Source organism: Kitasatospora sp. NPDC001527 (assembly GCF_040298605.1).
Classification (GTDB): domain Bacteria; phylum Actinomycetota; class Actinomycetes; order Streptomycetales; family Streptomycetaceae; genus Kitasatospora.
The window spans coordinates 1-56766 of sequence record NZ_JBEPAM010000024.1; the positions used below are offsets into that span (position 1 = coordinate 1).

Here is a 56766-nt window from a genome sequence, read left to right on the forward strand (position 1 = left end):
CCCCGGCACCCGTTCCTCCCCCTCGGGGTCCCCCCCCCGTCCCCGCGGCCCGGGGCGTCGGCCGGGAGCGGCTACCCCCGCGCCGCCTCCAGCGCGCGCCGGACCTCGCCCGCCGGATCGCCCTCGTGGTACGGGCGCTCGCTGTCCTCGATGTGGTCCAGGAACTCCTGGTACCGCAGCGCGTACCCGAGGTGGTGGAGCGGCCCGGCCAGCTCCAGTGCCCGCTCCGGAGCGCTTCCCGGCACCCGCGCGCGCCAGGCGTCCGCCCACACCCCGGCCAGCTGCGCCCACCGCTCCTCGTCGACGAAGGCGCGCGGCCGCAGGCCGTCCATGACCGGGTGGCCCAGGCAGGCGTCCGCGTAGTCGATGGCCACCAGGCCGCTGCCGCTGCCACCACCGCCGTCGCCGGAGCGCCAGTTGCCGGGGTGGAAGTCGCCGTGCACCGCGGTCTCGGGCAGCCCGCAGGCGGCCAGCTCCTCGACCAGCGCGGGCAGCCGGGCCGCCAGCGCCCGGGCGGCGGCGAGCTCCCCGGCCGTCAGGTCCGACTCGCCCTCCAGCCGGTCGAGCAGGGCCGGGACGGCGGCGGCCAGCGCCCGCGGGGTACGGTCGCGCAGCCCGGCCGCGGCGGCCCGGCCGTCGGCCGCGAGCGCGGCCTGGGCGGCGACCAGCCGCGGCACGATGTCCGCCACCTCCGCCGCCGAGGGGCCCCAGCAGTCCTCCCCGGGCACCTCGTCCAGCAGCACCCGCCCCCGCTCCGGGTCGGCGGCGAGCACGGACGGCACCAGCGCCGGGTCGGCCGCGCCGAACAGCGCGACGGCCTCCGCCTCCCGGGCGTTGAACGCCGGGTTGATCACCTTCAGCCAGACCGGCCCGCCGGCCGTCGGCAGCCGCAGCAGCCCGGACAGGTTCCACGTCCGCACCTGCTCGGCCCGCCCGGTGACCGGCCGTCCGGCCGCCGCCAGCGCCTCCCGCGCCCACCGCACCGCCGCCCGCAGCCCCTCCGGCGTGGCCCAGCCCGCCCGCCGTTCGGCCGGTCCCAGCAGCGCCCCTGTGACGGCGTCCAGCGGGCGCGCCGCCCACCCGCCGGGCCGCTCCCACGCCTCGACGTGGTACACCGTGTGCCCGCCGCTGCCGCCCTCCCCGCCGGTCACCCCGACGAGCCGGACCACCGCCACCGGCACCCCGGCCTCCGCCGAGACCCGGCCGACCACCGGCCCGACCGACGACCACCACGGCTCCCCCACCTCGAAGGGGCCCACCGGCCCCAGGTAGTCGCCGCCGTGGGTGAGATGGACGCTGACCGTCCGACCGTTCGCTCGATTCACCGGGGCAGGGTCCCGCACCCGCCCCGTCCGCGCGACCCATTTTCCGCCCGCACCCGCCCGTACCACCCCGGCTGCCACCGGCCGCTGCTCGGCACGGCCGTCGGCTTCTACCGCCGCGGCCCCGTCCCGGTGCGCCAACTGGTCTGGCCGCACCGGGAGCACCACTGGCCCTGGGACCCGGACGCCTCCCCCGGCTGCCGGGCCCAGCCCCGCCTCCGGCTGCCGGTGGACGCCCACCCGCCGGGCGTCTGGACGGATGAAGCGGCGGAGGCCGGGGCAACGCCCTGAGACCGCCCCGGCCCGGCCGCCCTACGGGATGGCCACCGCCGCGCCGGAGACGCGGACCCGCGGGGCCGCCGAGCGCAGGTCGACGTGCAGGAGGGCGGGGCGGCCGAGGTCCTCGCCCTGGTGGAGGGTGACGGTGGCCGGCGCGCCGTCGGGGTCGAGGTCGCGCAGGTAGGCGCCGAAGGCGGCGGCGGCCGCGCCGGTGGCCGGGTCCTCGACGACGCCGCCGACCGGGAAGGGGTCGCGGACGTGGAAGACGTCGGGGGCGGCGCGCCAGACCAGCTGGAGGGTGGTCAGGTCACGGGCGGTCATGAAGGCGGCGAGGCCGTCGAAGTCGTAGGCGAGCCGGGCCAGCCGCTCTCGGGTGGCGGCGGCCAGCACCAGGTGGCGGGCGCCCGCGTAGGCGCAGCGGGGCGGCAGCGCCGGGTCGAGGTCCTCGGCCGCCCAGCCGAGCAGTGCGAGCGCCTCGGCGACGTCCGCCGCGTCCACCGCCTCGACGTGCGGCTCCACGCTGGTGAGGGTGGCGCGCAGGCCGCCGTCCGCGTCCTTCACCACCTCGACCGGCACCTCGCCCGCTTGGGTGGCGAAGCGGTAGTGGCCGGGGCCGACCCGTTCGGCCAGGGCCACGGCGGAGGCGACGGTGGCGTGGCCGCAGAACGGCACCTCGGCCAGCGGGCTGAAGTAGCGCACGGTGTGGCCGCCGTCGGGGCCGGGCGTCAGGAACGCCGTCTCCGAGTAGCCCAGCCCGGCGGCGACGGCGAGCATCCGCTCGGCGGAGAGACCGGCGGCGTCGAGCACCACGCCCGCCGGGTTCCCGCCGCCGGGGTCGGTGGCGAAGGCGGCGTAGCGGAGGATCTCGGGTGCGCCGGGAGCGGCGTCGTCACTGGTCATGACGGCTCGAACGCCGCCCGCCCCACCCGTGTTCCCCGTCACCTTCCCGTTCACCGCAGCACCGCCTCCAGCAGGTCGGTGCCGAGCCGGGCGCCGACGGCCAGGTCGAGCTGGTAGAGCATGTAGCGCCCGCGCCGATGGGTGGTCAGCAGCCCGGCCTTGCGCAGCACCGCCAGGTGCCGGGACACCTCCGGCGCGCTGAGCTGCCAGGCGGAGGCGAGTTCGCCGGTGGTGTGCGGCCCGCGCGCGATGGTGCGGGCGAGCCGCAGACGGACGGGGTGGGCGAGCGCCTCCAGCCGCCGCTGGACCAGCGCGAGCGAGACCGGTTCGGGCAGGCCCTCCTCGGCGACGGGGTACTGCACCACCGGGCGCCAGCCGGGTGCGGAGACCACCAGCAGGTGCGGGCGGCCGAACGCGGTCGGCACGAAGGTGACGCCGCCGGCGGCGGTCCCGCTGGTGGTGTTGTCCTGGAGCTTGTCGACGACGATCCGGCGCCGTCCCTCGCCGGCGTCCTCCAGCGCCACCGAGGAGGAGACGGCGGCCAGCGCCTCGGCCGCGCCGTGCCGCACCAGCAGGTCGGTCTTGCGGCGGGCGTCGGCGGCCAGTTCGGGCAGCACCCGGCGCCAGGCGTCGGCGAAGAACGCGTCCGCGCAGTCCTCCAGCATCCGCCGCACCAGTGCCCGCACGGCGGGCGGGTCGGTGAGCAGCCGGTCGGCGAACTCGGCCTGCCGGGGTCCCCGGGCGAGCGCGAGTTCCCGGGCGCGTTCCTGCGCCCGCGGGTCGGTGAGCGGCGAGGCGAAGCGGTGCGCGAGCCGGGAGGCGCCGCAGGTCATCACCAGGGCGGCGCGGACGTACTGCTCGTCGTCGATCCGGTCGACGGCGTCCAGCTCCTCGGCGAGGGTGGCGCCGGGCAGGCCGGGGACGAGGAAGTCGGCGCGCGAGGAGCGCCAGACGAAGTCGGCCTCGGCGAGCCGCTCGGCGAGCGCGGGCGGCACGGCGGCCGTGGTGCTCGCCGCCCAGCCGTGCAGGTCGGGGTGGTGCGCCGGTTCGGCGAGCACGTGCAGCATCGCGCTGAGCTCGGCCAGCGGTGAGGGGGTGAACAGCAGGCGCTCGTCGGGCAGGCCGGTGATGTCGATGGTCAGGCTCACGGATCCGATCCTGTCACCTGCGCCGATGCCGCCCGGCGCTGATTGACGGGACTCGTCAATCGGCGTGCCCGCGGGCCGGGAGCGGGCGGACGGTACCGCTCATGACCCTGATCGAGGACCCGAAGCGGCACCACCCCACGCCTCCCCCCGATTCGCGCGGCGGGCCGGCCGCCCTGCTCGGCCTGCTCACCGCCGCCGGCGGCCCGCGCTACGCGGCCGCGCTGGTGGTGGACGCCCTCGGCACCGGCCTGCTGCGGCCGTTCCTGCTGCTCTACGGCGTCGGCGTGCTCGCCCTGGACGCGGGCGCGGCGGGCCTGGCGATGTCCGCCGGCATGGTCGCCGGGCTGCTGGTCATCCCGCTGACCGGCCGCTGGATCGACCGGGGCGCGCGCAGCCTGCCGGCGGCGGCGACCCTGCTGGTCCGGGCGGCCGGGTCGGTGGTGCTGCTGCTGGCCGACGGGATGGCCGGGTTCGCGGCGGCGGCCGTGCTGCTCGGCGTGGGCGGCCAGTCCTGGCCCGCCACCCACGCCGCCGTGGTCTCGACGCTCACCGAGGGCCGTACCCGGGACGCCGCGCTGGCGGCCGGGCGGACGCTGCGCAACGCCGGGCTGGGCGCTGGCGCGCTGCTGGCCACCCTCGCGGTGGCGGGCGGCACGGGCGCGCTGCGGCTGCTCGCCGGGGTGACCGGGGCGGCCTGCCTGCTCGCGGCTGCGCTGGTGCACTCGTTGCGGGTGACCGCTCCCCAGGCGCCGCCGGCCCCCGCCGGGACCGAGCGCGCCGACGGCCCGGCGCTGCGCCGGATCACCCTGCTCAGCGTGGCCAACCTGCCGTTCGCCTTCGCCTTCGACGTCCTGGAGGTGGCCCTGCCCGCCCTGCTGGTGCTGCACCTGCACGCCTCGGCGGCGTGGTCCTCGGGGGTGTTCGTGGGCAACACGGTGCTGGTGATCACCCTCCAGCTGGCCGTGGTGGTCCGCCTCGCCGGCCGGGCCCGGCACCTGGTGCTGGCCGCCGGCGGCGCCGCGCTCGCCCTCTCCTACCTGGGCTTCTGGGGAGCCGGGGCGCTCGGTGGCACGGCCGGGGCGGCCGGGGTGGCGGCGGTGTCGGTCCTCTTCACGCTCGGCGAGATCCTCTACACCGGCTCGGGCACCGCGCTGGTCGCGGCGAGCGCCCCGCCGCACCTGCTCGGCCGGGCGCTGGCCCGCTGGGAGCTCTCGTCGGGCGTCGGCCGGGCCGCGGCACCGGCCGCCCTGACCGCCCTGCTGGCCGTCGGCCCGCACGCGCTGTGGCCCGTCCTCGCCGCCACCACCCTGCTCGCCGCGGCCGCCGTCGCCCGCCTCCGTCCGGGCCGCTGACCAGGCTCGTCCCGTTCCCGGGGTGCGAGCGCCCGCCCGGTCGCCGATGCTGGGCGGCGAGGCACCCGCACCCGCGCGCGCCGGTCCCGGCCCCGAGGAAGGACACAGCATGAGCGCCCTCGACTTCGAGGTCATCGACAGCCCGGACAGCTCGCTCAACAAGACATCCGTGCTGGTCACCGGGCCGCAGGACGCGCTGCTGGTGGACGCCGGGTTCACCCGGTCCGACGGGCGTCGGCTGGCGGAGCGGGTGAAGGCCAGTGGCAAGCGGCTGACCACGGTGTTCGTCAGCCACGGCGACCCGGACTTCTACTTCGGCGCCCAGGAGGTGCAGGACGTCTTCCCGCAGGCCCGGTTCCTGGCCACCGCGTCGACCGTCGAGCACATCCAGGAGACCTACGAGGCCAAGCTGCGGGCCTGGGCGCACCTGGGGCCCGAGCTGCCGACCCGGCTGGTGCGCCCGGAGGTGCTGCGCGGCGACGAGCTGGTCTTCGAGGGGCACCGCTTCGAGCTGCGCGGGGCGGACTTCCACCTGCCGGACCGGCACTACCTGTGGCAGCACCACCACCGCACGGTGCTCGGCGGCGTCCTGCTGTTCCAGGGGCTGCACGTGTGGACGGCGGACACGCCGACGCCGGAGGAGCGGGCGGCCTGGATCGACCTTCTGGACGGCATGGCGGCGCTGGAGCCGGCCTTCGTGGTCGCCGGGCACCGGACGGCGGACGCGCCGACCGACACCTCCTCGATCGACCACACCCGGGACTACCTGCGGGCCTTCGAGACGGAGGTCGGCCGGGCGCCGGACGCGGCGGCGGCCCGCGCGGCCCTGGAGCACCGCTTCCCCGGGCTGGGCATGACGCTGGCGGTCGACCTCGGCACCAAGGTCGCCAAGGGCGAGCTGAGCTGGGGCTGAGCACGGTGATCGAGATCCCGCGGTCCCAGGCCGCGTTCGCGGAGTCCGACGCCCCGGCCGACGTGGTGCGCCGCCAGTACCTGGCCTCGGCGCGCGGCGACCTGGGGGCGCTGCGGGCGACCCTCGCCGACGACGTGGAGTGGACGGAGATGGCGGGCTTCCCGCTGGCCGGCACCTACCGCACGCCCAAGGGCGTCACCGGCGGGGTGATGGAGCGGCTGTCCGCCGACTGGGAGGACTGGGCCGCGCACGACGACCGGTACGTGGTGGCCGGCGAGGACGTGGTGGTGCTGGGCCGGTACACGGCGGTGCACAAGGCCACCCGGCGGCCGCTGTCCGTGCGGATGGTGCACCACTTCACGGTGCGCGGCGGGCGGATCGTGCGGTTCGAGCAGTTCACCGACACCGCGCTGGTCCGGGAGGCGATGACGCCCTGACCGCTCCCCGCCCCCGTGCCGCTCGGCCGTCCCGGTCCCCCTGTCCCGCTCCCCCCTGTCCCGCTCGTGTCACCCGTTCGGGGGAGCCGCGGCGGCGCGCCGGACGCGCTCTCGACAGCCCCCGCGCCCGGCGGCAGGCTGTCCGTGATTTCCGCCGGAGAACGAGGAGTTCACCATGAGCACGGACAGCACAGGCACCGCGGGCGGCGGGCGGGAGCGCCCCTTCGTGATCGTCGGCGCCTCGCTCGGGGGCGCGAAGGCCGCGCAGGCGCTGCGCGAGGCCGGCTACACCGGCGGCATCGTGCTGATCGGCGCCGAGCACGAGCGCCCGTACGAGCGTCCGCCGCTCTCCAAGGGCTACCTGCTCGGCAAGACCGCCCGGGAGAAGATCTACGTCCACCCGCCGCAGTGGTACGCCGACCACGACGTGACCCTGCGGCTGGGCACGGCGGTGGTCGCCGTCGACCCGGCGGCGCACACGGTGACGCTGGCCGACGACGGCCGGGTGGAGTACGCGAAGCTGCTGCTGACCACCGGCTCGGTGCCGCGCCGGCTGCCGGTCCCCGGCGCCGGGCAGGAGGGCGTGCACTACCTGCGGCGGGTGGAGGACAGCGAGCGGATCCGCAAGGCGTTCCGCGCGGGCGCCCGGGTGGTGGTGATCGGCGCGGGCTGGATCGGGCTGGAGACCGCGGCCGCGGCGCGGGCGGCGGGCGCCGAGGTGACGGTGCTGGAGGCGGCCGAACTGCCGCTGCTGCGGGTGCTGGGCCGCGAGGTGGCGCAGGTCTTCGCCGACCTGCACCGCGACCACGGGGTGGACCTGCGGTTCGGCGTCCAGGTCACCGAACTGACCGGCGAGAACGGCCGGGTGACCGGCGTCCGGCTGGCCGACGGGACGGCGGTGGCGGCGGACGCCGTGGTCGTCGGCATCGGCATCGCCCCCGACACCTCGCTCGCCGAGGCGGCCGGCCTGGAGGTCGACAACGGCATCAAGACCGACGAGCACCTGCGCACCTCGGACCCGGACATCCACGCGGCCGGCGACGTCGCCAACGCCTACCACCCCCTGTTCGGCCGCCACCTGCGCGTCGAGCACTGGGCGAACGCCGTCAACCAGCCCCAGACCGCCGCCCGCGCGATGCTCGGCGAGGACGCCGTCTACGATCGCGTCCCCTACTTCTTCACCGACCAGTACGACCTGGGCATGGAGTACGTCGGCTGGGTCGAGCCCGGCGGCTACGACCGGGTGGTGTTCCGCGGCGACCCGGCCACCCGCGAGTTCATCGCCTTCTGGCTCTCCGAGAACCGCGTCCTGGCCGGCATGAACGTCAACGTCTGGGACGTCACCGACCCGATCCGCACCCTCGTCCGCTCCGGCCGCACCGTCGACCCCAAAGCCCTCGCCGACCCGGACGTCCCCCTCACCGACCTCTGACCGGGGCCGGGAGAGCCGGACGGCCCGCTCGCGGAAGGCTGTTCCCGGGAGCGGGCCGTTCGGTTGCGCGTTGGTCGGGGCGGGTCAGGCGACGGGCGGGAAGGCCTCGGCGTCCGGCTTGAGCAGCTGGCCGGGGGCGGGGGCCTTCTGGTTCACCAGGTAGTCGGTGACCAGCTTGCCCAGCTCCTTGCTGCGGCCGACGGCGCAGTGCTCGACCACGTCGACCGAGACCAGCACCGCGTTGCCCAGCTGGCGCTGCATGCGCTGGGAGAAGGTGTAGTTGGTGGCCGGGTCATAGAGGTTGCCGATGACCATCACCGGGGTGGCGGTCTTCTTGTTCCACGGGCCGGTGAAGCGCTCGGCGTCACGGGCCGGGGCCGGCCAGGTGGAGCAGGTCGGGCCGTCGAAGGCCTGGTAGCGGCCGAAGGTCGGCGACTCCTTCTCCCAGGCCTTGGCCAGGCCGGTGAAGGTCCACGGGTTGGACGGGTACGGCTTGTCCTGGCAGTTGACGCCGTAGTAGGAGTCGTCGGAGGAGTACGGGGTCTCCGGCAGCGCCTCGCGCAGGGCGTTCGGCAGGGTCTGGGCGAGCACCTTGGCGTCCTCGACGGCGGCCGGGTCGACCGGCGCGACGGGGGCGATGCCCTGGGCCGCGGCGGCCGGCGCCTGGATCACCGAGTACAGCGCCTGGAGGGACTTGGCGAGCGGCGCCTGCCGGCTCTGCGCGTACAGCGCGTTGGCGACCTGGCTGGTGAAGCTGGAGAGGGTGACCTCGGTGCCGTCCGGCAGGGTGACCGGGTTGGTGCGCAGGTGGTCGCGGACGGTGTCGAACTTGGTGCGGGTGTCGCCGTCGCCGAAGGCGCAGCGCGGGGCGCCGGCGGCCTGGCAGCGCTTGAGGTACTCGGCGAGGGCGACCTCGAAGCCGGTGGCGCGCTGGCGGTCGTACTCGACGCCGTTGTGCATCCGCAGGTTGGGGTCGACGTTGCCGTCGACGATCAGCGCGCGGACCTTGTTCGGGTACATGCCGGCGTAGGTGGCGCCGATGAGGGTGCCGTAGGAGAAGCCGGCGAAGGTGAGCTTGTCGTCGCCGACGGCGCGGCGCATCCGGTCGAGGTCGCGGACCACGTTGATGGTCGACATGTACTCGATGAGCGGGCCGGCGTTGCGCGAGCAGGCGTCGGTGTAGTCCTCGGTGGCGTCGATGGTCCGGGCTATCTCGGCCCTGGTCACCGGGACGCCGACCATCCGGTCGTTGACGCCGGCGGCCTCCTCGTCGGTGGTGAAGCACTTGAGCGGGTTGCTGCGGGCCACGCCGCGCGGGTCGAAGCCGACCAGGTCGAAGCGGTCCTGGACGTCCTTGCCGAAGCGGGTGGTGGTGGCCCAGAGGTAGCCACTGCCGCCCGGGCCGCCGGGGTTGAGGAAGAGCGAGCCGATCCGCTTGGCCGGGTCGCTCGCGCGGCGGCGCATCATCGCGATGCCGGTGGTCTCGCCGTTGGGGTGGTCGTAGTCGAGCGGCACCTGGTAGACGGCGCAGTCGTAGATCTTCGGGTCCGGCTGGGTCGGATCGGGGTTGCACGGCTTCCAGTCGACCGGAGCCACCCTGGCCTCGGCGGCCGGGCCGGGGGCCGGTGCGGCGACGGCCGCGGCGGCCGAGCCGGCGACGAGGGCGAGGGCACTGGTGACCGCCAGTGCCGCGCTGGTGATACGAGACACGAAACCTCCTCCGGTTCTGCAAACCCGGTCAGCCTGGCAGGCCGCGATCAACAGGGGAAGACGTGTGCGACAGGAGATTCTTGCGAGGAGGAGCCGAAGGGGCGTCAATCCCCGCTTTCCGGACTGGATTGACGGGAAACAGTGCGGTCGGTGGCTGAAGATCATCATTCACCGTATGGTCTGGCACCGCCCCCGGCGGCCCGTGACCCGCCGGCCCGCCCGGCCGACGCCGCGTCAGCAGGCTTCGGCGGGATCCCCGGTGGTGACCGGCACCCGGCGCACGGCACCCCGCCCGGCGCCGGGCCGTGCCACCGCCCGCCCCCTCCGCCCGGCGCGCGCCCCCCGGGGGGCCGCGTCACCCGGACGGCGGTACCTGACGCCGCGCCAGGCCCTCCCCGCGCGCTCCGTGCCCGTCCCGTCCGCCATCCGGTCGGCTGTCCGAGAGCGCTCCGGAAAGCCGTGTTGACCCGTCAGTAGGGCCCTCCTATGCTCATCCGCGTCCTCGTTCGCGATCGTGGACACGATGACTACGTGCACGCCCCGCGAGCGCCGTCCGGCACCGGGCGGGACCGCCGCGGCTCCCACCCGGCGGGAGCCGTCACCCGGCGAGAAGGGCTCTCCCATCAGCACCTCCACCGCACCCCCGGGCGGCACGGGCCCCGCCCCCGAGCAGCGGCCCGAGGCCACGGCGCGCCGCCGCTTCCTGACCTACCTGCTCGCCGCACCGACCCTCACCGTCGCCGCCCGGGCCGGTCTCGACGCCGCCGCGCCCGCCGCCGCCCGGGCCGCCGAGGCCGCGGCCACCGGGGCGCAGGCGGGCGGGAGCCGGAGCGCCACCTCGCCGCTGCTCGGCCTGCCCGGCATCCCCGACATCGTCGACCTCGGCCAGGCGCTGCAGATCGCCGGCCTGCCCACCGCGCACCTGCTCGTCCTGGAGATCACCGCCGCCGGCCGCGCCGTCCTCCACCTGCCCCGTCTGGAGGTCGGCCAGGGCCTCACCACCACCGTGGCGATGATGGTCGCCGAGGAGCTCGACGCCCGGCTGGCCGACGTCGACGTCCCGCTCTCCGACAGCCGCCCCGACCTGCTGTTCAACCAGCTCACCGGCGCCTCCAACTCGGTCCGCACCCTCTACGACCCGGTGCGCGCCGTCGCCGCCGCGGCCCGGGCCCGGCTGGTCACCGCGGCCGCCCAGCGCTGGTCGCTGCCGGCCGCCACCCTGCGCACCGCCGACTGCGCCGTCCTCGCCCCCGACGGCCGCCGGACCGGCTACGGCGAACTCGCCGCCGCGGCCGCCGCGATCGCGGTGCCCGCCGTGCCGGCCACCCCCAAGCCGGCCGGGCAGCGCCGCGTGATCGGCCGGCCCACCGGCCGGATCGACGCCCGGGACTTCGTCACCGGCCGTGCCAAGTACGCCGGCGACCTCGCGGTGCCCGGCGCGGTGCCGACCGTCGTCGCCCGCCCCACCACCATCAACGGCACCCTGGCCTCCCTGGACGCCTCCGCCGCCCGCACCATGCCCGGCGTGCTCGGTGTGGTGACCGTCCCGAGCGGCGTCGCCGTCCTCGCCGAAACGTTCGACCAGGCGCTCAGGGCCCGCGACGCCCTGCGCACCAGCTGGCACCCCGGCCCGGTCGCCGCGCTCTCCGACGCCGACATCCGGCAGCGGCTGCGCTCCGCGCACGCGCCGTTCCTGGTGCCCCCGCTGCTCACCCAGTACGTGGACGGCGAGTTCGACTTCGCCTTCGTCAACCACGCGCCGATGGAGGTGCTGACGGCGATCGCCGACGTCCGCCCGAACCGGGCCGAGCTCTGGTTCGCCGCGCAGACCCCGATCGTCGCCCAGCAGACCATCGCCGCCGAACTCGGCCTGCCGCAGGACGCGGTCACCGTCCACGTGGTGCGCGGCGGCGGGTCGTTCGGCCGCCGGCTGTTCTACGACGCGGCGCTGGAGGCCGCGCTGATCTCCCGGGCGGCCGGCCGGCCGGTCAAGCTGATGTGGACCCGCAACGACGACATGCGCCACGGCCGGATGCGCCCCGCCACCCACCACCGGGTCCGCGCCACCTACGGGCTCGGCCAGGTGCTCGGCTACGAGCACCGCGTCGCCACCGTGACGACCGACTTCGGCCACGGCCTCGGCGAGGCGCTCACCGCCGCCGGCTTCCGGCTGGAGCTCGCCGGGCTCTCGCTCGCCCAGGTGTTCTTCCTGCTCAGCCAGAGCAACCCGTACGCCGTCGGCATCCCCACCCAGGTGCTCGCCGAGGTGCCGCTGAAGATCCCGACCGGCAGCTGGCGCTCCGTCTACTCCGGCACCGTACGGGTGGCCGACGAGATCATGATGGACGAACTGGCCCGCCGCCTCGGCCAGGACCCGGTGGCCTTCCGCCGCGCCCGGCTGCGCGAGACGGCCGGGCAGGCCGTGCTCGACACCGTCGCCCGGGCCGGCCGCTGGGGCCGCGCCATGCCGCCCGGCCAGGCCCAGGGCATCGGCTACCACGAGGAGAACGGCGGCCGGGCCGCCTACCTGGTCGAACTCGACGCCTCCGAGCCCACCCAGCCCCGGGTGACCAAGGCGGTGATCGCCGCCGACCTCGGCACGGTGATCAACCCGACCGGCCTGGAGGCCCAGCTGACCGGCGCGCTGATCGACGGCATCTCGGTGATCCTGCAGGCCGGCAACCACATCGACCGCGGCGCCGTCCGCGAGGGCAGCTACGGCGACTTCCACTACGCGCGGCAGAAGCACAGCCCGCCGGTGGTCGAGATCCACCTGCTGCCGCCGAGCGGACCGCCCGGCGGCGCGGGCGAACTGGGCGTGCCGGCGGCCTCCGCCGCGGTGGCCAACGCCTACGCCCGGGCGACCGGCACCAGTCCGCGCTCCTTCCCGCTCAACTTCTGACCCCGCTCGGCTTCCGCCCCGGTGGCCTCCCGACCCCACCCGACGACCGCTCCCCGACGACCGCTCCCCGACGACACCGAGGACACGCCCCTCCCATGCCCAGCCACACCTTCGTCCTCAACGGCCGGCCGGTCACCGTCGAGGCACCGGACGACATGCCGCTGCTCTGGGTACTGCGCGACAAGCTCGGCGTCACCGGCCCCAAGTACGGCTGCGGCGTCGGCGTCTGCCGCGCCTGCACCAGCCACCTGGACGGCGAGGAGGTGCAGCCCTGCATCGTGCCGGTCAAGGCCTGCGCGGACCGCCGGGTCACCACCATCGAGGGCCTCGCCGACGGCGACACCCTGCACCCCGTCCAGGAGGCCTGGCTGGAGTGCGACGTCGCCCAGTGCGGCTTCTGCCAGCCCGGCCAGATCATGACGGCCGTCGCCCTGCTGCGCCGCACCCCGGCGCCCACCGACGCCGACATCGACCAGATCCAGAACATCTGCCGGTGCGGCAGCTACCCCCGGATCCGCGAGGCCGTCAAGCGCGCCGCCGCCCGAACCGCCGCGGGCGGCGCCGGCGGTTAGGACTGGTCCCAGGCGTCGACGGTCAGCAGGGCGTCCGGCGGGCAGACGGCGATCCGCTCGGGGAACTGCTCGCGCCGCCGGTACTCCGCGCCGGGCCCGGTGTCGAACACCGAGCCGTCGGCGAGCAGCGGCAGGACGTCGCCGGCCCGGGCGGTGTAGCGCAGGGGGTAGCCGTCGAACCGCGACTGCTCGGCCCGGCCGGCCCCGACCAGGGCGGCGATCCAGTCGAGGCCACCGAGGCCGGTCTCCCACTGGGCGAGGACCTCGCCCTCACCCTCCCCCGTCGCCGGGGCCTTGACCAGGAACCACCAGCCGAGCATGCGACGCCCTCCCCTTCGTCCGCCGTGCACCACCGGCAGGTTACGCCACCGGGCGTCAGGGCTTGAGGACCAGCCGGATCGGATCGCCCTTCTTCTGCTCCAGGGCCTCGACCGCCTCGGCGGCCCGGGCCAGCGGGAAGCTGCCGCTCACCGAGCGGGAGAACTCCAGGCGGCCGCCGCGGACCAGGTCGACCAGGTCGACGACGTCCTGGCCCTCCGAGCCGTAGTGGCCGCGGATCTGCTGGCGCAGGTAGCTGACCAGGGTGCCGTTGGTGATGGTCAGCGGCTGGTTGGTCAGGCCGACCAGGACCAGACGGCCGTGCTCGCCGAGCGCGGCCATCGCCTGCTCGCGGACCGGGGCGACCCCGGCGAAGTCGAACGCGGCGGCCAGCGGACGGCCGCGGGTCGCGGCGCGCAGCTTCGCGGCGAACTCCGGGTCACCCGGGTCGAGCGCGGCGTCGGCGCCGAAGGCGAGGGCCCGCTCGCGGGCGGCGGGCAGCGGGTCGACCGCGACGATCGGGTGGGCGCCGACGGTGCGCAGCAGCTGCACGCCGTGCGCGCCCAGACCGCCCACGCCCCAGACGCCGACGGCCTCGGCCGGGCGGACGGCACCGGTGCCGGTGATGGCGGCCCAGGGGGTGGAGACCGCGTCCGGGATGAAACAGGCCTGCTCGAAGGGCAGCTCGTCGGGGATCGGCACCAGGGTCTCGGCGGTGGCCAGCGCGTACTCGGCCCAGCCGCCGTCGTAGTCGACGCCCCGGGTGAGGACGACGCCGTCGCGGCTCTCGCCAGCCTGCAGCAGCACGCGGTCGCCGACCGCCGCGGTGCCGACGCCCTCGCCCAGGCCGTGCACGGTGCCCGCGACCTCGTGGCCGAGGGTGACCTTGTCGCCCCGCAGGTGCAGCGGCTTGAGCATGCCCTCGATCAGGTGGACGTCCGAGAGGCAGACGCCGGCGGCGCCGACCTTGATGAGGACCTGTCCCGGCCCCGGCGTGGGCACCGGCACCTCCTCGACGGCGAAAGCGCCCTTGGCGACGTCGAGCCGGCCGGCGAGCATCGTGGCGGTCATCCCGGTTCCCTTCCACAGGGGTGGCGCGGTCGGCGGCCGCACCATCCGAACTTACTTGTTGTTCAACAAGCAAGTTCCACCCTAGCATGGTGGTATGCCCACGCACGTTTCCCCGCCAGATTCCCCGGCAGGCCCCTCCCCCGCACCGGCGGAGCACCCGGAGCCGCCACGCCGCACCCAGGCCGAACGGCGCGCGCGGGCCGAGCGCGCGCTGCTCGCCGCCGCCGCGCGCCTGATCGCCGAGCACGGGAGCGCCGGGGTGACCCTCGCCCGGGTGGGCGAGGAGGCCGGCTTCAGCCGCGGCCTGGCCTCGCACTACTTCGGTTCCAAGGGCGCCCTGCTGGCCCGGCTCCAGGAGGAGGCGCTCGCCGAGGCGATGGCCGCCGCCGCGCCGGAGCGCAGTGGCGCGGGCGCCGTCGAGGAGTTGTGCGCCTTCGCCCGGGCCGCCTGCCTGGACGGGGTGCGGAACCCGACCGACCTCGGCCGGGCCTTCGTCGTGCTGGGCGCCGAGGCCCTCGCCGGCTCCTCGGAACTCACCGACGCCGTCGCCCGGCTGGACGCCCGGATGCGCGACTGGGTGGCCGAGGTGATCCGCCAGGGAGCGGCCGACGGCGAGGTCCGGCCGGAGGTCGACCCGGACGCCGCCGCGACGGCGGTGGTCGGCCTGCTCAAGGGCCTGATCGTCCAGGCCGCCGCCGCCCCGGGCGCCCTCGCCCTCGACCGCGCCACCACCGAGGCCCAGCGCTGGATCCGCGTCGCCCTCACCAGCGCCTGACCGCGCGCCCCCGCACCACCCCCGTACCACTGTGCGGACACCCCCTGTCCCCGGGCGACCCGCTCGATCTAGGGTGAGGAAGCGTCAGAGCCGTTGTTCCGGAGGGTGGATGACCATGATCGGGCGCCGTTCACTGCTGACGTTCGCGGGGCTGGGCGGGGCGGCGCTCGCACTGCCAGGCACCCCGGCGTACGCCGCACCCGCCCCCGCGCCGACCGTCACGCCGGTCGCCGCACCGCCCGCCACCGCGCCGTCGTCCGCCGCGCCGATCGACCTGCCGGCGCCGACCGTGCGGCGGACGGTCGGCACGGTCTCCCTGCACCTGGTCGACGAGCACCGGCAGGACCCGTTCGCCCCCACCCCCGCTCCGCGCGAACTGATGGTGCAGCTCTGGTACCCCGCCCGCGCCGCCGCCGGGCGCCCCCGCGCGCCGTACACCACGGCGCGCGTGGCGGCCGCGCTGGACCAGGGCACCTTCCTCGACCCGGGCACCATCGCCCGGCTGCGCCCGACGGCACGGCTCGGCGCCCCGGCGCTCCCGGGCGCGCTGCCGCTGCTGCTGCTCGGCCACGGCCGCAAGGGCGGGCGCAGCAACTGCACCGCGCTGGCCGAGGAGTTGGCGGCACGCGGCTATCTGGTCGCGGCGCTCGACCACACCTACGACGCCACCGCCGTGGAGTTTCCGGACGGCCGGCTGGTGCGCAGCGTCCTGGAGGACGAGCCGGCCGACTGGGACGCCACCGAGCGCAAGGAGATCGCCGCCCGGGCTGCCGATCTCCGCTTCGTGGCCACGGAGTTGACCACCGGCCGGGCGCTGCGCCGGCACGCGGGGCTGCCCTGCGCCGACCCGCGGCGGATCGGCGTGTTCGGACACTCGATGGGCGGCGCGGCCGCCGCCGAGGCGATCCGCCAGGACCGGCGGTTCGCCGCGGGGCTCAACCTGGACGGCGGCTTCTTCGGCTCGCCGGTCGCGGACGAGGGCGTGGACCGGCCGTTCCTGCTGTTCACCACGCTGGAGGACCACGAGACCTGGCAGCGCTGGCGCGAGCACCAGCGCGGCTGGGGACGCCAGCTGCTGCAGCACGACTCGGGCCATCTGAGCGTCACCGACCTGCCGTACGCCGTCGGCCCCGGGCACCTCGCCGAGAACACCTCACCGGAGACCGCCCTGCGGCTGACGGGCACCATCGCCCCGGCGCGCGCCGTCGAACTGGCCCGCGCCTACGTGCTCGCGCACTTCGACCGCTTTCTGCACGGGCGCCCGTCCCCGCTGCTGGACGCGCCCTCCCCGCGCTACCCGGAGATCTCCTTCGTCTGGAGCCGCGGCTGAGCTCGGGCCCTACGCCGGCCCGGCGGCCCCGGGGTCGCGGCCGAAGAAGGCGGCGAGCCGGTCGTACACCGGCGCGTCCTCGGCGGCCTCGACCTCCGGGCCGAAGGCGTGCCGCTCCTCCTCGCTCCCCCGGTACTCCGGCCGCAGCGCGCCGTGCGCCCAGGTGAGCGAGGCCTCGGCCACCTCGTGGTCGAGGCCGGCCGTGGACTGGCCGGTGGCCCGGGCGAGGTCCCAGCCGTGCACGGCGAACTCGGCGATCTGCTGGTCCACCGGGAAGCGGGCCGGCAGTGCGCCGGCGCCGGGGACCTCGATCACGCCGCCGAGGTCCCCGGCCTGCCGCCAGGCGGCCACCAGGCGCTCGGCCCCGGCCTCGAAGCGGTGCAGCCAGTCGTCCTCGACCCGCTCGAAGGACTGCGACCAGTCGGGCGTGCCGCCCTGCGCCCGGACGGTGAACTGCTCCAGGTCGTGCAGCAGATGGCTGATCAGCTGCCCGACGTCCCAGGAACGGCAGGCCGTCGGGTGGCCGGCCAGCTCGGCGCCGACGCCGTCGATCAGGCCGGCGGTCTGCGCGAGCGCACGGGCGAGCAGCTCGATCGGGTCTTGCGCTCCGGTCATGACGCACCTCTCCGTCGTCGGGGCCGCACCGGCCCCTCATTCGGGACCCGCGCGCCGGCGCGCGCCGCGGACGCGTGCCGGCGAACGTGGTCGGTCCGGCCGATCGTAGACGGGGGCACCGACAACCGGCCCGGAGCAACACCCCGGGCCGGCCCGCGGAGCAGCGGGGTCAGGCGGCGAAGCCGCCGTCCACGGCGATCTCGGCGCCGGTGATGTAGCGGCCCTCCGCGCCCGCCAGGTGCGCGACGGTCGCGGCGACGTCGGCCGGCCGCCCGTACCCGCCGAGCGCGGTGAAGCCGGACTGGAACCCGGCCGACGGGCCGTCCGCCGGGTTCATGTCGGTGTCGATCGGGCCGGGGTGGATCACGTTGACGGTGATCCCGCGCGGGCCCAGCTCACGGGCCAGCGCCTTGCTGAGCCCGATCGTCGCCGCCTTGCTGGTCGCGTAGAGGCTGCCGCCGGGGAAGGCGGCCCGCCGGGCCATGCAGCTGCCGATGGTCACGATCCGGCCGCCGTCGGTCAGGTGGGCGACGGCGGCCTGGGCGTACAGGTACGGCGCCCGGACGTTGGTCTCCAGCACCCGGTCGACGTCGGCCAGGCCGGTCTCCTCGATCGGGCCGATGAAGCCCGCCCCGGCGTTGTTGACCAGGATGTCGAGCCGCCCGAACCGCTCGGCGACCGCCTCGACGACGGCGCGCACCTCCTGCGGGTCGGCGCTGTCGGCCCGGACCGCCCAGCCGCGCCGGCCCATCGCGGTGATCTTGGCCGCCACCGCCTCGGCGCGTTCGGCGCTGCCCAGGTAGGTCACCGCCACGTCGGCGCCCTCCTCGGCGAGCCGCAGGGCCACGGCCTCCCCGATGCCCCGGCTGCCGCCGGTCACCAGGGCCGCCTTGCCGTCGAGCTTCGCGAGCGTGGTCGTCGTCATATCGTCAGAACTCCTTGGGTCGTTCGCGGACATGGCTCGATCCTCGGTCCGCGCGACCTGCGGGTCCGGCGGTATTCGGACGTCGCGTTCAACGTTCAACTACCGAGCCCTCCCTCCGCGAACGCCGGACGGCCACCCTCGGGGGCAAGGGTGGCCAGACGGCCCCGGGCGGGGGGTGCCGGGGAGTGCGGTGCGGTGGAACGGCCCGGCGGGACAGCGGAACGGCCCGGCGGGACGGGCTCAGCGGGACGGGCTCAGCGGAACGGGTGCACCGGGCGGTGTCAGAACGACAGGGTCTGGCCCGGGAAGATCAGGTTCGGGTTGGTGCCGATCGCCTTGATGTTCCTGGCGTGCAGTCCGGCCGTGTCGAGGCCGAACTTGGCCGCGATGCCGCTCAGCGTGTCACCGCTCTTGACGGTGTAGCTGCCACCCTCGGCGCCCCGGTCGGAGGCGGAGGGCGCGGCGGGCGCGGCAGGCTTCGCGGCGGGCGCGGCGGGCTTCGCAGCCCCCTGGGACGGAGCCTGGGCCTGGGCCGGGGCCGCCTTGCGGGGCGTCGCCTTCTGTCCCTGGGCCGGGGCCGGCTTGGCCGGGGCGGCCTGCTTCGCCGGCTGCTGCTTGGCCGGCTGCTGGGCCTTGGGCGCCGCGGCGGGCGCGTCGTCGGCGGCGGACGCGCCGCCCCTGCTGAGTCCGGCCTTGCCCGAGCAGACCGGCCAGGCGCCCGGACCCTGCTTGGCGAGGACCTTCTCGGCGACCGCGATCTGCTGCTCGCGGCTCGCCTGGTGGGCCTGCGGGGCGTACGCGGTGCCGCCGTACGCCCTCCAGGTGGAGGGGGCGAACTGGAGTCCGCCGGAGAAGCCGTTGCCGGTGCTGATGCTCCAGTTGCCGCCGCTCTCGCACCGGGCGACGGCGTCCCAGGAGGAGGTGGGGGCGGCGGAGGCCGAGGTGGCCGTGACGAGGCCGGCCACCGGCAGCGCCGCGATGGCGGCGCCCGCCACGACAGCGAGCCGGACCCGGTTGCGCTTGGCAGTGCCGTTGGTGCCGGTGGTGGTGCTGTCGACGGTGGTGGAAGCGGCGGTCTCGTGACGGGGATTCATGGAATTCCTCTCGACAAGCCCCGGGCAGGCGTGCGGAACCAGGCCCCTGCCGGGGCCGGCTGTCGCTCCCTCACTCGACGGGCGGCCGGGCACGTGTCCGACGTGCCGTGCCGCCCAAGCCACCCTCCGCTCGCCGACGGCCCGTTCGAGCCGGTCGCGTCAACGGGCACCGCCCTCGCGCCGGTGGTCAGTCGGCGGGCGATGCGTCGGGGGTGAACCCGGGTGGTGCTCGTTGCACCGCCAATGAAGCTACGGGCGGCCCCCGCGCCGCATCAAGCAATTCTTGGACGCCGCAGGTCAGTTGACCGTTACCGGCGGTATCGATCATGTAGTCGACCGGGAAACGACCGGCTTTGACCGCATTTCCCGGCCCAAACGATCGATTTCCGTGCCGTCGCTCACACCCTGCCGAGCGCCGAGCCGGCCGCGCCGTCGACAAATCGCTACGGAGATCTGACGCGCCGTCACCGCGCGAATCGGAGTTCCCGATTCCACCCGCCGTCGATGTGGTGCTCACCACTCCAACTACCGAGAGTGAGCAAAAAATCGCTCAGCGCATGGCACACGACCCGTCCGCGCACGCACCGAACGGGGGCGCGAGCGGGCCCGCGCAGGGGCGCGGACGCCCCGTCCGCGCGCCTCAGCCGGCGCCGTCCAACCCCGCGTCGCGCGCCAGCAGCGCCGCCTGCACCCGGTTGTCGCACCCCAGCTTGGCCAGGATCCGGCTCACGTACGTCTTCACCGTCGCCTCGCTCATGTGGATCCGGGCGCCGGCGTCCGCGTTGGACAGGCCCTCCCCGAGCAGCGCCAGCACCTCCAGCTCACGCTCCGTCAGCACCTCCAGGCGCCGCCGCGCCTGCGCCCCGCGCGCCACCGCCGGACCGGCGTGCCCGCCCGCCAGCGAGTCCACGATGTGCCGGGTCGCGGCGGGCGACAGGAAGGCGTGCCCGGTCGCGGCCGCCCGCACGGCCTGGATCAGCTCGCCCGGCGCGGTGTCCTTCAGCAGGAAGCCCGCACCCCCCTCGCTCACGGCGCGCAGTACGTTCTCGCGCTCCCCGAAGGTGGTGAGGATCAGCGCCCGCGCGCCGGGCGCGGCCCGCGGCAGCTCGGCGAGCGCCGTCAGCCCGTCCATCACCGGCATCTGGATGTCCAGCAGTACGACGTCCGCCCGGTGCGCGCGCGCCAGCTCCAGCGCCTGCCGGCCGTCGGCGGCCTCCGCCACCACGTCGATGTCCTCGGCGGAGGACAGGATCATCCTGATCCCGGCCCGGATGAGCGGCTCGTCGTCGGCGACGAGGACTCGGATCACGGCTGGTCATCCCCTTGTACTGGTCCTGACGGTGCGCCGCCGGACCGCCCGGCCGCGCCGGGGACCATCCAAACACCCGCGCGGGTCACTGCTTCACCCGGTAGTACTGCTTGTCGACCAGCACCCCGTCCTTGAAGCAGAACCGCACGGCGTTCTCCTCGTCCCAGCTCTCCCCCGACTCGTCGGAGAGGAAGTAGTGGCAGACCGACCCCACCGGCGGCGTGGGTCCGGTGCCCCGCAGGTTCTGGGTGAAGAACTCGCTGCCCGGCGGGAGGTGCCGCCTCACCTCCTCCTCCGGGGCGCCGACCTGCAACTCCTCGTACACCGACCGCTTGATCGTGGAGTTCTCGGCGGACCGGATGAATCCGACCAGGCCCCAGACCGCCAGCCCGAGGACGGCCAGCAGCACCACCGCGCCCCCGACCGCGCAGCCGATCGCCGGGCTGCGCCGCTTCACGGGCGCGGCCCCGACCGGCGGCACGCCGTCGAGTGCCCAGACCGGCGCCCCCTCCGTGTCCCACGCCTCCTGCGCGCCGTCCACGCTGGTGCCCATGCCCGCGCTCCCTGCGCCGGCCGGGCTCTCCGCGCCCTCGTAGGGCAGCACCGCAGCCAGCCGGAACCCCGCCCCGGCCGTCGGCCCGGCGTGCACCATGCCGCCGACCAGCCGGGCCCGCTCGCGCAGACCGGTCAGCCCCTGGCCGCCGCTGACCGCCGGCACCGCGCCGCCGGGGCGCACCCCCACAGGCTCGGGCGCCGCCGGGTTGACCACCTCGACCACCAGCGCGTCCGGCTCGTACCGGAGCGCGACCGTGATCGGCGCGCCGGGGGCGTGCTTGTGCGCGTTCGTGAGCGCTTCCTGAGCGACCCGGTACGCCGCGTGGCCGGCGGAAGCGGTCAGCGCACGCCGCTCGCCGTCGCGGACCAGGGTGACCACGGTGCCCGCCGCCCGCGAGGAGGCGACCAGCCCGTCGATGCCGTCCACCCCGCCGGTCCCGGCGCCGCCGGCGGCCGGCGAGCCGACGCCCGACGCTCCGCGGCCGGGTGCGCCCACCCCCGGCGCGGACGGCGCCGCCGTCGACTCGTCGTGCAGCACCCCGACGACCTCGCGCAGCTCGCGCATCGCCGCGACCGCCGCCAGCCGCAGCACCCCGACCGCCTCCCGCTGCCGGTCGGTGAGCGTCCGGTCGACCTCCAGCGCCCCCGTGTGCACCGAGATCAGCGCCAGCTGGTGGCCCAGGCTGTCGTGCATGTCCTGGGCGATCCGGTGCCGCTCGCGCAGCCGCGCCTGGTGCGCGACCATCGCGCGCTCGCGCAGCAGCTGTTCGTTGCGCTCGCGCAGCGCGTCCAGCAGCGCCCGGCGCTGCGCCCGGTAGCGGCCCCAGAGGGCGGGCAGCACCGCGAACAGCAGGTAGCCGCCCAGCGAGAACCCGATGACGAGCTTGGCCGGAAGCTCCCCGGCGTCCTTCAGCACGCCCAGGCCCGTCATCAGCACCCAGCCGACGGCGAAGGAGCCGACCAGCACGGCGACCCGGCGCACCCGGGCACCGGCCGACCAGCCGACGCAGATCGTCAGCGGCAGCGGTCCGCCGCCGAACCCGCTGGCCGCCGCGGTGAGCACCAGCGCGGTCGCGGGCAGGCCGCGGCGCAGCAGGAAGAGGACGGCGACCGCGGGCCCCATCACCAGCGCCAGGCCGGAGCGGCTGGCGAGCTCGATCAGCGCCGCGAGCCCGCCGAGCACCACCGCGCCGACCACCTCCAGGACCACCGTCCAGAGCCGCCAGGGCCCGGGCAGCGCCGTGCGTACCGCCTTCGACCAGGCTCTTGCTATCGCGTCCACCCGTCGAGGCTAACGAAACGGCCGCACCCGCCACCGCCACCGTTCGTCGCTGCCGGGGCCGACGAAAGTCGCTGCCCCCGGCCCGCGCGCGTCACCGGTACGCGGTGATCATCAGCGCGATGTCGTCCACCCGGTGCGTCGAGCCCAGCTCGTGCAGCACCCGGTCGGCCAGCCCGTCCGGCCCCGCCCTCGCGACCAGCTGCCCCGCGTCCGGGCCCGCCAGCGCCGCGCACAGCCGCTCCACGCCCTCGTCGATCGCCACCGCCGGGTCCTCGACCAGCCCGTCCGTGTACAGCGCGAGCACCGAGCCGGGCTCCAGGGTCAGCGGGCTGACCGGGTAGCCGGCCGTCCCGTCCACGCCGAGCAGCGGCCCGCCCGGCACGTCCAGCGCCTCGGCCCGACCGTCCGGGTGGCGCAGCACCGGCGGCAGGTGGCCGGCCCGGGCGACCAGCGCGGTGCCCTCCCCGGGGGTGAGCCGCACCAGGCAGCAGCTGGCGAGCAGACCGGGGTCGAGTTCGAGCAGCAGCTGGTTGGTGCGGGCCAGCACCTCGTCCGGCGGATGGCCGCCGGTGGTGAAGGCGCGCACCGCGCTGCGCAGCTGGCCCATGGTGGCGGCCGCGCCGACGCTGTGGCCCTCGACGTCGCCGATGACCAGGCAGAGGTCCCGGCCGGTGACGATGGCGTCGTACCAGTCGCCGCCGATCTCCATGCCCTGGGTGCCGGGCAGGTAGCGGGCCGCGATCCGGACCCCCGCCACGTGCGGCAGCCGGTGCGGGAGCAGTGCCTGCTGGAGGCCGCGGGCCAGGGTGAACTCGGCGTCGTACAGCCGCGCGCGCTCCAGCGCCTGGGCGATGAAGCCGGCCAGCGCGGTGAGCAGGCCACGCTCCTCCAGGGTGAAGACGCGGGGCCGGTCGAAGCCGAGGATGCAGCTGCCGACCGGGTGGCCGGAGGCGATCAGCGGCAGGAAGGCCCAGGCCCCCATGTCGTCCAGGGCGAGGCCGGGGTAGGCCGCGGCCAGCTGGTCGACGGACTCGAAGAAGATCGGGGTCCCGGAGCTGAGCGTCTCCGCCCCGGGCACCCGGGCGCCGAACGGGATCCCCTCGAAGCGGTCGAGGAAGCCGTCGGGGTAGCCGCTCTGCGCGACCAGGTTCAGCCGCTTCTCGCGCACCGCGTAGACGGCGAGCTCCTGTCCGCCGAGGGCCGGCAGGATCTCGTCGGCCACCGCCCGGAACACCTCGCGGGCGGTCACCGCCTCGCTCAGCGCGCTGGCCAGCTGGAGCAGGTGGTACATGGCGCCGAGGCCGGTCCAGGTGCCGGGCGGCGCGGGTTCGGCGGGCGGCGCGGCGGCGTCCGGCGGCGGTTCGGCGGCGACCACCCGGCCGGTGACGCCGTGCGCGTCGGGGTAGAGCGAGAAGGCCAGCCAGTGGTCCGGCGGGCGCAGGGCGAGGAACGCGGTCGGCTGCTGGGAGAGCATCGCGGCCCGGTAGCGGTTCTCGTAAACCGGGTCGGAGAGCCAGGGCAGCACCTGCCACGGAGGGTGGCCGACCAGGTCCTCGCGGCGGGCCCGGAGCAGCAGTTCGACGCTGTGGTTGGCGTAGGTGACCCGGCCGTCCGGGTCGAGCGAGAAGACGCCGTCGCTCAGGCGTTCCACGGCGGCGGTCGCGGCGGTGCCGGTCCGGGTGTCGAGGACGGCGCCGACCAGTCGGCCCCACTGCCCCGGGCGGTCGTGCGGCGCCCGCGCCCACAGTTCGACCGGATAGGGGTGGCCGTCGCGGTCCAGCACCCGCAGCCGGGCGGCGACCCCCCGGTCGCCGTCGAGGGCGCCGCGCACGGCGGACCGGAACTCGGGCAGGTCGCCGGGGGCCACCCGGGCGGCCAGGGTGTCCGCGCGGCCGTCGAAGTCGCCGGGGGCGAGGCCGAAGATCTCGCAGAACTGGTCGTCGGCGCTCACCGTGCCGGCCGGCACGTTCCAGTCGAACAGGCCGACCCGGGTGGTCGGCGCGGACGGCGGGCCGAGTTCCGCGACCGTGGTCTCGCCGTCCGGTTCCACCGGGTGGCCGGCCTCCTCCAGCCCGGCCAGCCCGGCGGCCAGCCGGTCGGCCACGGCGCGCAGGTGGCGGCGCGCGCTCTCGGGCACGCCGTCGCCGGTGGCCGGCCACAGCACGCCCAGCACCCCGTAGGTCTCCCCGCCCGCCCGGACCGGTATCCAGGCGGAGGCGAAGTCGTACGGCAGCCCGAGGGCGAACTGCGGGAAGCGGCGCATGGTGTCCTCGGTGTCGGCGAGCAGCACCGTGCGGCCGGTGCGGTAGCCGACCGCGACCGGCAGCGGCCCGGCGGCGGCGATCCGCCGGAACGGGCCCAGGACCGACAGCGGCACTCCCGCGACGGCACACAGCACCAGCGAGCGGCGGTCGCGGGAGCGCAGGTGGACGGTCGCGCCGTGCGCGTCGGTCCCGCCGAGCAGCGTGCGCACGGCGGAGGTCAGCAGGGCGTCACGGTCGCGGGCCGCCTGCTCCTCCACGGACAGCCCGATGCGCTCACGCAGGCTCCGCGGCCCCGGATCGGGCCGCACCGCCCGGACACCGCCGCCGCTCGGTCGCGGACCGGGCGGGTCCGCCGGCACAGCCTCGCGCATCCTCTCTTGCTACGCCGGGGCCCGGGGGCTGTCAAGGCGGGCCCCACCCGTCCCGGGGTGCCCGGCGGCCCCGGCTGCGCCACCATCGACCCCATGACGCCCCGCACCTCCGGCCCCGGTCCGACCACCGTGGTCAATCTGAAGGGCCACCGCGACGACCCCGCGTTCGCCGACGTGGTCTACGTCGGCCGGGCGATGCACCGGGGCGGCTGGCACCTGGCCGAGTCCCCGCTGCACTGCCCGTACCGCCCCGGCCCGGACCTCTCGCGCGAGGAGATGAAGGTCAGGTACCGCGCCCACCTCCTCGGCCACCCCGACCTGCTGGCGCTCGTCCCCGGCCTGCGCGGCCGCCGCCTCGGCTGCTGGTGCGCCCCGCTCCCCTGCCACGCCGAGGTCCTCGCCGACCTCGCCGACCACGGCGTCCCGTCCTGACCCGGACGCCCCCGGCGGGTCCCGCCGGGGGCGTCCGGCGGGGCGGGGGCGGCCGGGGGCGGTTTGGGTATTCTCCCTGGACAGCGCAGCGCACAACGGCTGCCCCGGGGGAAACGAGTAGCGAAGCATGGGGTCCACACCGTCCGATCGATCGGCGGGCGAGGCGTCCTGGCAGTGGGACGGGGAGGACGGGGGCCGCGCCGCCGGCGCCCCCGGTGACGTGGTGAGCGGGGGCGCGGACAGCGACGGCCGTGGGCCGTGGACGACCCGCCGCCGGCTGCTGACCGGCGCCGGGGTGCTCGCCGCGGGCGCCGCCGTCTGGGGGGTGTCCCGCTCGGCGGGCGGCCCCGAGCCCACGCCGGAGCCGAAACCGCGGCCCGTACCGACCCGGGTGGTCGGCCCGGAGCCGGCGTGGGTCTACCAGGGCCCCGAGCCGATGACACCGGACCGGCTGGACGGCCGGCTGTTCGCACCCGCCTACGTCAGCCGCAGCGGCATCCGCCTGCTCGACCCCGAGCGCGGCGTCCTGACCGAGGTCGTCGAGGCCGGCCGGGCGCAGGGCCGGACGGACGACAGCCCGCTGATCGTCGGCGACGGCCGGCTGTTCAGCACCTCGACCGGCCACGTCGACGCCCGGACGCTGGTGGGCCCGACCGCGAGCTGGAGCCTGCCGCTGCCCGCGGAGCTGGGCGACTCGATCACCCTGCTCGGCTGCGACGGCGCCCAGGTGTACGGCCGCGTCGGGAACAGGTCCGACCTGCGCGGCCACCTGTTCGCGATGGACGCCGGCGGCAAGGGCGTGGTCTGGTCGCGCCCGGCCGCCGAGCGCGGCGAGCTCCTGGTCGCCGTGCTGGGCCTCGGCGCCGGCCGGCTGCTCGCCTGGGACGCCGACCCGACCGCCGGCCTCGCGCTGCTGGACGGCGCCAACGGCCGCCGGCTGTGGTCCGTGGCGAACACCGGCACCGCCTGGTCCGGCGCCGACGGGCGGCACGTCTACCTGCCGGCCGGGTCGGGAGGCGTCCAGGCGCTGCGGCTGGAGGACGGCTCGCCGCGCTGGTCGGTGCGCCCCCGCTCCGGCGAGGAGTGGCGCGCCCTGCCCCCGGTGAGCGACGGCTTCCGGGTCTACGTGCTGCGCGACAGCGGCCTGGTCACCGCCCACGCGGCGGACGGCGGCGAGCAGCTCTGGCAGCTCCAGCTGCCGTTCCGGCTCGACCGGCGCTGCCGCCCGCTGCTGACCAGTACCACCCTGGTGGTGCCGGGCCCGGCCGACGCGGGCGTGCAGTTCGTCGAGACGGAGTCCGGCCGGGTGTTCACCACCTTCGCCGACTCCGGTCCCGGGGTGGACGTCTGGTCGGTGTCCAGCGACGGCACCCGGCTGTTCGTGGGCCACGACAGCACGCTCTACTGTCTGGGCGGGCTGCCCGTGCCCTGAACGTCCGGGGCGTTCGACGACGAGCGCCGGCCGCCCAGGCCCTCTCCGTCCCCGACCGCAGGATGATGCCGTGCCGATTCGCCCGATCTCGCCCGACCGTCTCGTCGAGCTGCTCGCCGACCGGATCACCGCGCTGCCCGGGGCGGGCGGACGGTGGCTGCGGGTGGCCGTGGACGGCGCCCCGGCCGCCGGGCCGGGCGCGTTCGCGGACGCGCTGGTCGAGCCGCTGCGGCTGCGCGGCCTGCCGGCGCTGCGGGTCCCGGCGGCCGGGTTCCTGCGCCCGGCCTCGGTCCGGCTGGAGTACGGCCGGCACGACGCGGACGCCTTCCACGACCTGTGGCTCGACGACGGCGCGCTGCTGCGCGAGGTGCTGGACCCGCTGGAGCCGGGCGGCACCGGCCGGGTGCTGCCCTCGCTGCGGGACCCGGTGGCGGACCGCGCCACCCGCGCGCCCTACACCGAGCTGGCGCCCGGCGGGGTGCTGCTGCTGGACGGCGCGCTGCTGCTGGGCCGGTGGCTGCCGCTGGAGCTGACGGTCCACCTGGCGCTCTCACCGGCGGCGCTGGCCCGGCGGACCGCGCCGGAGGACCGGTGGACGCTGCCCGCGTTCGCCCGCTACGAGGCCGAGACCGTCCCCGCCGAGGCGGCCGACCTCACCGTCCGCCTCGACGACCCGCGCCACCCGGCCCTGGTCGAGCCCGCCTGAGCCGCTGTCCGACCGGCCCGCGCACGCCCGCCCCGGCTGCCCGAACCGCCGTCAGCGCGCCCGCCGCCCGGGCGCTCCGGGCCGCCCGGACCGGACCTCCGGGGCCGGACCGCGCTGGCAGGACGGGCACCAGTACGCGGGCCTGTCCTGCGGCGCCGTGCCGTGCTGCGCCGTCAGCACCGTGGTGCCGCAGCGCGCGCAGGGCCGCCCGGCCCGGCCGTAGACCCACTGCTGGTGGCCGCGCCGGGTGTCGCCGGTGGTGACGTGGCCGGAGCGCAGCCGGTTGGCCTCCAGGACCTGGTGGGCGCGGGCCACCAGGCGGTCGGCGCTCGCCAGCTCGCCGACCGGGGTCCACGGGGTGACACCGGCCAGGTAGCAGAGCTCGTTGGCGTACACGTTGCCGACGCCGGCCAGGTTGCGCTGGTCGAGCAGCGCCTCGGCGACCGGTCGGCCGGGGTGGGAGAGCAGCCGGCGGACCGCCTCGGCCGGGTCCCAGTCGGGCCCGAGCAGGTCCGGCCCGAGGTGCCCGACGGCGCGGTGCTCGTCGCCGGTGCGCAGCAGTTCGACGACGGGAAGCCGGTAGCCCACGGCGGTGCCGCGTTCGGTGCCGAGCACGGCGCGGATCTGGTGCGCCGGCGCGCCGGTCCACCGCTCGCCGGGGCGGAAGAGCACCCAGCGGCCGTCCATCCGCAGGTGGGTGTGCAGGGTGAGGCCGCCTTCGAGGCGGGTGAGCAGGTGCTTGCCGCGCGGGACGACCTCCAGCACCCGGCGTCCGGCGAGGTCGGCGGTGGCGTGGGCGGGCACCCGCAGCTCGCCGGTGGTCAGCACCTGCCCGGCGAGGACCTCGTGCAGCCGGGCCGCCGCGCGGTAGACGGAGTCACCTTCTGGCATGCCTCCATCCTCCCTCCGCGCGGCGGCCCGCCGCAGCCGGTCGCGGTCACGCCTCGCCGTCGGCCTCCTCGCCGGTGGCGCCGTGGCGGACCACGACCACCGGGCAGGGGGCGTGCTCGGTGAGGTGGCGGCTGACCGATCCGAGCAGGGCGCCGGTGAACCCGCCGAGGCCGCGACTGCCGACCACGGCCAGCGCGGCGCCGCGCGAGGCCTCCAGCAGGGCCTGGGCGGCGTTGCCCGGGACCACCGACTCGGTGATCCCCACGTCGGGCCGGGTCCCGACGGTCTTGGCGACGGTGTCGGACAGGGTCTTGCCGGCCAGCTCCTCGGGGTTGAACTCGGGGGCGGGCACGCTCGCCCCGGCCCAGCCGTAGAACGCCGGGTACTCCCAGGCGGCGACGGCGTGGACGGTGCCGCCGGTCAGCCGGGCGTAGTCGACCGCCCAGCGCAGCGCCTTCTCCGAGGCGGGCGAGCCGTCGACACCGACGACGATCCTGGGCTTCGCGCTGTTGGCCATGACCTTGCTCCTTGCTCGACGTGCTCTCTTGCCTGCCTTGCCCTCCAAACATAGATCAACAGGGATATTTGTCCACCAACTGCCGCGCCGATCGGTTCGTACACCTGCGAAACTGGTACTGGCGGGTGCGCGGCGTCGTCGCCGCGCACCCGCCAGGGCTTCAGATCCCGCGCCGGGGCCGTCAGGCCCGGTAGGCGGCCCAGGAGTTGGACATCCGGGCGACCTGGCCGGGGGTGAACTGGGTCATGCAGGAGTCGTAGGTGTAGTCCATGAAGTTGTGGATCGGGTCCACACCGGTGGACGTGCAGGTGTCCCGGCCGGCCGGGCACTGGTAGGCGGCGCTCGCCTCGGCCGGGGTGTCGGCGACGTAGTCGCCCTGGCCGCTGCAGCCGCCCTGGAAGGTGTGGTAGAGCCCGAGCCAGTGGCCGACCTCGTGGGTGGCGGTGTCGCCCTCGTTGTAGTTGGCGGCCGAGCCGCCGGGGAACGAGGAGTCCAGGATGACCACGCCGTCGTTGGTCGGGTTGGACTTGTAGGAGCTGGGGAAGGTCGCCCAGCCGAGCAGCGACTGGCCGAGCTTGGCGCTGTAGAGGTTGAGGGCGTTGGCACCGCCCTTGCGCAGCGCGGTCTTCATCGCCTTCTCGGCGCTGGAGCCCGGCGCGACCCCGTTGTACCAGGTCGAGTTGTCGGTGTAGTCGGTGGCGACCAGCTGGAAGCGGAACTGGCTCGCGGTGTTGCCGGTGCCCAGGCCGCTGTACGCGGCATTGAGGACGTCGATCTGCCGGGCGACGGTGGTGGCCGACAGCTTGCCGGTGGTGCCCGAGTGGACGACGTGCACGTACACCGGGATGGTCGTGGTGGCGGCCAGCGTGCCGGGGGCGAGCAGGGTGCCGCCCTGCGGCGAGTTCGCCAGCTGGGTGAGCCGGGCCTGGAGGTCCGCGTCCATCGCCTTGGCCTGGGATTCGGTGACGGCGTTGGGCTCCTGGGCGGCGGGGCTGCCGGCGGGCTTGCGGGCCGCGGCGTCCTGGGAGGTGTCGCCGGCACAGGCGGCGGACGGGGCCTCGACGGTGGCCGCGCCGGCGGCGGTGAGCGCGGTGGGCGCCGCGAACTGGGTCAGACCGAGGGCGGCGGCGACGGCTGCCGCGCCGAGGAACTTGCTGGTGGCACGCGAGGGGACACGGGCGGAACGACGCATCTGCGCTCCTGAGGGGGGTGGTGGGGGACGGCGGGTGAGGGGGCCGCCGAGAGCCACAGGCTACGCAGGGTCGCGTGTACGCGTCAGACTTGTTCCGGCCTGGAAGTCCTGACGGCAAATCGGACATAATCCGGAAGTTTGAGCGGTCCGACCTCGCCGCACATGGAGCATTTCCCGTCGCGCGCATGCGCACAGTACCGGCCCCGGCCTGTCCGAAACGTGACACCCCGTCTGCCCCGCGCAGCGGTGCGGCGGCCGGCGGGACAGGACGAACGGGATGAACCGGGCGCCCGAACCGCCTCGCCGAGACTACGACGCCGGGAAGACGATCTCCCGCAGGGCGCGCGCACCGGCCCGGTCGAGTACCACGGCCGACGCACATCCGGCGGGCGGGCGCCCCGTCCCGGCCAGCCGCCGGTGCAGCCGCCGGGCGGCCTCCCGGTGCCGGGCGAAGGCGTACGCGGAGACGGCCTGCCCGCGGGCGCGCTGGCCGTCGCGGGCCTCCTCGGCACTGGCGTCCAGCAGCACCAGGTGCACCCGGCGCCCCTGCCGCTCGGCCACCCGGACCAGCCACTGCCGCACGTAGGGCACCGCCCCGCAGTCGTGCACGGCGAGCGGACCGCCGGCCAGCACCGCGCGCCGCAGCCGCCGGTAGTGCGCGATCCGCACCAGCGGGCGGTACACCGCGTACGGCAGCCAGGAGGGCAGCCGGGCCGCGTACTCCTCGCGGACCGGCTGCGAGTCGACCAGCGGGGCGCGCACGCAGCGGCGCATCAGCGTGCTCTTCCCGCTGCCCGGCAGCCCGGAGACCACCAGCAGGTCGCCCTCCGGGTAGTGCAGCGCGGCCGGGCCGGGCCGGCCCGGCCGGGTCCGCCGCAGGTCCTGCAGGCCGCACGGGCGCAGCGGGCCGCCGGCCGGCTCCGCCGCGACGTCCGGGCAGCCGGCCCGCGGCGCCGGGACCGTCCGGTCGGGCCCCTCCCGGTCGGCAGCCGCTCGGTCGAGCACCGTCCTGGAGACCTGCGCGTCCGCCATCGAAACCCCCTGCGTCCCCGCCGGCCCGGGCTCTCCCGGACCCGCTTCCCGAAGAGCCTTCCCCCTTCAAGAGAGAGTAAAGACTAATGGTCAGACCGGGTCCGGGCCGAGCCCTTTACCGCCCCAGGTACGTCACAGAAGTGCTCCGGGACCGTTACGGAGGGCCGGGGAGCGGGCCGGGGAGCAGGCGCGGGAGCGGGCCGCTCAGCCGAGCTGCGGGGCGATCCGGGAGGCGATCAGCTCCAGGTGGTCGAGGTCCTCGAGGTCCAGGACCTGCAGGTAGATCCGCTCGGAGCCGACGGCGGCGTACCGGCCGATCTTCTCCACCACCTCGTCCGGGGTCCCGGCCAGGCCGTTGGCCTTCAGGTCGTCGACCCCGCGGCCGATCGCGGCGGCCCGGCGGGCCACCTCGGCGTCGTCGCGGCCCACGCAGACCACCAGGGCATTGGAGTAGACCAGGTCGTCGGCCTTGCGGCCGGCCTTCTCGACGGCCGCGCGGACCCGGCCGAACTGGGCGGCGGTGTCCTCCACGGAGACGAACGGCAGGTTGAACTCATCGGCGAAGCGGGCGGCCAGGGCCGGGGTGCGGGTCGGGCCGACGCCACCGACCAGGACCGGGATCTTCGCCTGGACCGGCTTGGGCAGCGCCGGCGACTCGCTCAGCCGGTAGTACGTCCCCTCGAAGTCGAAGGTCTCGCCCAGCCGCGTGCTCCAGAGACCGGTGACGATCTCCAGCTGCTCCTCCAGCCGCCCGAACCGCTCCTTCGGGAAGGGGATGCCGTAGGCGGTGTGCTCCGCCTCGTACCAGCCCGCGCCGAGGCCGAACTCCACCCGCCCGCCGCTCATCGCGTCGACCTGGGCGACCTGGATGGCGAGCACGCCGGGCAGCCGGAAGGTGGCGGCGGTCATCAGGGTGCCGAGACGGATGGTGCTGGTCTCGCGGGCGAGGCCGGCCAGGGTGATCCAGGCGTCGGTCGGGCCGGGCCGGCCACTGGCCGCGCCCATCTTGAGGTAGTGGTCGGAGCGGAAGAAGGCGCTGAAGGCCCCCAGCTCCTCGGCGGTCCGGGCCACCTTGAGGAGGGTGTCGTAGCTCGCGCCCTGCTGCGGTTCGGTGAAGATGCGGAGATCCATGGCGGCCATTCTGGTACGGACCGCGGCGTGCCCAGAACGGATTCGCCGAACCGGCGCCGGCGGCGTGGCCGCGGCCGCCCGCGGACCGGCGGCGTGGCCAAGGTCTCAGCCCGCAACCGCCTCCGACGGCCGGAGCGGCTCGCGCGCTCGCCTACGGTGGACGGATGTCCGCCACGCCCGACGAGTCGCACCGGGGCTCTCCCGACGACTCCCCCGACGACTTCGCCGACCCGCGCGACCGGCCGGCCGGCTGTCCGCTGCCCGGGATCGTCGCCGCCTTCACGCCCCGGCTCGCCGAGTTCGCCTTCGAGCCCGGCTTCACCGCGGCGGTCGACCAGCACGCCGCCGAGCTGCGCGACCTGCTGTACGAGCAGGGGCCGGAGCTGCTGCCCCGGCCCCTGGACCGCGAGGAGTTGTCCGACTACGCGCTGGGCTTCCTCGACGCGCTGGCCGAGATCGGCTGGCGCGAACCGGTCGGGTACGACTACGCGGTGCACCGGCTGACCGCGATCTGCTGGCTGGTCCGGCAGGACGGTCTGCTCGCGGCCTGACCGCCCCGCCGGCGTCCGACCTGGTGACGTCCGACGCGGTGGCGTCCGACCCGGCGGCTCAGCCCGGCTGCTCGCCCGGCCGGCCGGGGTCGATGCCCGGGGCCGGCGGCGGCGTGGCCGGGGTGGCCGGCCGGGCCGGCTGGTTGGCCAGCGCGTCCGCCCGGCCGGCCTGGTAGGCGCTGCCGCGCAGCTTGGCGGTCTCCTTCTCGGCGCTGTCCAGCCAGCGCTCCCAGCGCTGGCGCATCGGGATGATCAGGCCGCCGCCGACGCCGACGATCAGGATGCCGGCGATCGAGGCCAGCACCGCGACCAGCACCGGACCGGTGATGGCGGTGGCGATCCCGGCCTGGCCGAGCGCCGCGACCACGCCCAGCAGGACGATGAACGCCCAGGCGATGGTGGCCACCGTCCGCCCGTAGGCGGCGCCGGACAGGGCGCTGCGCACGATGTCGCGCACGGCGTTGGCGATGGCCATCGCGACCACCACGATGACGACCGCGACGATGCCCCGCGGCAGCCAGGCGACGATGCCGTTGATCATGACGCTGATCGGGTTCGGGCCGAAGACGCCGAACGCGAGCTGGAGCGCCATCAACAGGATCGCGTAGTAGACGATCTTGCTGACGATCCCGGTCAGGTCGTACTTCGAGCCGGCCAGGTGCCGGGCGATCCCGGAGCGTTCGGCCACCCGCTCGGAGCCGACCCGGCGCAGCACCCGGTCGAGCAGCCGGGCGATGGCCTTGGCGACGAACCACCCGATGATCAGGATCGCCAGGAAGGCGATGAACTGGGGAATGAACTTGGCGACCTTCGACCAGGCCTCGGTGAAGCCGGAGCCGAAGTCGACGGACAGGGCGAGCTGCTGGGCCACGGGAGTCCTCCACTCGGAGACCCCGCGCCGGGAGCGGCGCGGGGACCCCCCACCCTTCGTGGATAGCAGCGCCCCCGGGCGACCGCACGCCCCGGCGGCCCGCACTGGCCTCGCCGGGTGAAGCCGCAGCCGCGGTCGGGGCATCCCCACCGCGCGCGTCCTGGCCGTACAGTGGCGGTCCACACGGCAGACGGCGGACGGGCGGGGAGCGGACAACGTGAGCGACAACCGTACGGGCGGCGGCGGGCACCGGGCGCTGGTCTGGCACGGGCTGCCGGAGCGGCCGGGCGCCGCGGTGCTGGTCCTGCACGGCGGCCAGGAGCACGGCCTCGCCCGGCCCGGCCCGCTCAACCTGCCCGGTCTGCGGATGGCCGGCTTCGTGCGCGCGCTGCGCCGGGAGACGGCGGGGGCGGGCGTGGCGGTCGGCGCGGTCCGCTACCGCCACCGGGGCTGGAACGGCGAGCGGGCCGACGCCGCCCGGGACGCCGTCGCCGCGCTCGACGACCTCGCGGAGGCGCTGGGCCCGGTGCCGACCGTCCTGGTCGGCCACTCGATGGGCGGCCGGGCCGCCCTGCACGCGGCCGGTCACCCGACGGTCACCGGCGTCGTCGCGCTCGCCCCGTGGTGCCCGGCCGAGGACCCGTGCGAGCAGCTGGCCGGCCGCGACGTCCTGATGCTGCACGGCGACCTCGACCGGGTCACCTCCCCCGCCGACACCCGCGCCTTCGCCGCCCGCGGCCGCGCCGCCGGGGCCCGGGTCTGCGGCTACACGGTCGCCGGCACCGGCCACACCCTGATGCGGCGGATCGGCGACTGGCACCGTGCCGCCGCCCGGCTCTCCGCCGGACTGCTCGGCCTGCGCGACCTGCCCCCGGAGGCCGCCGCCGCGCTCGCCCTCCCGCCCGGCTCCGAGGCCTCGCTCGGCCTGCCGCTCCCCTCCCACCCCCGCACCGCCCCGCCGCTCCACCCCGCCCGCGCGCTGCCCACCGACGCCTGAGCGGTCACCCCAACGCCCGGCGCGCACCGGCGGACTCGGGCGTCAGCGGCACCCTGATCACGCCGCCTCCGAGAGGCGCGCACCACCCCCTGACGGGGGTGGGCGCCGGACCGAAGGGTCACTTGGGCAGGCACTCGGAGATGTCGAGCTTGCCCAGGAAGTTGGTGTCCAGGAGGTTCTGCACGTTGGTGGCGTTCGGGTCGAGGGCCTTGTCCAGCATCTGCTGGGTGCCGCCGCCGGGCTGGTTGAACGCGGCGGCGATGCGGCCCTGCTGGACCTTGAACGGCTTCAGCACGGTGTAGCAGTGGTAACTGTCCTGCTCCGTGTTGTTCTTGACGATGGGGTTGAGGCTGTCCGGCGGAAGGGCGCGCTGGGGGTAGGGCGTGCCGGCGGTGGACAGGAAGCGGCCGCCGGTGTCGCCGAAGCGGTCGAGCTTGGTGCCCGCCGCGAGTTCGACGGCCGCCTTGTCGATGGTGCCGTCCTTGTCGTCGAAGCCGTCCTCCCCCGGGTACTTCCAGTTGAGGCCGTCGCGGTACCAGGAGAGGAACTGTCCGGGCCGCAGGCCGCCGGTGCGGTTGTAGTCGGTGAGCAGCTTGTACGCGGGCAGCTTCTTCAGCCCCTCGGCGGTGGGGCCCAACTCCTTGAAGCCGCAGTAGTACTTGAGCAGGTCCTCGGGGGTCGGCCGGTACTGCTCGCGCGGACATTCGTCCACGGCGGCGGCGCTCTGGACGGCGACCGTTCCGGTCGACAGCAGGGCGGCCGCCAGGGCGAGGGCGGCGAGGTTGCGGGAGCGCATGGGGGTGTCTCCTCCGGAGGGTGGGCGAAGCGGGGCACACAACGGATCGATCGGAACCGGAAGTTACACGTCACCGCAGCGCCACTTCGTGGACGAAACGCCCGCCCGGGGCCCGTTCACCCGTTCAGCGAGGGCACTCTGACGCCGCGCCCGGGCGGCACGGTGTCAGTGGCACCTGATCCACTGCCCGTGCACCGGAACCACCGAGCAGACGGGAACCACCGCCATGGGCGTCCTGACCGACTACTTCCGCGCGCCCGACGACGGCGCCGTCCTCGCGGCGGTCGACGACGCCGAGGGCGGCCCGCTGGTCGGCGGGGCGCGGCCGGTGTTCGACGGAGTCCGGGCCAAGGGCGTCCACCCGGAGGTCGTCCTGGGCCAGTTGATCGCCGTCGCCCGAGACGTGCAGTGGGAGGCCGACCTGGCCGGCGAGACCCCCGTGTGGCCGACCACTCCCCCGCCCGGCCGCGAGGGCCCCACGGACGAGGACGACCCCTGGTCGACCGGCCCGTGGATCATGCGCCTGTCCCGCCCCGCCCGCGACACCCTCGCCGACCTCCCGGCCGCCGGCCTCCCCGCCGTCAGCGCCCGCTGGGCGGCCGCCTCGGAAGAGCTGGACACCACCGACGGCGAGGACCTGCGCCCCCTGGTCGAGGCCCTGACCGCGCTGGCCCGCCGCGCCCGGGAGGCGGGCGAGGACCTCTACTGCTGGATCTGCCTCTGATGCTCCTTCCGGAAGATCCGGCGCGCCGTGGCGCTACGGCAGGTACGCGGCGACGCGGTCCGCGAACTCCTCCGGGGTGAGGACCGGGATGCCGAGCGTCTCGGCCTTCGCCCGCTTCGAGCCGGCCTTCTCCCCGGCCACCAGCAGGGTGGTGCGGGTGGACACCGAGGAGGAGGCCTTGCCGCCGGCGCGCTCGACGAGCTCGTTCATCTCGTTGCGGGACAGGGCGGCGAGCGGGCCGGTCATGCTGCCGGTGACGACGACGGCCTCACCGGCGAGCGGCGCGGCCGAGCCCGGCTGCTGCGCGTCGGGACCGTCCGCGGGCTCGCCGACGGCGGCGTTCTCCGCGGCGGCCGGCCCCTGGGGTTCGGTGACGGCGGTGCCGACGTCCCGGGTGGCGAGCTTGTCGAGGAGAGGCGCGAGGTCGGCGAGTTCGGCGACGATGACGCGGGCCTTCTCCGTGCCGATGCCGTCCACGGCGGCCAGCGTCTCGGCGTCGGCCGCCCGGATCGCGGCCATGGACCCGAAGTGGGCGGCGATGCGGCGGGACATAGTGCGCCCGGTGCCGCGCACGCCGAGTGCGCAGAACACGCGGTTCAGGGGCCGGCTGCGGGCGGTCTCGATCGCGGCGAGGAGGTTCTCGGTACTGGTGTCGCCCATGCGCTCCAGGGCGAGGAGCTGCTCGCGGGTGAGGGAGAAGAGGTCGGCGATGTCGGTGACGAGGCCGGCTTCGACGAGCTGGACGGCGCGGGTGCGGCCCAGGCCCTCGATGTCGAGCTGGTCGCGGCCGGCCGCGTAGACGACGGAGGCGACGGCCTGGCAGTTGCGGCCACGGGTGCAGCGCCAGCGCTGCTCGGTGGTGTCGATGGCGTCGCCGCAGCGGGGACAGGCCTCGGGGAAGACGATCGGCCGCTCCTCGCCGGTGCGCTCGTCGGCGAGCGGCGCCTCCACGCGCGGGATCACGTCGCCGGCCCGGTAGACGAAGACCCGGTCGCCGATCCGCAGGTCGCGCCGGGTGATGTCGGCCGGGTTGTGGAGGGTGGCGTAGGTGACGGTGACGCCGTCGATGTCGACGGGTTCGAGGACGGCACGCGGGGCGACGATGCCGGTGCGGCCGACGTTCCACTCGACGCCGAGCAGCCGGGTGACCTTGTGCTCGGCGGCGAGCTTGCGGGCGACGGCCCAGCGCGGAGCCCGCGACCCGGACCCGGCGTCACGCCGGTCGGCGGCGGAGTCGGCCTTGACGACCACGCCGTCGATGCCGAACGGCAGCGAGGCGCGCAGTGCGGCGATCTCCTCGACGCGCTGCCGGACCTCCTCCTGGGTGGCGCAGCGCCGCGGGTGGGCGGGGGTGGTGGCGGCGGTGTTGGCGCCGAGGGCGGCGAGCAGTTCCAGCAGCGCGCTGTGGCCGAGGTCCTCGTCCAGGCCGACGGCGCCGTAGGCGAAGAAGGTCAGCTCGACGCGGTAGGGGCGGTCCTTGGCGCGCAGGGTGCCGGCCGCGCCGCTGCGGGGGTGGGCGAACGGCGTCGCGCCGTGCTCGGTGCGCAGCCGGTTGGCGTGCTCGAACTGGTCGTGGGTGAGCAGCACCTCGCCGCGCAGTTCGACGTCGATGGGGTCGCTGAGCGCGGCGGGCAGGCCGAGGATGGCGTCGGCGGCGTGGCTGATGTCCTCGCCGGCGAGGCCGTCGCCGCGGGTGAGGATCCGGTGCAGGCGCCCGGCGCGGTAGCGGGCGGCCACCGCCATGCCGTCGAGCTTGGGCTCCACGCACCAGGCGGTCACCTCGTGGCCGAGGTTCCGCTCCAGCCCTGCGGACCACTTCGCGAGCTCGTCGGCGGAGAAGACGTTGTCCAGGGAGAGCATCGGCACGCTGTGCGGCACGTCCCCGCCGGCCGCGCCGCCGGCGACCTTGCCGGTCGGGGAGTTGCCCAGTACCTGGTCGGGATGGGCGTCCTCGTAGGCGGTGACGGCCTGCAGCAGGGCGTCGTACTCGTCGTCCCCCAGCGGGGTCGATCCGTCGCCGTAGTAGGCGGCGGCGGCCCGCACCGCCCGTTCGACGGCTTCGGCGTAGTCGGCCGGGGTGGAGAGAGCGGCGGCGTCGTGGGTCATGAGGGCATCATGCTGGGCGGCACCGACAACGCCGTGTTCGGCGACGGGTCGCTCGGGGCGAGGCCGCGGGGCCACTGCCGCCGGCCCGGCCCCGCCGGACGGTGACCCCGGCCCCGGCCGGTCCGCTCCGCCGCCCCGGCCTCCCCGCGCGGCGGCGCCGTCGCCTACAGTGAGAGCTTCTTGCGGACGGGACCGGGTGACGGCACGAGCGGGGAGGGGGCCGGAGTGGAGCGACGCGTACGTCGGACCGCGGCGGCCGCGCTGTCCTGCGCGTTCCTCCTGGCCTGGGCCGTCTTCCAGGTCGTCCTCGGCACGGCGACGGGCGCGGCGCAGCCGGCCGTCGGCGCGCAGCCCGCCGTCGCCGCCCCGGCCGCGCCCGCCGTACGGCTCGGCCCGGCGGGCGCGGAGGTCCGGCGCACCGCGGACCGCCCCGGCTCCGACGTCGTCCAGCGGCGGACGGCCGCCGCCGAGCCCGGCGTCCGGCTGCCCGTGCTCCCGCCGGCCACGCTCCCGGGCGCCCGGACGGACGCCCCCCGGCCCCGGCCCGGGGTGTACGCCCCGGGGCCGCGCCAGGAGCGGGCGCCGCCGTCCGGCCACTACGACCCCCGCCACACCCGCGGTCCCCCCTCCACCCGGTCCAGCTGACGTTCCACCGCGCCCGCCGACCCGGGTGCCGCGGCCTGCCCGCGGCCCGGACGGGAGGGCTCCGGCCACCGTGCCCGGAGCGTTCCCGGCGGCGCGCCGTTCCCTCGCGTCCGCCCGTCCCGGGTGCGGCGTCCCCTCGCGGACGCCCGGCTCCCGCGGACCGCCCGTGGAGTACCCATGCCTACTCGCCGTGCCACGTTCTGGCGCGCGCTCGTCGCGCTCGCCGTCGTCGGTGTCTCGCTCTACGTCGCTCTGACCACCCCGCCCCGCCTCGGCCTCGACCTGCGCGGCGGCACCCGGATCGTCCTGGAGACCCAGGACTCGCCCACCGTCCGCGCCGACGCGGACGCCACCGACCGGGCGCTGGAGGTGCTGCGCCGCCGGGTCGACGGCCTCGGCGTCGCCGAACCCTCGCTCGCCCGCGCCGGGGAGCGGCGCATCGTCGTCGAACTCCCCGGCGTCCAGGACCCCCGCGAGGCCGCCGGGGTCATCGGCCGCACCGCCCAGCTCACCTTCCACCCCGTCACCGGGACCGCCGACGGCCCGGCCGGACCCCCCGCGGCGGACGGCTCCCGGGTCCTCGCCGACCCCGGCCTCCCCGGCCAGCACCTGCGGCTGGGCCCGCCGGTGCTGACCGGTGACGGCGTCAAGGACGCCTCGGCCGTCCTCGACTCCCGGACCGGCCTCGGCTGGAGCATCGACCTCTCCTTCCGCGGCTCGGCCGGCGACGCCTGGGCCCGGCTCACCGGCGAGGCGGCGTGCGCCGCGCCCGCCGACCCCGCCCGCCGGGTCGCCATCGTGCTCGACGACCGCGTCCTGTCCGCCCCCGGCGTGCAGGACAGCGTGCCCTGCGGGCAGGGGATCACCGGCGGTTCGACGCAGATCACCGGCGGCTTCTCCGCCGACGAGGCCCGCGACCTCGCGGCCCTGGTCAAGGGCGGCGCCCTGCCCGTCCCGGTGACGGTGATCGAGCAGAGCACCGTCGGCCCCACCCTCGGCGCCGAGGCGATCCGGGCCAGCGCCCTGGCCGCGGTCATCGGCCTGCTCTGCACCGGGGTCTTCATCATCGCGGTGTACCGCCTGCTCGGGGTGCTGGCCACCGTCGCGCTGGTCCTCTACGGACTGATCTCCTACGCCGCCGTGGTCGCGCTCGGCGCGACGCTCACCCTGCCCGGGCTGGCCGGCTTCGTGCTCGCCATCGGTATGGCGGTGGACGCCAACGTGCTGGTCTTCGAACGGGCCAGGGAGGAGTACACCGCGCCCCGGGCGGCCGGCCGCGGCAAGGAACGCGACCTGCGGCGCCCGCTCCGCGTCGGGTTCGCGAAGGCGTGGAGCGCGGTGGCCGACTCCAACGTGACGACGCTGCTCGCCGCCGGGCTGCTCTTCGTGTTCGCCACCGGCCCGGTCAAGGGCTTCGGGGTGACGCTCTCGATCGGCGTGCTGGCCTCGATGTTCTCGGCCATGCTGATCACCCGGCTGCTCGCCGAGTGGGCGGTGCGCCGGCCGGCCGTCGCCCGGCGGCCCGCCCTGACCGGCATGGCCACCGTCGGCCGGCTCCGGACCCGGCTGACCCGGCGGCCGCCCCGGCTGATGCGCCACCGGCGGCGCTGGCTGGGCGCCTGCGCCGGCCTGCTGCTGCTCGCCCTGGCCGGGATCGGCGGGCGCGGCCTGGACTTCGGCGTCGAGTTCACCGGCGGCCGGGTGGCGCAGTACACCGCCGCGCAGCGGGTCGACGCGGACGCCGCCCGCTCGGCGGTGGTCGACGCCGGGTTCCCGCAGGCCGTGGTGCAGACCACCGGCGACACCGGCGTGTCCGTCCGCACCAAGGAGACCGGCGACGACCAGCAGCAGCGCATCCGGGAGGCGCTCACCGGCGTCACCGGCGAACTGTCCGTGGAGCGCGACGAGCTGATCGGGCCGAGCCTCGGCAGCGAGCTGCGCGGCTACGCGCTGGCCGCGCTCGGGCTCGCGGTCGCCGCCCAGCTGCTCTACCTCACGATCCGCTTCCGGTGGACCTTCGCGGCCGCCGCGGTGATCGCGATGGCGCAGGACCTGCTGCTCGTCCTCGGCCTCTTCGCCTGGCTGGGCAAGCCGGTGGACAGCGTCTTCCTCGCCGCGCTGCTCACCATCGTCGGGTACTCGGTCAACGACACGGTGGTCGTCCTGGACCGGCTGCGCGAGCTGCGCCGGACCGGGACGAAGGCGAGCTGGGCGGACCTCGCCGACCGCGCCGTGGCACAGACCCTCCCCCGGACGGTGAACACCGGCATGGGGGCGCTCTTCGTCCTGCTGGCCCTCGCGGTCCTCGGCGGCGACTCGCTCGCCGACTTCTCGGTGGCACTGCTGGCCGGGGTCCTGGTGGGCACGGCCTCGACGGTCTTCACCGCGATGCCGGTGGTCGTGCTGCTCCAGGGACGCTTCCCGGACCGACCGCGGGATGCCCGGGAGTCCCGGACACCGCACGCGGCGGCCGCGGCCCGGGCCCGCGACCACAACGGGGCGGTGGTCTGACCGGAGCAGAGCGCCGGCAACGTCCCCTTCCGGGGCGGCGCCTGCCGCGGTCCGCGAATCGGGCGCGGGCCCGGACCGGTCGGTCCGGGCCCGCGGGGGTGGTCAGCGCTGGATGAGGAACCGGGTGCCCGCCACCGGCCAGGACGGTGAGCAGCGCGAGGGCCCTGGGCGAGAGGTGGACGGCCACGGTGAGGTGGATGTGGGTTCCGACCGGCTTGATGGCGTTGGCCATGGCACCCCGGAGTACGAGGTCCCGGTACTCCGGGGCTTTCCGGATCCGGCGGGCGCGCTCCAGATCGTCTTCGCTGATCCGCAGCCAGGTCCCGAGGACGAGCTCGGTCCCACCCGTGAGCCGAGCCGGCAGCAGGCAGCGGGTGAGGCTTCCCGCACCGACGACCCTCGCCGGCGTCTGCCACGATGGGCGACGCTCCGTGACACCTCGTCATCCCCGCGGCCACGGGGAGGTGCGGTCGGGGGCGCACTGGTGCCGGCCGGTACGGCTGTGCCCCGGTCCGGGGGCGGACCGGGGCAGTGAAGCGGGTTGCCAGGACGTGGCCTGCAGGTCAGAAGAGCCGGTCGGCGGCGGGGAAGCCCCAACCGCTGCGGTCGCTGTCGGAGAGGACGGCGGGCGGGTCGGGGAACGGGGCGGACGGGTCTCCGGTGCCCCTGCGGAGGAAGACGTCCTTCTTGGGGTCGGTGGTGCTGTGCGGCTTGATCCCCAGGAGGTCTCCCCGGCCGGCGGCGTCCCCGTCGACGTTGCCGGGGGCCAGGATCTGCGTGAACACGTTCCAGCCGGAGCCGACCTTCACCGGGCCGTCGAGTGTGCCGTCGGCCTTGCCGGCGAAGCGGTAGAGGTCGCCGCCGGGAGTGCGGGTGAGGATGTCGGGAAGGCCGTCACCGGTGAGGTCGCCGGGGGTGAGGACGGTGTCGTAGGCCCCGAAGCCGGACGAGAGGGCGACGGCGGGGCCGAGGCTGCCGTCCGTCCTGGTCGAGAAGCGGGTGAGCATGCCGTCGCCGGTCCGCACGACGAGGTCGGGGTGCCCGTCGCCGTCCATGTCGGGGCTCACGGCGAGCCGGTCGACGGCGCCGAGGCCCTGGGCCACCTCGCGGGGTGCGCGGGTGAACAGCTCGGAGTCCAGGTCACCCGGGTAGAAGCGCAGGGTGCCGCTGGTGTCGATCGCGTAGAGGTCGCCGTCGCCGTCCGTGTCGACGTCCCCCGCCCGGGCGATCAACTCGGTGTTCTTCCAGCCGAAGCCGGTCTTGCACTCGTCGGCGGCGATCTTGCCGTCACTGCGGCCGAAGTGCCGCCAGAGGTCGCCCCCGGTGTCCACGCGCAGCAGGTCGGCGTAGACGTCGGCCCTGGTGTTGCAGTGCTTGAAGGTCGCCGCGCCCCGGTAGGGAAGGTGGTCGGAGATGCCCTGGCGGCTCGGGGCGGGGGCGTCGACCGCGGCGGCGACGTTCTTGAAGTGGCTTTCGTCCAGGAAGATGTAGTCGAGCTTGCCGTTCGTGGGGTGGGTGTACTGACCGGAGCGGCAGCGCGTCACCACGGGATGCCCGGCCTGGTCCCGGCACTCGTAGTCGAAGCGGTCGACGTCGGTCTCGTCGGTCTCGATCATCGGCTGACCACCGGGAATGGCACCCGTGCCGCCCAGGTAGAACGGGTCGAGGTCCGCGGAGCGGGGTCGCTCGCGGCTGCCGTAGGTGTTGCGGTTGACCGGGTTGAAGTCACCGCCCAGCACCACGGCGGCGCCGTCGTTGAGCCACGGGTCGATCGACAGGTTGTACGCCTGCGTGAGGGTGAGGAGCGGGTCGTGCGGCGCCCCGTGGTTGGGCCACAGGTGGACGGAGCACGCGCGGGTCCTGACGGACTGGACCGTGGCCTCGACGCACGCCGCGAACCAGTCCTCCTTCGCCGTCGCCGTCGTGACGTCGCCGTACGGGCCGACCGAAGGGTTGAGCATCTTCCTGCTGGTCACGGGCCCCTTGGCGAACACCGCGATGCCGTAGTCGCCGGTCACCACCGTCGACGGCTTGGTGTCGGTCGGGTCGTCCATCGAGCACAGGCCCGGCGACTCGGTCGGGCTGAAGGTGGTCACGAAGTTGCCGGAGCTGTACCCCTCGGCCATCAAGCTCGTGTTGATGGCGTTGTACTGCTGACGGCACACCTCCTGGAGGAAGACCAGGTCGGCCTTCCATTCGAGCGCCTGGCTCACGACCTCGGCACGCCGCGGCTCCACCGTCCGCGGGCTGGTACAGCCACTTTCGAGGCTGTTTCCGCAGATGTTGTACGTCAGGAACCGGACCAGCGGCGCTGTCGTCGGCGTCGGTGCGTCGGCCACGGCCGCCTGCGGCATCCCTGCCAGGACCACCAACAATGCCAACAGAACGGCGAATGTCCCGCGTCTACGCACGGTGAACTTCCCCCTCCACACTCGGCCCGCCCGGTGAGCGCCACCGGCACTCCACGGGCGGGCCATCAACAAGATCAGCAGACCATACCCGGGGGTGGGTCCACTGCGGAGCCCCACGGCCGCCTCCTGTCTGCGGCGCCGCCACCGCGACCACGGTGATCCGGGCTCTGCCTCTCGCGTCCGGAGCCCCGACGGGAAGACGCCCGCCCGCGCCCTGCGGACCCTCCCCCGAACCATCAGGGACCCGTCGGCCGAGGCGTCCAAGCGCCCTGTGGCCGGCGGTGTCGACACCGATGACGGCCGCGGACCTCCGGCCCGCCGAGGGCGGGGTGATCGGGCGTCGGCGACTCGGCGACGGGAGAGGGCCGCGTCGACCACCCGGGCTTCGCGGATCACCGTCGAGCGGCCGTCCGGCAGGTGGGTGGGGACGGTCAGCCGGCGGGCCCGGCTGTCGTCGGCGAAGGAGCCGGGCCGGGCCCCGTGCTGGTAGTCGCGGCGGGCGAACTGCGCATCGTCCAGGACCACTCACACGTCCGCGGCGGCCGCCTTGGCCATGGTGGACAGGCGCATGAAGAGGTTGGGCCGGTGGATCGCGCCCAGGCAACCGTGTTGGCGGGTGAGGAGGCGACTGCAAGGTCGGGTGATGCCGAGTACGGCGTGGTCAACCCCATCGCCTTCGAGGCGGCAGGCTCGCAGGCTCCTCCGGGCCGTCATCCAGGCGAAGGGCCGGCGAGTTCGAGGGAGGCTGGGATCCACTCCGCTCGCGCACAGAACCCTCCGCCGCAGCCCGCCCCGGGGGCGCGGCGGCGCCCCCGGGGACACGCTGATGCGGATCAACGGCCGGCGCAGCCTCCCCGCGCGCCCGCGGGGGTCGACCGAGGGTGCCTGTTGGCGTACATCCGAAGCTCAGCCGGGTACGGGTGGGCGCGCGCAGTTCGTGAGGTGCCACAGGCAGGCCGTTCCCAGGGCTGTGCGGCCTGGCAGGGCTGCCCCGCTGTTGGCTCGGGAGCCCTCGGGCGTGTCGGTGGTGGCTGCGATCCTTTGCACCATGGACGACGAGACCTTCTGGGCGCTCATGGACGAGCTGAGCTGTCGCCCCGGTAGCCGGGACGAACGGTTGGAGTGGCTGCGCGGGGAGTTGCGGCGCGGGCCGGCCGCGGGGGCGGTGGAGTTCCAGGCACGGCTGGAGGCCGCGTGCGCGGTGGTCGCCACCGGGGCACTGTGGCGGGCGGTGCGCCGGATCGAGGGTGGCTTGTGCTCTGACGACGGCTTCGACTACTTCGCGCTCTGGCTGGTGGCCCAGGGGCAGAGGACGTACCGGGCGGTGCTCGCCGATCCGGACGCCCTCGCCGACGTCGCCGAGGTACGCGCCCTGGTGGGACGGCACCTGCGGGAGTGGCACGACGACGAATGGCCGGAATGGGAGGAGCTCGGCTACGTCGCCCAGGAGGTGTTCGGCGAGCTGACGGGCCAGGACGACGACTGCTCGAAGGCGTTCCACGAGGCCCTGGACGCCGTCGAGGAAGCATGGCCGAAGCCCGACGACACCGCAGAGGCCACGGTGAGGGCCGGGACACCCCGGCTCGACGCCCTCTTCCCCGGAGAAGCCCGCTCCTGACCGGTGACGCAACGCCGGAGCCCACGACCGTGGGCGGAGAACTCCCGCCGGAGCCGCCGACTACCGTGGACGCATGGTGAACCGAGTACACCCGGTACTGTCCGGGCTGGGCCGAAACCCGGCCGCCCCGCAGGACGTCCTGGTCCGCCTGGCCGCGCATCCGGACGCCCGGACGAGCGTGGCCTGGCGTCGCGGACGGCTGGCGGACCCGGTCGTCGAGGCCCTGCTGACCCACGGCGGTGCCGACATCGCGGTGGCGCTCCACGGGGACCGCCTCTCCCCGGCGATGCGCCGCAGGATCGCCGGGCATGCCGATCCCGAGATCCGCGACGCCTACCCGGACTTCATCCGGCAGATGGTGGACCGTGGGACGCCGATGAGCGTCGACAGCCTGGAGGAGGCCTACGGCCTGCCCCGAACGGACCTCGCCGGAGCGCCGAGTCCCGCTCTGCGTGCCGCCGTCGCGCGTTGCTGGCCCGATCGGCCGGCCGCGGTGCAGCGGAAGCTGCTCGCCGACCCCGACCCCACGGTCCGGGCCGCGGCGACCGAGCGACAACACCCCGGAGTCCCTCCGGAGTTCCGGGACCGCTGCCTCGCCGACCCGGACCCGGCCGTGCGGGCCAACGTCGCACGCCACGTACCGCTGACACCCGACCAGTTCGACCGGCTCATACGCACCGGGGACGAGTTCGTCCTGCAGTCCGTCGCCGGAAACCCGCACCTGTCCGCCGAGATGGTGGCCCGGTTCCTGGATCTCGAAGACCCGAGTATTCGCGTCATGGTGGCCTACAGCCGCCACACCGACGCCGCGACCCGGGCAGGGCTGCTCGCACCGCTGGAAGCCGAGCGCGCGGCCGGAAGCACCGCCGCCATGCTGGCGCTCGGCTGGACCGGCGTCTCACCGGACTGGCTGAGGGCCGCGCCCCTCGACGAGCGGCTGACCTACCTGGACTGCCCGCACCCGGCGTTCCGGCGCGTCCTGGCCTCCTGCCCCGACCTGCCGGACGAGGCGTGGCAGCGGCTCGACGACGACCCGGACGTCCGGGTCCGCCGCATCGCGGCCCGCCGACCGGACGCCCCACCAGAGGTACTGGAACGACTGGTCCGCACGCACGGCGAGAACTTCCACCTCCGCCCGCTGCTCGTGGAGCACCCCAACTTCCCCCGCCGGGCGCTGCGGACCCTCGTCGACGAACCGGACCCGAGGGTACGTCGGGTCGCCCTGGAGGACCCGGACCTCCCCGTTCCTGCCCTCCACCGGCTCGCCACCTCCCCCGAGCCCTCCCTCCGCCGCGGCGCCGCCCGCCACCCCAACATCACCCACGCCCTGCTGACGCCCCTGCTCCAGGACCCGCTCCCCGAAGTCGCCGACGACGCCGCCGCCAACCCCGCCCTACCGCCGCCCGAGATGTACCGCATCCTCGCCGAGGCCGGCCTCTGACGGACTCCCGGCCCGCGCCCGCCGTTCCGGCCGGGCGAACTCACCGCTCTCCCAACGGTCCAGCGGAGGCAGGCCTGACGGCCGCCGCAGGGGACGAGGGCCTGCCGGCTGCTCCGGACGCGCTCAGAAGTGGTCGGGGCCCGACCAGCTGTACCAGGGGCCGCCGAGGTGGTCGTACGACTCGGGGTAGCGGGCCGGGCCCTGCGGGAAGTAGGCGTAGCCCTGGTTGGCGAAGAGGCCGGAGGTCGCGATGGGGAACTTGACGCCGCCGTCGGCCAGTTCGGCGTCCTTGATCCGGAAGCCGCCGATCCGGGCCGGGCCGGGGTCCACCGTGCCCGTGGCGAGGGCCCTTTCGGCGTAGGAGGTGAGCGCGGGCCGCGCGAGCGCGAACCGCACCTCGCGGGGAACGCCCTGGCTCACCAGCAGGGCGGTCGTGGCGATCAGCGGCGGGACGGCCGCCCACCGCCAGCGGCCGCGGCGCCGTCCCGCCGCTGCCTCCTGCGCCGGCTTGCGGGTGCCCGCCAGCTGCCGGACGAGCCACGCGAACGGGATGAGCCCGAGCGCCGCCGACCCCACCGCGAGAACCTCGTAGTCCCAACCGGGCACGCTGAAGCCGAACGCGACCGCCCCCGACGCCAGCAGGCAGCCCAACAGCGCGCCGGGGCCCGGCCGCTGGAACCCGTACACCCGGCGTCGCACGGCGGGCGACAGGGACAGGACCTCAAGGCCCATGACGAACGGAGGATGACGACTCGGCGGGGCCGGCTCAGGGTCGGTGGGGCTGGTCCCGTAGGGGTTGGGGGGCCGGGTAGGACCTGGGTCGGATCGTGAAGCCATCCCGCAGCAGGACGGGGCGCGGGCCGGGCGGTCGGAGACTGGAGGCGATCCGAGAGACCGAGTTCCGCATAGGGGGCGGCATGGTGCTGCGCGTTGGACGAACGACTTCCGTGTTGACGGCGGGTGCCGCTGTGCTGGCGGCGCTCACACCGGCGACCGCGTTCGCGGCGGAGGAGCCGCTCCAGGGGTACGGGCGACAGCAGCTGCGGTGGCAGCGGTGTGCCGCGGACCAGCCGGCCTCGTTGGAGTGCACGACGGTGAAGGTGCCGCTGGACTACGCCGACCCGGGTGGTCGGACCATCGGGATCGCGGTCTCCCGGATCAAGGCGGGCAGTGCGGCGAAGCGGCACGGCGTGCTGCTGATGAACCCCGGCGGCCCGGGTGCTCCGGGGCTGACGATGCCCGCCGGAATGGAGCCCCTGCTGCCGGCCGAGGTGCGCGAGCGCTTCGACCTGGTCGGCTTCGACCCGCGCGGGGTCGGACGCAGTTCGCCCGTCAACTGCGGTCTGACGGCGGACGAGCAGGTCCTCCAGCACCCCTACTCGGCCGCGACGTTCGGGCAGGACGTGGCGCGGGCCGGGAGCGTGGCGGACAAGTGCTGGGCCAGGGCCGGGGACCTGCTGCCGCACATCACCACCCGGAACACGGCACGCGACCTGGACGCCGTCCGGGCCGCGCTGGGGCAACGGACGATCTCCTACCTGGGCCACTCGTACGGCACCTACCTGGGCGCGGTCTACACCCAGATGTTCCCCCGGCGCGCGGACCGCTTCGTGCTCGACAGCGCCCTCGACCCGGCCCTGGTCTGGCGCGGTGTGCTGCGCGGCGCGACCGAAGCCGCCGAACTCGCCTTCACCCGCTGGACGGAGTGGGCCGCCGCCCGCGACGCGGCCTACGGACTGGGCGCCACCCCGGAGGCCGTCCGCGCCGCGTTCTGGGACCTGATCGGCCACGCCGACCGCACGCCGATCCCGCTGGAGGGTCAGCTGTTCGACGGCGACGCCATCCGGGCGCAGTACCCGGCCTTCGTGGAGGTCGAGGCCGTCACGCCCTTCATCGTCGCGCTGAAGGCCGCGGCGGCGGGCACACCGGCCGGGCCGAGTGCCGACGTTCCCGCCGCGGCCGAGGCCCCGGACGTGGACAACGTGGTCTCCGCCGCCTGGGCCGTCCTGTGCGGTGACGTCCGGAGCTGGCCGCGCGACCCCGAGCAGTACCGCCGGGACGCGATCCGGGACCGAGCCGCCAGCCCCCTGGCAGGCGACCTGGGGGCCGGCATCCAGCCCTGCGCGTTCTGGAAGTCCGCTCCTCGCGAGGCGGTCACCGTCGTGAACAACGACGTCGACGCGCTGATCGTGCAGAACCAGTGGGACCCGCAGACGCCCCTGGCGATGGCCAAGGGCATGCGGCGCGCCCTGCACGGCGCCCGCATGGTCACGGTGGCCGGCGGCGAGGGCCACGGTGTCCTGGTGACCGGCCGTCCGTCCTGCGCGGACGGCGACGTCACCCGCTACCTGACGACGGGACGCCTGCCCGCGAAGGACCGCACCTGCAGCTGACACCGCGCCGCCGGAGCCGATCTGCGCTCATCACCGGTCCGTCCCAGGCGTCGACCGTCGCCCTCCCCGCGCCCGCGGCTCTCGGCCGGAAGGTGCGGCCCGATCCGCAGGGATCAGCAGGGCACGCCCCGGGCGCCGGCGCCCCGTGGGGGCCGGCGCCCGGGGCCGGGGTCAGTAGACGAGGATGTCCCAGTGGTTGCCCTCGTTGCAGTACAGGTTGCCCGAGGCGGCCTTCCACTGCGGGTAGCCGTCGCCGCGGAGGCCGATGTAGGTGAAGCTGTTCTGGATGTAGCCGTCGATGCAGGAGTTGCGTGAGATGTCGACCTTGTAGCCGTTGTAGTGGCTGTAGGTGCCGGAGGCGTGGCCCACCTCGGTGCCGCCGGTGATGTTGATGGCACAGCCGCTGGCCTGCTTGAGGGTGATGATCGCGCTCACCGTGCCCGAGTTGATCTGCTCGAACGAGGTGCAGGTGGAGTTGGACCTGGTGGTGCAGCCCCCACTGGAGCTCCACGTGATGCCGGCGCCGCTGAACTGACCGGCGGCCGTCGACTGCGACAGCTTGGTTCCGCTGGCGCCGGCCGTGGGCGCCGAGACGGCGAGGCCGGCCATGGCCAGGGCGACGAGGGTGACTGCGGTGCGTGGCTTCATCTGCATCTCCCGGTGAGAACGGTGTTCCTCCGACTCGACCCCTGCTCCTTCGCCACGCCTCGGCGGGAGGGCGGGAAGTCCGGTGCCGGGCCGACGGGACCGGCCCGGACGAAGGGGTCGTACGCAGTGCTGTGACGCGGCAGTGCTCCGGCGCGAGGGACGCGGGCTTCGAGCGCCGGCATCGCACCAGGATGGCCCACGGTCGCCCGTGCGAGTAGACCCGCGACCGTGAATTCTCGCGTGCCGGGGCGGCCTCCCCCGGGCCGAAACGCTCCACGGGGCGCACCGCACGATCGCCCCGGGGCGGCGGGGCTGTCGTGGGCCTGTGCGAGACTCGCCGCCATGCGGGCCGATACAGAACTGCTGCGGGACCTGATCGCCGTGACTCCGGGGATCGTCACCTGGCCGGGCCGTGGCCGGCCGGAGTCGGCGATCCGGGCGGCGGAGGCCGTCGTCGGCCCGCTGGACCACTCGTACCGGTGGTGGCTGGGCGAGTACGGGGAGGGCTCGTTGCGCGGGCGGCCGGTCGCCACGGTGGAGCCCGTGCCGGGTCTCGGCGAGCCCGGGCTCGTCGAGGAGTGGTCCGGCGGGGACCGGCTCTGGTTCTACGAGGACGACGACCACGAGCGGTACGGCTTCGCCCTCGACCGGGCGGCCGGCGGGGAGTGGCCCGTCGTCGTGCGCGGCCCCTTCACCGGTGAGGAGCAGCCGGTCGCCGATTCCTTCGGCGGGTTCCTCACGGTGTGGACGGCGCTGGCCGCCGGGCTGCGCGAGGGGCCGAACCCGGCCGTCGCCCGGCTGTGGCGCACCACGCCCGGGGTCCGGCTGCCGGACGGCGGCGGGCTGCACGGGCCGCACACCTTCCGCGCCCGCAACGACGCCTGGGAGGTGCGGACGCACGCGCCCCACTGGGTCCTGGTCGGCGAGGACGGTGGTGGAGCGGGCCTGTTCATGCGCCGGCACGGCCGGGACCGCTCCTCGCTGTACCGGCTCGCGCCCGGCCTCCTCCGGGGCGGTGTCGCGGACCACGGGGAGCTGCTGGACGCGGACCTGTTCGACTGGCTCGACCGGCTCCTCCCCTGAATACTTCATGGAGCGACATCAACTGCCCGTGGTGCTACATCGGCAAGGCGCGGTTCGAGCGGGCCCTGGCGGGCTTCGCCCACCGGGGTGAGGTCGAGGTGGTCCACCGGTCGTTCGAGCTCGACCCCCGGTCGCCGCACCAGGCGCGGCCGGTGGTGCCGCTGATCGCCGCCAAGTACGGCATCGGGCTGGAGCAGGCGGAGGCGGCGGAGCAGCGGATCGCCGACAACGCGCGGGCGGAGGGGCTGGCGTACGTCCGCGCGGGGCGGGACGCCGCGAACTCCTTCGACATGCACCGGATGCTGCACTTCGCCGCCGAGCACGGGCGGCAGGCCGCCCTGCTGGACCTGCTCTACCGGGCCAACTTCGCCGAGGAGGCCTCCGCGTTCGCGCCGGGGCGGCTGGTGGAGCTGGCCGTCGAGGCCGGGCTGGACGGGGAGCGGGCGGCGCGGGTGCTCGCCGACCGGGAGGCGTACGCCGAGGCGGTGCGCGAGGACGAGGCGACGGCGAGCGCCATGGGCGCCACGGGCGTGCCGTTCTTCGTGTTCGACCGCCGGCTCGGGGTCTCGGGCGCCCAGCCGGCCGAGACCTTCACGGCCGCGCTGGAGCAGGCCTGGGAGAGCCGCACGGTCCTGACCCTGGTCGGTGGAGACGGGGCCGGCGAGAACGGCGGAGAGGCCGGGAACGGCGGGGAGGGGTGCGGCCCGGAGGGGTGCGCGGTGCCGCGGCGCTGAGCGCGGCCGGATGCGGGATGCTGGCCCCATGACAACCGCGGTGGTGGTGGGCGGCGGGCCCAACGGGCTGGCCGCCGCCGTCCGGCTGGCGCAGGCCGGGGTGCGGGTGACCGTGCTGGAGGCCGCCGGGGAGGTGGGCGGCGGGGCGCGCAGCGGCGAGGCGATCGTGCCCGGGCTGCTGCACGACCACTGCTCGGCCGTCCACCCGATGACGATCGGCTCGCCCTTCCTGCGCCGCCTCGGGCTGGAGCGCTTCGGGCTGGAGTTCCGGCTCCCCGAGGTGGACTGCGCCCATCCGCTGGACGACGGCACGGCCGGGGTGCTGTACCGGTCGGTGGCCGACACGGCCGCCGGGCTGGGCGGCGCCGACGGCCGGCGGTGGCGGCGGCTGTTCGAGCGGCCCGCCGCCGGGTACGACCGGCTGGCCGCCGACGTCATGGGCCCGCTGCTGCGCCTGCCCCGCCACCCGCTGCGGCTCGCCCGCTTCGGGCTGCCCGCACTGCTCCCGGCCTCCGCGCTGGCCGGGGCGTTCTCCGGCGAGCGGGCGCGGGCGCTGTTCGGCGGGGCGGCGGCGCACGCGTTCCAGCCGCTGCACCGGCCGCTCAGCGCGGCGATCGGGCTCGGGCTGCTCACCTCGGGCCACCGGTACGGCTGGGCGGTGGCGGCCGGCGGGTCGGGGGCGATCACCCGGGCGCTGGTCGCGCTGCTCACCGAGCTGGGCGGCACGGTCGAGACCGGGGTGCGGGTGCGCTCCGCCGCCGAGCTGCCGCCCACCGACCTCGTCCTGTACGACCTCGCGCCCGGCGCCGTCGCCGACCTCCTCGGCGACCGGCTGCCGCCCCGGGTCGCCCGCGCCTACCGCCGCTTCCGCCACGGACCCGGCGCGTTCAAGGTCGACTTCGCGGTGGAGGGCGGCGTCCCCTGGACGGCCGAGCCGGCCCGCCGCGCCGGCACCGTCCACCTCGGCGGCGGCTTCGCCGAGATCGCCGCCGCCGAGCGCGCCGTCACCGCCGGGCGGATGCCGCGGCGCCCGTTCGTCCTGGTCGGCCAGCAGTACCTCGCCGACCCGCGGCGCTCCGTCGGCGACGTCCACCCGGTGTGGAGCTACGCCCACGTGCCGCACGGCTACACCGGGGACGCCACCGAGGCGATCACCGCGCAGATCGAACGCTTCGCCCCCGGCTTCCGCGAGCGGATCATCGGCCGGGCCGTGCGCCGCCCCGCCGGCTTCGCGGCCGACAACCCCAACTTCGTCGGCGGCGACATCATGACCGGCGCCAAGGACCCGGCCCAGCTCCTCCTCGGCCCCCGTCCCGCCCCGCGCCCCTACGCCACCGGCGTGCCCGGCCACTACCTCTGCTCCGCCGCCACCCCGCCCGGCCCGGGCGTCCACGGCATGTGCGGGGCCAACGCCGCCGAGGCGGCCCTGGCCTCCCTGCGGGGCCGGACGCGGCGGTGACGGCACGGCCCCGGGCACCGCGACTGCCAGGGCCGCCAGGGCCGTTCGTATCCGATCGCGCGGCACAGGGATGACATCGGTACGTGTGGCGCATGCGTTCGGCCGCACGGGGGGACGGTGCCGGCCCACCCCCCTTCGCAAAGGCGGTTCCTCATGCGACGCATCAGTCTGCTGATCGCGACGACCCTCGGCGCGGCCGTCCTGGCCGCGGGCACCACGGCCTCGGCCGACACCTCCCGGCAGTCCGGCCCGGCGCCCGCCGCGGCCGTACCCCGGGCACAGCCCCAGACGAAGGGCTGCGTCAACGCCGCGGGGTTCCCCTTCGTCGTCACCAACAACACCGCGGGGCCGGTCGTGGTCTTCGACGAGCCCGACTGCACCGGAAGCGCGGTCGGCGTCGTGCCGCCCGGGCAGACGCAGGTCTTCGAGTTCGGCCGGAGCGCCTACTTCACCCAGTAGCACCGCCGGGGCCACCGCAGAGGGCGGCGGGAGCGCGGTCCGGGGCCACCCCGATGTTTGTATCGCTCTCTTGACTGGCGTCACCGAAGCGCGATACTTGCCTCACTCCCGCTCGCCCGATGAGGTGGCCCGCCCATGGAGCTCTCTCCCTCTGCGCACGTGGACACGTTCTGTCGCGACAACCTTCCGCCGCTCGACGAGTGGCCCGAATTCCTCTTCGAACTACCGGAGTTGGCCTATCCGGAACGGCTGAACTGCGCGCACGAGCTGCTCGACGCGACGATCGAGCGCCACGGACCCGACCGGCGCTGCCTGGTCACGCCCGACGGGCAGTGGACGTACGGCGAGCTGCGCGAGCGCGCGGACGGGGTGGCCCGGCTGCTGGCCGGGCGGCTCGGCGTGGCACCCGGCAACCGGGTGCTGTTACGCGGCCCCAACTCACCTTGGCTGGTGGCCTGTTGGCTCGGGGCGCTGAAGGCGGGCGCGGTCGTCGTGACCACCATGCCGCTGCTGCGCGCGGGCGAGCTGACCACGATGCACGCGATCGCCCGGCCCGTGGTGGCGCTCTGCGACGACCGCTTCCTGACGGACCTGGAGCACGCCGGGACGCCGGGGCTGACCGTGGTCCCCTACGGCGCCGCCGGACCCGAGGGCCTGACCGGCGGCGGCCCCTTCTCCGCCGTGCCGACCGCCGCCGACGACGTCGCGCTGATCGCCTTCACCTCCGGCACCACCGGCCGTCCCAAGGCCACCATGCACTTCCACCGGGACGTGCTCGCCAACGCCGACACCTTCTCGCGCCACCTGCTGCGCCCCACCCCCGACGACCTGTTCGGCGGTACGCCGCCGCTCGCCTTCACCTTCGGCCTCGGCGGCCTGGTGGTCTTCCCGCTGCGGGCCGGCGCCGCCACCCTGCTGCTGGAGCAGGCCACCCCCGAGCAGCTCGCCGAGCAGGTGCACCGGCACGGGGTCAGCGTGCTGTTCACCGCGCCGACGGCCTACCGGGCGATCCTCGCCGCCGGGCTGGCCGACCGGCTGGCGGGCGTGCGGCGGTGCGTGTCGGCGGGCGAGCACCTGCCGGCGAGCGTCTGGGAGGCGTTCCGGGCGGCCACCGGGCAGCGGCTGATCGACGGCATCGGGGCCACCGAGCTGCTGCACGTGTTCATCTCCGCCGCCGACGAGGACATCCGCCCCGGCGCGACCGGACGGCCCGTCCCCGGCTACCGGGCGGCGATACTGGACGAGCAGGGCCGGCCGGTGCCCGACGGGCGGCCCGGGCGGCTCGCCGTCAAGGGCCCGACCGGCTGCCGCTACCTGCACGACGACCGCCAGCGCGCGTACGTCCGGGGCGGCTGGAACCTCACCGGCGACACCTTCGTCCGCGACGCCGACGGCTACTTCTGGTACCAGGCGCGCGACGACGACATGATCGTCTCCTCCGGCTACAACATCGCCGGCCCCGAGGTCGAGCAGGTGCTCGCCGGCCACCCGGACGTCGCCGACTGCGCGGTGGTCGGGATGCCGGACGAGCGGCGCGGAACCGTCGTCAAGGCGTACGTGGTGCTGCGCGCGGGCGTGCGGGCGGGGCCGGGGACGGTCCGGGCCCTCCAGGAGCACGTCAAGCGCACGATCGCGCCGTACAAGTACCCGCGCGCGGTGGAGTTCGTCGAGGCGCTGCCGCGCACCGCGACCGGGAAGCTGGCGCGCGCCGAGCTGCGCCGGCGGGCGGCGGCCGCGCCCGCGGCGGCCCCGGCCAGTGTGACCACCGAGCGGCGGGTCGAGTGGTCGGACACGGACGCGGCCGGGCACTACCACTTCTCGGCCGTCCAGCGCTGGGCCGAGGCAGCCGAGGCCACGCTGCTGCGCCGTCTGGGCCTGGACGCGCTGTTCGGGCGGATCCCGCGGGTGCACTTCGAGGCGGACTACCGCGAGCGGCTCTGGTTCGGCGACGTGGTCCGCACCGAGCTGCGGGTGGAGCGGGTCGGCGAATCCTCGCTGCACTACGCCTTCGAGGTGCACGGGCCGAACGGCCTGGCCGCCAGCGGGCGGATGTCGGTGGTGCACGCCGCGCCGCACGCCAAGGGCGCCGAGCCGTGGCCCGCGCAGGTGCGCCACGCGCTCGCCGAGGCCGGGCGGCAGGAGCCGGAGGTGATCCGGTGACCGGCGCCGCCGGCCGGATCGCGGTGATCGGCGCCGGACCGGGCGGGCTCTACTTCGCCGCGCTGGCCCGGCAGTCGGCGCCCGGGCGGGAGATCACCGTCTTCGAACGGGACGGCCGGGACGACGAGTTCGGCTTCGGGGTGGTCTTCTCCGACGAGACGCTGGACGGCATCGCGCAGGCGGACCCGCGGGTCTACGCCGCGATGAGCGCGGAGTTCGCCCGCTGGAGCGACATCGACGTCCGCTACGCCGGCCGGGTGCGCACCTGCGGCGGGCACGGCTTCGCGGCGCTGGACCGCAACCGGCTGCGCGCGATCCTGCAGCGCCGCTGCGCGGAACTGGCGGTGGACGTGCGCTACCGCACGCCCGCCCCGCCGGCCGCCCGGCTCGCCGAGGAGTACGACCTGGTGGTCGCGGCGGACGGCATCAACTCGGCGACCAGGGCGGCGTTCCCGGACGCCTTCCGGCCGGAGCCGGACGAGCGGCACAGCCGCTACATGTGGCTCGCCACCGACAAGGTGTTCGACGCCTTCACCTTCGTCGTCGAGCGCTTCGGCTTCGGCGTGCTCCAGGTGCACGCCTACCCGTACAGCGCCGAGCGCTCCACGTTCATCGTGGAGCTGGCCGAGGAGCCCTGGCGGCGGGCGGGCTTCGAGGCCCTGGCCGCCCGGGAGTTCGCGCGCGGCGAGAGCGACACGGCGAGCGTGCGGCGCTGCGCGGAGCTGCTCGCCGGGCACCTGGACGGGCACCGGCTGATCCCCAACGCCTCCCGCTGGATCCGGTTCACCACGGTGCGCAACGCCTCCTGGCGGCACCGCAACGTGGTGCTGCTCGGCGACGCGGCGCACTCCGCCCACTTCTCGATCGGCTCGGGCACCAAGCTGGCCCTGGAGGACGCCCTGGCGCTCACCGCGAGCCTGAACGAACAGCCCACGCTGGACGGAGCGCTG

Annotated in this window: 48 protein-coding genes and 2 pseudogenes (1 of these 50 only partly in view); 27 read left to right on the forward strand and 23 right to left on the reverse strand. The window is 75.5% G+C overall.

All coding sequences use genetic code 11. The features are described 5' to 3' along the window. Positions 1 to 71 precede the first annotated feature (71 nt). Complete coding sequence (locus ABT238_RS21580; protein WP_350775924.1) at positions 72 to 1325, reverse strand: phosphotransferase; 1254 nt, start codon at positions 1323 to 1325, stop codon at positions 72 to 74. Here ABT238_RS21580 and ABT238_RS21585 point away from each other — a divergent pair. Then, on the forward strand, positions 1290 to 1613 hold the full coding sequence (locus tag ABT238_RS21585; RefSeq protein ID WP_350775937.1) for a DUF4262 domain-containing protein: 324 nt from the start codon (positions 1290 to 1292) through the stop codon (positions 1611 to 1613). The two genes, ABT238_RS21580 and ABT238_RS21585, sit on opposite strands and share 36 nt — an antisense overlap. Positions 1614 to 1634: 21 nt before the next feature. Here the strand turns inward: ABT238_RS21585 and ABT238_RS21590 are convergent, their stop codons facing one another. Together ABT238_RS21590 and ABT238_RS21595 are read right to left on the reverse strand one after the other, a co-directional pair. Next, complete coding sequence (locus ABT238_RS21590; RefSeq protein ID WP_350568132.1) at positions 1635 to 2501, reverse strand: PhzF family phenazine biosynthesis protein; 867 nt, start codon at positions 2499 to 2501, stop codon at positions 1635 to 1637. 50 nt (positions 2502 to 2551) lie between these two features. Next, positions 2552 to 3649, reverse strand: a complete 1098-nt coding sequence (locus ABT238_RS21595) for a DUF5937 family protein (protein ID WP_350568134.1) — start codon at positions 3647 to 3649, stop codon at positions 2552 to 2554. Between the two features lie 101 nt (positions 3650 to 3750). Here ABT238_RS21595 and ABT238_RS21600 point away from each other — a divergent pair, with 101 nt between their 5' ends. The 4 genes from ABT238_RS21600 to ABT238_RS21615 all read left to right on the forward strand — a co-directional run bounded on the left by ABT238_RS21600 (position 3751) and on the right by ABT238_RS21615 (position 7783). Then, positions 3751 to 5001, forward strand: a complete 1251-nt coding sequence (locus ABT238_RS21600; RefSeq protein ID WP_350568137.1) for an MFS transporter — start codon at positions 3751 to 3753, stop codon at positions 4999 to 5001. Between the two features lie 109 nt (positions 5002 to 5110). Next, on the forward strand, positions 5111 to 5914 hold the full coding sequence (locus tag ABT238_RS21605) for an MBL fold metallo-hydrolase (protein WP_350568140.1): 804 nt from the start codon (positions 5111 to 5113) through the stop codon (positions 5912 to 5914). A gap of 5 nt (positions 5915 to 5919) precedes the next feature. Beyond that, positions 5920 to 6351 carry a nuclear transport factor 2 family protein gene (locus ABT238_RS21610; RefSeq protein ID WP_502891456.1) on the forward strand — a complete coding sequence of 144 codons (432 nt, stop codon included), beginning with the start codon at positions 5920 to 5922 and terminating at the stop codon, positions 6349 to 6351. Between the two features lie 175 nt (positions 6352 to 6526). Continuing rightward, complete coding sequence (locus ABT238_RS21615) at positions 6527 to 7783, forward strand: NAD(P)/FAD-dependent oxidoreductase (protein WP_350568142.1); 1257 nt, start codon at positions 6527 to 6529, stop codon at positions 7781 to 7783. Between the two features lie 84 nt (positions 7784 to 7867). Here ABT238_RS21615 and ABT238_RS21620 read toward each other — a convergent pair whose 3' ends face one another. Next, complete coding sequence (locus ABT238_RS21620) at positions 7868 to 9493, reverse strand: alpha/beta hydrolase (protein WP_350568144.1); 1626 nt, start codon at positions 9491 to 9493, stop codon at positions 7868 to 7870. A 523-nt stretch (positions 9494 to 10016) separates the two neighbouring features. Here ABT238_RS21620 and ABT238_RS21625 point away from each other — a divergent pair. Continuing rightward, positions 10017 to 12395, forward strand: a complete 2379-nt coding sequence (locus ABT238_RS21625) for a xanthine dehydrogenase family protein molybdopterin-binding subunit (RefSeq protein ID WP_350776028.1) — start codon at positions 10017 to 10019, stop codon at positions 12393 to 12395. A gap of 95 nt (positions 12396 to 12490) precedes the next feature. After that, positions 12491 to 12967, forward strand: coding sequence for a (2Fe-2S)-binding protein (locus ABT238_RS21630; RefSeq protein WP_350568147.1), 477 nt, complete (start codon positions 12491 to 12493; stop codon positions 12965 to 12967). Here ABT238_RS21630 and ABT238_RS21635 read toward each other — a convergent pair. Together ABT238_RS21635 and ABT238_RS21640 are read right to left on the reverse strand one after the other, a co-directional pair. After that, complete coding sequence (locus ABT238_RS21635; protein ID WP_350776050.1) at positions 12964 to 13287, reverse strand: hypothetical protein; 324 nt, start codon at positions 13285 to 13287, stop codon at positions 12964 to 12966. The genes ABT238_RS21630 and ABT238_RS21635 overlap by 4 nt on opposite strands. Positions 13288 to 13342: 55 nt before the next feature. Continuing rightward, the gene (locus tag ABT238_RS21640) at positions 13343 to 14356 is read right to left on the reverse strand and encodes a zinc-binding dehydrogenase (protein WP_350568152.1); all 1014 of its coding nucleotides are present in this window, start codon (positions 14354 to 14356) and stop codon (positions 13343 to 13345) included. Between the two features lie 94 nt (positions 14357 to 14450). Here ABT238_RS21640 and ABT238_RS21645 point away from each other — a divergent pair, with 94 nt between their 5' ends. Continuing rightward, positions 14451 to 15131 carry a TetR/AcrR family transcriptional regulator gene (locus ABT238_RS21645; protein WP_350568154.1) on the forward strand — a complete coding sequence of 227 codons (681 nt, stop codon included), beginning with the start codon at positions 14451 to 14453 and terminating at the stop codon, positions 15129 to 15131. Positions 15132 to 15240: 109 nt separating this feature from the next. Then, positions 15241 to 16461, forward strand: coding sequence for an alpha/beta hydrolase (locus ABT238_RS21650; protein WP_350776075.1), 1221 nt, complete (start codon positions 15241 to 15243; stop codon positions 16459 to 16461). A gap of 9 nt (positions 16462 to 16470) precedes the next feature. Here ABT238_RS21650 and ABT238_RS21655 read toward each other — a convergent pair whose 3' ends face one another. From ABT238_RS21655 to ABT238_RS21680, 6 genes are all read right to left on the reverse strand, one after another. Further along, positions 16471 to 17076, reverse strand: a complete 606-nt coding sequence (locus tag ABT238_RS21655) for a TIGR03086 family metal-binding protein (protein ID WP_350568160.1) — start codon at positions 17074 to 17076, stop codon at positions 16471 to 16473. Between the two features lie 169 nt (positions 17077 to 17245). Further along, the gene (locus ABT238_RS21660) at positions 17246 to 18001 is read right to left on the reverse strand and encodes an SDR family NAD(P)-dependent oxidoreductase (protein WP_350568163.1); all 756 of its coding nucleotides are present in this window, start codon (positions 17999 to 18001) and stop codon (positions 17246 to 17248) included. Between the two features lie 281 nt (positions 18002 to 18282). Next, positions 18283 to 19095 carry a LysM peptidoglycan-binding domain-containing protein gene (locus ABT238_RS21665; RefSeq protein ID WP_350776099.1) on the reverse strand — a complete coding sequence of 271 codons (813 nt, stop codon included), beginning with the start codon at positions 19093 to 19095 and terminating at the stop codon, positions 18283 to 18285. Positions 19096 to 19735: 640 nt separating this feature from the next. Continuing rightward, positions 19736 to 20404 (reverse strand): response regulator, encoded by a 669-nt coding sequence (locus tag ABT238_RS21670; protein ID WP_350776117.1) that lies wholly within the window; start codon positions 20402 to 20404, stop codon positions 19736 to 19738. Between the two features lie 85 nt (positions 20405 to 20489). Next, positions 20490 to 22241 carry a sensor histidine kinase gene (locus tag ABT238_RS21675; protein ID WP_350568169.1) on the reverse strand — a complete coding sequence of 584 codons (1752 nt, stop codon included), beginning with the start codon at positions 22239 to 22241 and terminating at the stop codon, positions 20490 to 20492. 91 nt (positions 22242 to 22332) lie between these two features. Then, entirely contained in the window at positions 22333 to 24762 is a 2430-nt protein-coding gene (locus ABT238_RS21680; protein ID WP_350776157.1) for a SpoIIE family protein phosphatase, read from the reverse strand. Between the two features lie 207 nt (positions 24763 to 24969). On the opposite strand from ABT238_RS21680, the gene ABT238_RS21685 reads away from it, so the two are divergent. The 3 genes from ABT238_RS21685 to ABT238_RS21695 all read left to right on the forward strand — a co-directional run bounded on the left by ABT238_RS21685 (position 24970) and on the right by ABT238_RS21695 (position 27446). Beyond that, positions 24970 to 25308, forward strand: coding sequence for a DUF4326 domain-containing protein (locus tag ABT238_RS21685; RefSeq protein ID WP_350568175.1), 339 nt, complete (start codon positions 24970 to 24972; stop codon positions 25306 to 25308). Between the two features lie 127 nt (positions 25309 to 25435). Continuing rightward, on the forward strand, positions 25436 to 26740 hold the full coding sequence (locus ABT238_RS21690; RefSeq protein WP_350568177.1) for an outer membrane protein assembly factor BamB family protein: 1305 nt from the start codon (positions 25436 to 25438) through the stop codon (positions 26738 to 26740). A 70-nt stretch (positions 26741 to 26810) separates the two neighbouring features. After that, a complete protein-coding gene (locus ABT238_RS21695; protein ID WP_350568180.1) occupies positions 26811 to 27446 on the forward strand; it encodes a nucleoside/nucleotide kinase family protein in 636 nt (211 codons plus the stop codon). Between the two features lie 51 nt (positions 27447 to 27497). On the opposite strand, the gene ABT238_RS21700 is transcribed toward ABT238_RS21695, so the two are convergent. The 5 genes from ABT238_RS21700 to ABT238_RS21720 all read right to left on the reverse strand — a co-directional run bounded on the left by ABT238_RS21700 (position 27498) and on the right by ABT238_RS21720 (position 32209). Then, positions 27498 to 28337, reverse strand: a complete 840-nt coding sequence (locus ABT238_RS21700) for a DNA-formamidopyrimidine glycosylase family protein (RefSeq protein ID WP_350776197.1) — start codon at positions 28335 to 28337, stop codon at positions 27498 to 27500. A 46-nt stretch (positions 28338 to 28383) separates the two neighbouring features. Beyond that, positions 28384 to 28854 (reverse strand): universal stress protein, encoded by a 471-nt coding sequence (locus ABT238_RS21705; protein WP_350568185.1) that lies wholly within the window; start codon positions 28852 to 28854, stop codon positions 28384 to 28386. A gap of 181 nt (positions 28855 to 29035) precedes the next feature. Further along, entirely contained in the window at positions 29036 to 30046 is a 1011-nt protein-coding gene (locus tag ABT238_RS21710) for a zinc metalloprotease (RefSeq protein ID WP_350569346.1), read from the reverse strand. 309 nt (positions 30047 to 30355) lie between these two features. After that, positions 30356 to 31078, reverse strand: a complete 723-nt coding sequence (locus tag ABT238_RS21715; protein ID WP_350569347.1) for an AAA family ATPase — start codon at positions 31076 to 31078, stop codon at positions 30356 to 30358. A 204-nt stretch (positions 31079 to 31282) separates the two neighbouring features. Next, complete coding sequence (locus ABT238_RS21720) at positions 31283 to 32209, reverse strand: LLM class F420-dependent oxidoreductase (protein ID WP_350569348.1); 927 nt, start codon at positions 32207 to 32209, stop codon at positions 31283 to 31285. A 164-nt stretch (positions 32210 to 32373) separates the two neighbouring features. Between ABT238_RS21720 and ABT238_RS21725 the strand changes: the two genes are divergently transcribed. Continuing rightward, complete coding sequence (locus ABT238_RS21725; RefSeq protein ID WP_350569349.1) at positions 32374 to 32760, forward strand: DUF6401 family natural product biosynthesis protein; 387 nt, start codon at positions 32374 to 32376, stop codon at positions 32758 to 32760. Between the two features lie 58 nt (positions 32761 to 32818). Here ABT238_RS21725 and ABT238_RS21730 read toward each other — a convergent pair whose 3' ends face one another. Further along, on the reverse strand, positions 32819 to 33631 hold the full coding sequence (locus ABT238_RS21730) for a mechanosensitive ion channel family protein (RefSeq protein ID WP_350569351.1): 813 nt from the start codon (positions 33629 to 33631) through the stop codon (positions 32819 to 32821). A gap of 217 nt (positions 33632 to 33848) precedes the next feature. Between ABT238_RS21730 and ABT238_RS21735 the strand changes: the two genes are divergently transcribed. Further along, a complete protein-coding gene (locus tag ABT238_RS21735; protein ID WP_350776279.1) occupies positions 33849 to 34628 on the forward strand; it encodes a serine aminopeptidase domain-containing protein in 780 nt (259 codons plus the stop codon). 118 nt (positions 34629 to 34746) lie between these two features. Here ABT238_RS21735 and ABT238_RS21740 read toward each other — a convergent pair whose 3' ends face one another. After that, entirely contained in the window at positions 34747 to 35424 is a 678-nt protein-coding gene (locus tag ABT238_RS21740) for a TNT domain-containing protein (protein ID WP_350569354.1), read from the reverse strand. 226 nt (positions 35425 to 35650) lie between these two features. Between ABT238_RS21740 and ABT238_RS21745 the strand changes: the two genes are divergently transcribed. Continuing rightward, the gene (locus ABT238_RS21745) at positions 35651 to 36148 is read left to right on the forward strand and encodes a hypothetical protein (RefSeq protein ID WP_350776298.1); all 498 of its coding nucleotides are present in this window, start codon (positions 35651 to 35653) and stop codon (positions 36146 to 36148) included. Positions 36149 to 36181: 33 nt separating this feature from the next. On the opposite strand, the gene ligA is transcribed toward ABT238_RS21745, so the two are convergent. Next, the gene (gene ligA, locus ABT238_RS21750; protein WP_350776316.1) at positions 36182 to 38254 is read right to left on the reverse strand and encodes an NAD-dependent DNA ligase LigA; all 2073 of its coding nucleotides are present in this window, start codon (positions 38252 to 38254) and stop codon (positions 36182 to 36184) included. A 225-nt stretch (positions 38255 to 38479) separates the two neighbouring features. Here ligA and ABT238_RS21755 point away from each other — a divergent pair, with 225 nt between their 5' ends. Beyond that, a complete protein-coding gene (locus ABT238_RS21755) occupies positions 38480 to 38899 on the forward strand; it encodes a hypothetical protein (RefSeq protein WP_350569357.1) in 420 nt (139 codons plus the stop codon). Positions 38900 to 39076: 177 nt separating this feature from the next. Continuing rightward, entirely contained in the window at positions 39077 to 41410 is a 2334-nt protein-coding gene (gene secD / locus ABT238_RS21760) for a protein translocase subunit SecD (protein WP_350776333.1), read from the forward strand. Between the two features lie 563 nt (positions 41411 to 41973). Here the strand turns inward: secD and ABT238_RS21765 are convergent. After that, entirely contained in the window at positions 41974 to 43749 is a 1776-nt protein-coding gene (locus tag ABT238_RS21765; RefSeq protein ID WP_350569360.1) for an endonuclease/exonuclease/phosphatase family protein, read from the reverse strand. A 1120-nt stretch (positions 43750 to 44869) separates the two neighbouring features. Between ABT238_RS21765 and ABT238_RS21770 the strand changes: the two genes are divergently transcribed. Continuing rightward, positions 44870 to 45439, forward strand: coding sequence for a DUF4240 domain-containing protein (locus ABT238_RS21770; protein ID WP_350776352.1), 570 nt, complete (start codon positions 44870 to 44872; stop codon positions 45437 to 45439). Between the two features lie 73 nt (positions 45440 to 45512). Continuing rightward, positions 45513 to 46880, forward strand: coding sequence for a hypothetical protein (locus ABT238_RS21775; protein WP_350569364.1), 1368 nt, complete (start codon positions 45513 to 45515; stop codon positions 46878 to 46880). Between the two features lie 123 nt (positions 46881 to 47003). Here the strand turns inward: ABT238_RS21775 and ABT238_RS21780 are convergent, their stop codons facing one another. Beyond that, positions 47004 to 47612, reverse strand: coding sequence for a hypothetical protein (locus tag ABT238_RS21780; protein ID WP_350569366.1), 609 nt, complete (start codon positions 47610 to 47612; stop codon positions 47004 to 47006). Positions 47613 to 47827: 215 nt separating this feature from the next. Here ABT238_RS21780 and ABT238_RS21785 point away from each other — a divergent pair, with 215 nt between their 5' ends. Beyond that, entirely contained in the window at positions 47828 to 49273 is a 1446-nt protein-coding gene (locus ABT238_RS21785; RefSeq protein WP_350776377.1) for an alpha/beta hydrolase, read from the forward strand. A gap of 171 nt (positions 49274 to 49444) precedes the next feature. On the opposite strand, the gene ABT238_RS21790 is transcribed toward ABT238_RS21785, so the two are convergent. Next, a complete protein-coding gene (locus ABT238_RS21790) occupies positions 49445 to 49927 on the reverse strand; it encodes a hypothetical protein (protein WP_502884339.1) in 483 nt (160 codons plus the stop codon). A 336-nt stretch (positions 49928 to 50263) separates the two neighbouring features. Here ABT238_RS21790 and ABT238_RS21795 point away from each other — a divergent pair, with 336 nt between their 5' ends. The 7 genes and pseudogenes from ABT238_RS21795 to ABT238_RS21825 form a co-directional block, all read left to right on the forward strand. Beyond that, positions 50264 to 51004: an SMI1/KNR4 family protein gene (locus ABT238_RS21795; protein WP_350776391.1), complete on the forward strand. Its 741-nt coding sequence runs from the start codon at positions 50264 to 50266 to the stop codon at positions 51002 to 51004. Beyond that, on the forward strand, positions 51001 to 51738 hold the full coding sequence (locus tag ABT238_RS21800; RefSeq protein WP_350777950.1) for a DsbA family oxidoreductase: 738 nt from the start codon (positions 51001 to 51003) through the stop codon (positions 51736 to 51738). The genes ABT238_RS21795 and ABT238_RS21800 overlap by 4 nt, the downstream gene beginning before the upstream one ends. A 28-nt stretch (positions 51739 to 51766) precedes the next feature. Then, the gene (locus ABT238_RS21805) at positions 51767 to 53197 is read left to right on the forward strand and encodes a phytoene desaturase family protein (RefSeq protein WP_350569373.1); all 1431 of its coding nucleotides are present in this window, start codon (positions 51767 to 51769) and stop codon (positions 53195 to 53197) included. A gap of 153 nt (positions 53198 to 53350) precedes the next feature. Continuing rightward, a complete protein-coding gene (locus ABT238_RS21810) occupies positions 53351 to 53656 on the forward strand; it encodes a hypothetical protein (RefSeq protein WP_350569374.1) in 306 nt (101 codons plus the stop codon). A gap of 135 nt (positions 53657 to 53791) precedes the next feature. Then, positions 53792 to 55402: pseudogene (locus ABT238_RS21815) on the forward strand (AMP-binding protein); the annotation flags it as partial. A 90-nt stretch (positions 55403 to 55492) separates the two neighbouring features. Next, positions 55493 to 55816, forward strand: a pseudogene (locus ABT238_RS21820) (acyl-CoA thioesterase); the annotation flags it as partial. Continuing rightward, on the forward strand, positions 55813 to 56766 hold the beginning of the coding sequence (locus ABT238_RS21825) for an oxidoreductase (protein ID WP_350776418.1). The gene runs 1431 nt beyond the window's last position; the window shows 954 of its 2385 coding nt (coding positions 1–954); the start codon lies at positions 55813 to 55815; its stop codon lies beyond the right edge, outside the window. The pseudogene ABT238_RS21820 and the gene ABT238_RS21825, both read left to right, overlap by 4 nt.

What these genes read in the sequence shown, in the direction of transcription:
- ABT238_RS21665 (WP_350776099.1), bottom strand. Translation starts at nt 19,095, where the DNA reads ATGAATCCCCGTCACGAGACCGCCGCTTCCACCACCGTCGACAGCACC.
- ABT238_RS21795 (WP_350776391.1), top strand. Translation starts at nt 50,264, where the DNA reads ATGCGGGCCGATACAGAACTGCTGCGGGACCTGATCGCCGTGACTCCG.
- ABT238_RS21625 (WP_350776028.1), top strand. Translation starts at nt 10,017, where the DNA reads ATGACTACGTGCACGCCCCGCGAGCGCCGTCCGGCACCGGGCGGGACC.
- ABT238_RS21720 (WP_350569348.1), bottom strand. Translation starts at nt 32,209, where the DNA reads ATGGATCTCCGCATCTTCACCGAACCGCAGCAGGGCGCGAGCTACGAC.
- ABT238_RS21590 (WP_350568132.1), bottom strand. Translation starts at nt 2,501, where the DNA reads ATGACCAGTGACGACGCCGCTCCCGGCGCACCCGAGATCCTCCGCTAC.
- secD (WP_350776333.1), top strand. Translation starts at nt 39,077, where the DNA reads ATGCCTACTCGCCGTGCCACGTTCTGGCGCGCGCTCGTCGCGCTCGCC.
- ABT238_RS21775 (WP_350569364.1), top strand. Translation starts at nt 45,513, where the DNA reads ATGGTGAACCGAGTACACCCGGTACTGTCCGGGCTGGGCCGAAACCCG.
- ABT238_RS21710 (WP_350569346.1), bottom strand. Translation starts at nt 30,046, where the DNA reads ATGCGTCGTTCCGCCCGTGTCCCCTCGCGTGCCACCAGCAAGTTCCTC.
- ABT238_RS21615 (WP_350568142.1), top strand. Translation starts at nt 6,527, where the DNA reads ATGAGCACGGACAGCACAGGCACCGCGGGCGGCGGGCGGGAGCGCCCC.
- ABT238_RS21630 (WP_350568147.1), top strand. Translation starts at nt 12,491, where the DNA reads ATGCCCAGCCACACCTTCGTCCTCAACGGCCGGCCGGTCACCGTCGAG.
- ABT238_RS21585 (WP_350775937.1), top strand. Translation starts at nt 1,290, where the DNA reads ATGGACGCTGACCGTCCGACCGTTCGCTCGATTCACCGGGGCAGGGTC.
- ABT238_RS21700 (WP_350776197.1), bottom strand. Translation starts at nt 28,337, where the DNA reads ATGCCAGAAGGTGACTCCGTCTACCGCGCGGCGGCCCGGCTGCACGAG.
- ABT238_RS21685 (WP_350568175.1), top strand. Translation starts at nt 24,970, where the DNA reads ATGACGCCCCGCACCTCCGGCCCCGGTCCGACCACCGTGGTCAATCTG.
- ABT238_RS21640 (WP_350568152.1), bottom strand. Translation starts at nt 14,356, where the DNA reads ATGACCGCCACGATGCTCGCCGGCCGGCTCGACGTCGCCAAGGGCGCT.
- ABT238_RS21805 (WP_350569373.1), top strand. Translation starts at nt 51,767, where the DNA reads ATGACAACCGCGGTGGTGGTGGGCGGCGGGCCCAACGGGCTGGCCGCC.
- ABT238_RS21645 (WP_350568154.1), top strand. Translation starts at nt 14,451, where the DNA reads ATGCCCACGCACGTTTCCCCGCCAGATTCCCCGGCAGGCCCCTCCCCC.
- ABT238_RS21725 (WP_350569349.1), top strand. Translation starts at nt 32,374, where the DNA reads ATGTCCGCCACGCCCGACGAGTCGCACCGGGGCTCTCCCGACGACTCC.
- ABT238_RS21605 (WP_350568140.1), top strand. Translation starts at nt 5,111, where the DNA reads ATGAGCGCCCTCGACTTCGAGGTCATCGACAGCCCGGACAGCTCGCTC.
- ABT238_RS21770 (WP_350776352.1), top strand. Translation starts at nt 44,870, where the DNA reads ATGGACGACGAGACCTTCTGGGCGCTCATGGACGAGCTGAGCTGTCGC.
- ABT238_RS21740 (WP_350569354.1), bottom strand. Translation starts at nt 35,424, where the DNA reads ATGCGCTCCCGCAACCTCGCCGCCCTCGCCCTGGCGGCCGCCCTGCTG.
- ABT238_RS21690 (WP_350568177.1), top strand. Translation starts at nt 25,436, where the DNA reads ATGGGGTCCACACCGTCCGATCGATCGGCGGGCGAGGCGTCCTGGCAG.
- ABT238_RS21635 (WP_350776050.1), bottom strand. Translation starts at nt 13,287, where the DNA reads ATGCTCGGCTGGTGGTTCCTGGTCAAGGCCCCGGCGACGGGGGAGGGT.
- ABT238_RS21600 (WP_350568137.1), top strand. Translation starts at nt 3,751, where the DNA reads ATGACCCTGATCGAGGACCCGAAGCGGCACCACCCCACGCCTCCCCCC.
- ABT238_RS21650 (WP_350776075.1), top strand. Translation starts at nt 15,241, where the DNA reads ATGACCATGATCGGGCGCCGTTCACTGCTGACGTTCGCGGGGCTGGGC.
- ABT238_RS21705 (WP_350568185.1), bottom strand. Translation starts at nt 28,854, where the DNA reads ATGGCCAACAGCGCGAAGCCCAGGATCGTCGTCGGTGTCGACGGCTCG.
- ABT238_RS21780 (WP_350569366.1), bottom strand. Translation starts at nt 47,612, where the DNA reads ATGGGCCTTGAGGTCCTGTCCCTGTCGCCCGCCGTGCGACGCCGGGTG.
- ABT238_RS21715 (WP_350569347.1), bottom strand. Translation starts at nt 31,078, where the DNA reads ATGGCGGACGCGCAGGTCTCCAGGACGGTGCTCGACCGAGCGGCTGCC.
- ligA (WP_350776316.1), bottom strand. Translation starts at nt 38,254, where the DNA reads ATGACCCACGACGCCGCCGCTCTCTCCACCCCGGCCGACTACGCCGAA.
- ABT238_RS21790 (WP_502884339.1), bottom strand. Translation starts at nt 49,927, where the DNA reads ATGCAGATGAAGCCACGCACCGCAGTCACCCTCGTCGCCCTGGCCATG.
- ABT238_RS21745 (WP_350776298.1), top strand. Translation starts at nt 35,651, where the DNA reads ATGGGCGTCCTGACCGACTACTTCCGCGCGCCCGACGACGGCGCCGTC.
- ABT238_RS21660 (WP_350568163.1), bottom strand. Translation starts at nt 18,001, where the DNA reads ATGACGACGACCACGCTCGCGAAGCTCGACGGCAAGGCGGCCCTGGTG.
- ABT238_RS21655 (WP_350568160.1), bottom strand. Translation starts at nt 17,076, where the DNA reads ATGACCGGAGCGCAAGACCCGATCGAGCTGCTCGCCCGTGCGCTCGCG.
- ABT238_RS21810 (WP_350569374.1), top strand. Translation starts at nt 53,351, where the DNA reads ATGCGACGCATCAGTCTGCTGATCGCGACGACCCTCGGCGCGGCCGTC.